The following is a 57,671-nucleotide window of genomic DNA, read 5'->3' as shown; positions in this document are numbered from 1 at the left end:
TCCCCTCGCTCGGGTTCCGGGTCGTGGGCTGTGTCGCTCGACGCGGACGCAGCTGACGGGTTCTATGCCTTGTGCTGCATGGCGCGGCGCGCGGGGTTGCCCTGTTCCGCCGTCTTCGGGTCCTTTTCGTGGGACTTCGCTCGCACGCCGTCGGCGATGCGCTTGCCGGTCGTTTCGTCGATGTTCGACCAGTACGCGAACGCGCGTTCGAGGACGGGCTCGCTCACCCCGTTGAGGAGATGGCCGACGACGTTGTCGACCAGGCGGTCACGGGCCTCGTCGTCCATGACCTCGCGTATCAGGGTTCCCGGCTGCCCCCAGTCGTCGTCCTCCGGATGGGACACGTACGCGGAACGAGTGATCTCGCCGTCCGCTGCCCAGCTGGGCGGGGTTCCGTAACGGGCCGTGTCGGCGGCCGGACCGCCCTTGGAGTTCGGGGCGTAGACGGGGTCCGTCGTCCTGCGGTAGGCCATCGCGCCGTCCTTGGAGTAGGAGTGGACGTCGACGACGGGCGCGTTGACGGGAAGCTGCTGGTAGTTGGCGCCGATCCGGTGGCGATGCGCGTCCCCGTACGAGAACAGGCGGGCCAGCAGCATCCTGTCCGGGCTCGGCCCGATGCCGGGGACCAGGTTGTTCGGCTGGAAGGCCGCCTGCTCGATCTCGGCGTGGTTGTCCGTCGGGTTGCGGTCGAGCGTCATACGGCCGACCGGGATGAGCGGGTAGTCGCCGTGCGGCCACACCTTGGTGAGGTCGAACGGGTTGAAGCGGTAGTCCGCGGCGTCCTCGTACGGCATGACCTGCACATGGAGGGTCCAGCTGGGGTATTCCCCGTCACGGATGTGTTCGAAGAGGTCACGCGTGTGGTAGTCCGTGTCGACGGCGGCCATCTGGTCGGCCTCGTGCTGGGTGAAGAACTCGATGCCCTGGTCGGTCTTGAAGTGGTACTTCACCCAGAACCGCTCGCCGTCGGCGTTGATCCACATGTACGTGTGCGACGAGTACCCGTTCATGTGACGCCACGTCCGCGGAATTCCGCGGTCTCCCATCAGCCAGGTGACCTGGTGGGCGGATTCCGGGGAGAGCGTCCAGAAGTCCCATTGCATGTCGTGGTCGCGCAGGTTGTTGTCCGCGCGGCGTTTCTGGGACCGGATGAAATGCTGGAATTTCATCGGATCCTTTATGAAGAAGACCGGCGTGTTGTTGCCGACCATGTCGTAATTGCCTTCGCTGGTGTAGAGCTTCACCGCGAAACCACGCGGGTCGCGCCAGGTGTCCGGGCTGCCGCGTTCCCCCGCCACGGTCGAGAACCGTATGACCAGGTCGGTGCGCGTGCCCGGCTGGAACACGGCCGCCTTGGTGTAGGCGCTCACGTCGTGGCTCACTTCGAAACGACCGAATGCGCCGCTCCCTTTCGCATGCGGCTGGCGCTCGGGAATTCGCTCCCGGTTGAACTGCGCCATCTGCTCGATCAGGTAGGCGTCCTGAAGAAGGACCGGTCCCCCAGGTCCGACGGTCAGTGAGTGTTCGTCGCTCTCCACCGGAGCGCCCGAGTCGGTTGTGGTGGCGGGGCGGATCTCTGTCATGACACTCCTTCTGCCGGCTGTCACCTTCGGTGTCGCCGGGCCTCCCTGGGCCCACAAGCCGCGTGACCCCGAGCGGCCGCGTCAAACATCGTCCGGGCGTCCCATCCCTGACAGGCATCCCAGGCTCCCTTGTTTCCGCAGGTCATCGGGGTGGGATCGTTCCACCGTTGCGGGTTGGGGAGCGGCTGTTGTCCCACGTCCATGAGACATCCGATGCTCTGGGCGTCGCACCGGCTGAAGCGGTCGGGCCGCGGGTGCGGGCGACCTCGTACCGATCAGAAATGGAACACGCATATGAACGTGAAGTCTCTTGTGAGTCGTCGTGTGGCCGTGGCCGCGGGGCTCGTTCTGGCTCTTGGGGGTGGTGTGGCGGTGGCGGCACAGGCTTCCGCCACGGGGCCGCAGGCGATCAGTGGGAAGGCCACGGACGTGGTGACGCACCGCACTGTCGCCGCCTGCTCTCAGGAGGTCCTCGGGGTGTCCGCCGTGAAGGAGCCCGCGGACAGCGAGGACGCCAGGCATCTCCTCCTCACCGTCCAGAACACCGGCGGCAAGAAGTGCAACGTCTACCGCTACCCTCTCGTGCGGCTCGGCGCCGGCCGGACCACGGCCCGCGTGATCGAGGAGAGCGACCCGAACCCGGGGGTGCCCGTCACCCTCGCTCCGGGTGAGGAGGCGTATGCCGGTCTGCTCGTCAACGGCCCCATGGACGAGTACGAGGCGAAGAGCATCACCCTCGGCCTCCAGGGGCGTAAGGCCGGCAGCAGCGTGGGCAAGCCGATCGATGTCCCCATGCCCGTCGAGACGTTGTACGCCAATGACTTCCAGCGGGTCACCTACTGGACGACCGCTCCCGGTTTCGCCCTGGATTTCATCATGTCGAAGTGACGGGGGCAGGGGCCGGTCAGGTCATGGGGACCCAGCCGCCGGGGTCTCGGTACCAGTAGAGGGGTAGCCCCTTGATGCTGGTGGTGCGGAACGCGTGGCCGTGGTCGTCGATGCGCATCGTGCCGGTCCGGCCCTGTGAGGACCAGTCGAGTTCGAGGTACCAGTCGCAGGTGCAGGACTCGGTGCGCGCGGAGAGCAGCAGGACCTCCGGCTCCCGCAGGGACACCTGGTACGGGAAGTCGATCGCGGGGGTCGGTCTGTCCTGCTCGTTGCCGGGCATCGAACGGGCCAGGGGTCGTCGCGCGTCGAGGTCCACGGAGAAGTGACGGGGGACGAGGATGGCACCGCAGCCTTCGTACATGGAGTAGGCGGTGCCCAGGGGGGCGGCGGGGACGGTGCGGTCGACCACGCGCACGTGCAGTGCCTCCAGGACGACGGCGGCAGCGCCGCGTCCCTGCACCGAGATCCGCAGATCGGTGGTGCGACCGTGCACCGCCCCTTGCGACACGGCCCACGCGGCGGCGTCCTGCGGGGTCGGCGGTGGCGGGACCTGCCGCGGCGGCTTGGCGATGACGTAGTCGTGGGCGCATTCGCTTTGCCAGATATGGGAGTTGGCCGTCCAGGTGAGCGGGGCCGGCGGTGCGACCGTGACCGTGCCGGCGCTCGCCCGGTTCTCCTGCGGGCCGCCGCCGGCGGGAGGTCCGGCAGCGGACGCGGTGAGGCCGACGAGCGCGACGGCGAACGAGGCCGCCAGTGCGATCGCTCGCGCGGGCCGTCGCAGGAGGCGCCCGGCGTGGGGTCGCGGGGCGGCAGGTGAGGTAGGCCCTGGGTGCCGGGCGGCAGGCGAGGTGGGCCCCGGGTGCCGGGCGGCAGGCGAGGTGGGCCCCGGGTGCCGGGCGGCAGGCGAGGTGGGCTCGGGTGGCTTGTCCGCCGGGGTGTTGTCGCTCGTCGATACGGCCGGTGCCGTACCGCCCGTGGTGTCGTGGGGCGTCGGTGTCCGCAGGGCGTCGGAAGGGCGGGATCGCTGCCGTGCCGCGACCGCCAGGATCCACCGGCGGTGCAACTCCACGCGTTCCTCGGGAGAGGCTCCGCAGAGTCCGGCGAACCGCTCGATTCCCGCGTAGTCCAGGGGGACCGTCCCTCCGGCGCAGTAGCGGTGCAGCGTGGAGGCATTCATGTCCAGACGCCGTGCCAGCGCCGCGTAGCTGCGGTCCGTGCGCTCCTTCAGACACGTCAGCAGAAACGCGAACTCCGCTACGTCGTCGTGGATTTCGTCCATGTGGTCCGTACTCGCATCCATCCGTCGGCCCGTCCATGCCTGCCCCGATCCGGGACAGCGTCCCGGCCACTCCCGATACCTGCACGCCGATACGGCTGGGATGGTTCCAGGGTTGCGAGCCGGTACCGTTCGCTCGCCGTACGCTGTGCGAACCTCACCCCAGCGCGGACTTCACCAACGACGCCGCCGCCTTCATGCCGGCCTCGTTCGGGTGGTACGTGGTGCGGCCCGAGGCCGGCTTGTACTTCTCCACCCACGGGGTGGCCGCGCACGCGTCGTGGCCGTGGCTGGCGGTGGCGAAGCGGACCAGGGTCGCGCCGGTGCGGTTCGCCGTGTCGATGTAGGCCTGCGCGAGGCGGGCGGCGACGGTGCGCTCGAAGGTCCGCTGGTCGGCGGTGAGCGGTACGCCGGTGCAGCCGCCGGTGTCGGGCAGGAGGGTGGAGTAGCTCACCAGGAGGATGCGTGCCTGCGGGGCCCTGGCCTTGACGGCGTTCACGACGTTCTCGATCTTCTGGCCCACCGATCCGAGGGCGGTGTTGATCGCGGCCTGGCTCACGGTGCCGCAGTTCGCCCCGCCGCTGTTCTGGCAGGAGTAAGTGACCGCGCTGCCCAGGTAGTTGACGTCGTTGCCGCCGATGGTGATCGTGACCAGGTCGGTCCCGCTGTTCACGGCGTTGATCTGCGGCGGCTGCGAACCCTGCTTGGTGGTGAGGATGTTCGCCGTCGTGGCGCCGCTGCAGGTGACGTCCGTCAGCTTCGCCCCGGTGTCGCGGGCCACGATGCCGGCGTAGTTGTCGGCCGACCGGCTGCACGCCGCCGCCCCGCTGCTCGACTGGAGCGGCGGAATGCTCGGGCCCGCGGCGAACGAACTGCCCAGCGCGACGTAGTCGAGACCGGCCGCCTTGGCCGAGGCGGTTCCCCCCTGAGCGGTCTTCGTGGTCAACGAGTCGGCGGCCAGGGACAGTTGGGCCTTCGACCGCGAACTGGAGCCGTCCGTCGTCGCGTTGCCTCCGCAGGCCGTGAGGGCGAGGGCACCGACGACCAGGGCCGCACAGGCCAACAGGGCGTTTCGTCGGGGGGTGTTCGCTGCCATGAGGTGCTCCTGTCTTCATGGTTCATGGGGTGTGGCGTGCGGGGTGTGGTGCGCTCCGGTTCTGTCAGAGGAGAGCACCCAGTGCCGCATGTGGTTTCCAGTGAGACCGCTTGATCGCTGTCGCGTGACCGAACCAGGACATCCGGAGGGCCGGTGACTGCGGAACGGCCGCCTCTGGGCACTGCGAACGCAGTAGTCCGCGGCCTGCGTCCGTATGAGGCCGTCGGTGCGGGGCGGCTGGCAGGGTCAGGGGGTCGAAGGCGCCTCGCGTCTTGCGGAGCGCCGACCTCCAAGTCCCGTACACGCACGGAGATCAGAGAGGCTCGCCACGTGAGAACCCCCGTATCGCCCCGGCCGAAGTGGGCCGCGTTACTGTCCGCACTGTCCGCGCTGGTTCTGCTGGCCGGTGCTCCCGCCGCCCTCGCCGAGACGCGCACGGCCTCGCAATCCGCTCCCGCCGGCGAAGAGACCCTTGGACTCGAATCGATCCTCGAACTGGATGTCACCGATCTGCCCGGGACCCGGGAGGGGCAGCCGGTCGTGGCCGTCAATCCACGGAATCCCAGGAACCTGGTCTATGTGGCGACGGTCTTCCCCAACCGTCCGGCGCTGGAACCCGTCGGGGAGTGCTTCGTCGCCTTCTCGCAGGACCGGGGGAAGACCTGGCAGCGGTCGACCTGGCCGCTCGGTGACCGTCCCCAGTGCGGCGAGCCCATCGTGACCACGGACGCCAAGGGTGTCTTCTACATCTCCAACAACCAGATCGGCCCCGATCCCGCGACCACGTACACCAACCACAACGTTGTCTCCCGGTCGGTCGACGGCGGTCGTACGTGGATCGGTCCCGTCGAGACGCCTCTGCTGCTCGGTGGTGCGCCCAAGCTCAGGGTGGATTCCGCCACCGGCAAGGTCTACGCGGTCGCCGGCGCCGTGTGGGAGTACCCCAGCGCCGTCTCCGTCAGCGCGAACAGCGGCGCGACCTGGTCGGATCCCGCGGTGATCCCCGGCCCCATGCCGTGCATCGTGGTCTCTCCCGCCATGCCGCCGGCCTGCGGATACCCGGGCCGTGAATTCGCCGTGCACGACGGGATCCTGGCGTCCCCCACCCAGGAGGGCACGGTGACGCTCCATGTCACGCGTGACGACGGAAAGACCTGGGTGGACCGTCCGGTCACCGACAGCGCCGGTACGCCGGTCCCGGCCGGCACCGGCGCGCTCGTACCCGTTCCCGCCCTGGGCGCGGCCGCTGACCCGGTGCCCTGGGTGTCGGCCGACCCGACGCGCAAGGGCCGCTTCGCCGTCATGGTCCCCCGGGAATCCAACCTTGAGGTGTACGTCACCGGTGACGCCGGACGGTCCTGGACCGGACCGGCGGTGATCGCCGCCTCCGCCGCGCAGCGGCCCTGGATGGAGTTCGGGCCGGGCGGGCAACTGGGCGTCATGTGGCGCACCACCACGCTCGACGCCTTCTCCGTCGTCTCCTTCGACCACGGCCGTACGTTCAGCCGCGCGCTGCGGGTCAACGCGACCACTCAGCCCGCCGGTGTCAACGGGCCTCCCGGGGACCGCTGGTCGACCATCACGCTCGACCGGCGTTACGCGTACGTCGCCTGGTCCGACGGGCGGAGCGGGGAGTTGGACGGCATCCTCGCCAGGGTTCCGCTGAGTGCCTACCGTGGCAGCGGCGGCCAGACGGGGTGATCGGACCTGAGCGTGGCTAAGACCTCCGTGCGGTGCAGTGTGCAGTCGGCAGCTCTGCATCGCACGGAGGTCTTCGTGTCCCACCGCGACGCGCTGCCGACCGCCTCCCGCACAGCCCTTGACGACGGTCCCCGGAGAGCTGGAAGGGGGTACTGCCAGGGTCCCTTTCGCCGGGTGCGGGCCGGGTCGGCGCCCGTAGCGTGGAGGGCATGGAGCCGAGCACCGGGATCCGCGAGTTCCTGACCACCCGCAGGGCCCGGATCACCCCCCAGCAGGCCGGAGTTGTCCCCGACGGCGGCGCACGCCGGGTGCCGGGACTGCGCCGCGAGGAGGTCGCCCGGCTCGCCGGTGTCAGCGTCGAGTACTACACGCGCCTGGAGCGCGGCCGGGCCGGGCAGGTCTCCGAGACCGTCCTGGACGCGGTCTCCCGCGCCCTGCAACTTGACGACACCGAGCGGGCCCACCTCTTCGCGCTGGCGAAACCGGCGTCCCCCGCGCAGCGGCGCCGTCCCCTGGGCCCCCAGCGTGTGCGCCCGGGCCTCCACCGGCTCCTGGACACGCTCGGCCATGTGCCCGCGATGATCCAGGGCCGCCGCATGGACATCCTGGCCGCCAACAGGATGGCCCGCGCCCTTTTCACCGACTTCGAAGCACTCCCGCACCGCGACCGCAACCTGGCCCGTTACGTCTTCCTCGACGCGCACGCCCCGGAGCTGTTCGTCGACTGGGAGAGGTCCGCCGGCAGCTGCATCGCCCACCTGCACTGGTACGCCGGACGCAACCCCCACGATCCGCAGCTGACAGATCTGATAGGCGAACTGTCGCTGCGCAGCCCCCGGTTCCGTCACCTGTGGGGCAACCCGGACGTCGTCTGCCACAGCATGGGCACCGAGCGCTTCCACCACCCGCTGGTCGGCGACCTCGCGCTCGACTACGAGGTCCTCGACGTGTCCGGCGCCCCCGACCAGACGCTGGTCGTCTACACCCCCGAACCCGCGTCGCCGTCCGCCGAAGCCCTCAGCCTGCTGGGCAGTTGGACCGGCGACACCGCGACCGACGCACGTGGCCACGCGAGTTCCTCGCCGAGGCCGACCTCGTCATAAGGCGCGGCCACTTCCTGGAACCCCACCACTGGAGGATCAATGTCAGTCGTGCTTGTCACCGGAAGCTCGCGCGGGATCGGGCGCGCCATCGCCGAACGGCTGGGCGCGGACGGCGGCAGCGTGATCGTCAACTATCGATCCGACCGCGAAGCGGCCGCCAAGGTCGTCTCCACGATCGAGGCGAGCGGCGGTCGGGCCGTGGCGGTACGGGCGGACGTGAGCGATCCGGCCCAGACGCGCGCGCTGTTCGACGCCGCGGAGGAAACCTACGGCGGGCTGGACATCCTGGTGAGCAACGTCGGCACCGTCCATTTCTCCCCGCTCGCGAAGGCGACCGACGAGGACTTCGACCGGGTCTTCGCGACCAACACGCGGGCCACCTTCACAGCGCTTCGCGAGGCCGCCGGGCGACTGCGCGACAACGGCCGGATCGTCGTCATCTCCAGCCAGGCGGCCGTGACCCCCAGCGCCGACAGCGGTGTCTACTCGGCCAGCAAGGCGGCCGGTGACCAACTGGTCCGTGCCGCCGCGCAGGAACTCGGCTCGCGGGGCATCACGGTGAACAGTGTGCTCCCCGGCGCCACCCGCACCGAGTCCTTCGACAGCGCCGGAGTCCCCGCCGACGTGATCGCCGGGATGGTCGCGCTGACCCCGCTCGGCCGCCTCGGCGAACCCGGGGACATCGCCGACGTCGTGGCCTTCCTCGTCTCGGACAGCGGTCGCTGGATCACCGGCCAGACGCTCCACGCCGGCGGCGGCCGATTCTGACCCTCGCGTGGCCGCGCCGGACCGTGCGGCCGCACCGCTGTCCGGTTACGGCCGTCGGTGAAGACGAACAGGCGCAGCACCAGAAAGCGCCCGATTCCGGCGATCCCGGAAGCGCCGAGGTAGACGGCCTGCTCGCTCCATGCCCCGGCCGACGGCCGCACCGCGTGGAGTACGAGCATCGCTGTGCAGGTCACGCCGTAGGCGACCGACGCCGATCCTGCGGACTGCCAGTGCCGACGCCATCCGGCGCGCCTGCCGGTCCCGAAGGTGAAACGTGCGTGGATCTCTGTGCACAGGAGCGTGGCGGCGATGGTGACCAGTGCGTTGGCCACCGCCCAGGGCATCAGCCCTGCGAGCAGTGCCACGGCCGGGCCGGCGGCGACTCCGACACCGCCGCCGCACAGGACGAACCGGGCGAAGGAAGCCGGTGGACCCGGGCGATCGAGAGAGGCAGCCACAGAAGGATCTCCACATCCGTGCTCGGGGAACCCTTCCAGCCTGTCGGCACAGCCCTCCGCCGTCTTCGTGCGGCAGCCGATACGCGCCTGCTGCATACGCAGTAGTGACCCGGCGGGACCTACCCCGAGGTCAGGGTCTCGGCGGGTTCGGGTGGACGAGGCCCGTCTGGTAGGCGATGACGACGAGTTGGGCGCGGTCGCGGGCCTGGAGTTTGGCCATGGCGTGGTGGATGTGGGTGCGTACGGTCAGAGGGCTGAGGTAGAGCCGCGCGGCGATGTCCGCGTTGGTGAGTCCGTCGGCGGCCAGGGCCATCACCTCGCGTTCGCGGTCGGTGAGGTCGGCCAGGTTCTTCTGAGCTGCGGGGTGGGTGCCTGGCTGAGGGGCGGTGAGGAAGCGGGTGATGAGGTTGCGGGTGGCCTGGGGCGAGAGGAGGGCGTCGCCTGCGGCGATCGTGCGGATGCCTGCGACCAGGCCCTCGGCGCCGACGTCCTTGCCCAGGAAGCCGCTGGCTCCGGCGTGCAGGGCCCTGGCGACGTGTTCCTCGGTCTCGAAGGTGGTGAGGATGAGGACGCGGGTGCTCGACAGGGTGGGGTCCGCGCAGATCTTCGCCGTGGCGGCGAGGCCGTCCGTGCCGGGCATGCGGATGTCCATGACGACGATGTCCGGGTGGTGGGTACGGGTGAGGGCGATCGCCTCGTCGCCGTCCGCCGCCTCACCGACCACCTCCATGTCGGGGCGGGAGTCGACGAGGATGCGGAAGGTCTCGCGCAGCAGGGCCTGGTCGTCGGCGAGCAGGACGCGGATGGTCATGGGGTGCTGTCCTCGGCGGTCGCGTAGGGGTGGAGGGGGAGTTCGGTGCTGACCTCGAAGCCGCCGGTGGGGCGGTGTCCGGCGTGGAGTCGTCCGCCGATGGACAGGGCTCGTTCGCGCATGCCGATGAGGCCGTAGCCGCTGTCGGTGGAGGCTGTGGTCTCGGGGGCGGGGGTGGTGCCGGGGCCCTGGTCCGTGACCGTGATGGACAGGCGGTCGTGGTGGTACGTGAGGTCCACTTCCGCTGTGCTGGTGTGGGCGTGCTCGGCCACGTTGGACAGTGCCTCCTGCACGATGCGGTACGCGGTGAGGTCCGCTCCCGGGGAGAGCGGCTGCGGCTGTCCGTGGGTGGTGAGGGTGACGGTGAGTCCGGCGGCCGTGTGTGCGGCGATCAGGCCGGGGAGCTGGGCGAGGCTCGGGGCGGGCTGGAGAGAGTCCTCGTCGGCGCCGCTCCGGCGCAGGAGTCCGACGGTGGCCTTCATCTCGCGCAGGGCCGCGGAGGTGGTGTCGCCGAGGGCGTTGACCATCTGCTCGGCCTGGGCGGGGTGGCTGCGGATGAGCAGGGCGGCGGTGGTCGCCTGGGCGTTGGCCAGGGCGAGGTGGTGTGCCGTCACGTCGTGGAGTTCGCGGGCGATGCGCATGCGTTCCTCGGCGACGCGATGCCTGGCCTCCTCCTCCCGGGTCCGTTCGGCGTATTCGGCGCGGGCGTGCACCGACTCCAGGTAGGCCCTGCGGAAGCGGGCGGTGGTGCCCAGGGCGGCGGGCAGCAGCAGCCAGGCGACGGGGCCGATCACGTTGAGGGCCAGGGAGTCCGTGGCGGGCTCAGCGATCAGGGCGGATCCGGCTACGAGGATCACCGCGGTGAGGGTGACGTTCCGGGTGGTGGTGCGTTCGGTGTGTCCGGCGAGGGAGTACAGCGCGACCATGAGGGGGGCGAGGAGCAGGGCGGTCATCACGTAGCCGGCCAGGGCCATGCCGGCGGCGCACGCGATCGCGACGGCGGTGACGGGGAGGGGGTGGGTGCGGCGCCACAGGAGCGCGGCGCAGGAGGGGGCGGCCAGCAGGATGCACGGCCACCACTGGGTGGGGGTGGTCATGTCGGAGACGCCGTACATGCTGCCTGGGAAGGCGGCGGCGAAGAGGAGCAGGGTGATCGTGGTGTCGACCGTACGGGGGTGATCGCGGGGGTGGCGCTGCCAGGCGGTTGTCATCTTGCGTCCTGGTGCTTCCTGTCGGGTGTGCTGACCATGGTGCCCGAGCGGCGAGTGCCCGGCGGAGCGGTGAGCGCTCCGCCGGGTGGGTGGTTCGTCGGCTGCGGGCCGGTGGGGGCTTGTCGCGCAGTTCCCCGCGCCCCTAAGGGGCGCGCCGCTCAGCGGGCCGGGAGATCCACTCGCTCCGCTTCGTCGATCGATTGAGCCTTGGTAACCGCATCGTGGGTCAGGGCGTGGCCCTCCACGTCCACCTGGGGGACGAGTCGTTCCAGCCAGTGAGGCATCGTCCAGGCGCGTTCGCCCAGCAGGGCCAGGACTGCCGGGACGATGGTCATCCGTACGACGAACGCGTCGAACAGCACCGCGATGGCCATGCCGAAGCCGATCATCTTGATGAGGGTCTCGCTGACGCCGATGAAGCCGGAGAACACCGAGATCATGATCACCGCGGCGGCGACGACCACGCGGGCGCTGTGGCGGAAGCCGGAGACGATGGCCTGGCCGGGGCGTTCGCCCTGGAGGTGGGCTTCCCTGATGCGGGTGACGAGGAAGACCTCGTAGTCCATGGCGAGGCCGAAGACGATGCCGACCATGACGATCGGCATGGTGTTCATGATCGGGCCGGTCTGGTCCACGCCCAGCAGCCCGGCGAGCCAACCCCACTGGAAGACGGCGACGACCGCGCCCAGGGCCGCGAGCACCGACAGCAGGAATCCCAGGGCCGCCTTGAGCGGCACCAGCACCGAGCGGAACACGATCAGGAGCAGCAGGAACGCCAGGCCCACCACGAGCCCGAGGTACGGCACCAGGGCGCCCTGGACCTTCTGGTCGCTGTCGATGTTGCCCGCCGTACTCCCGCTGACCATGAACGTCGCGTCGGTCGCCTTCTCGATGGCCGGGCGGTCGTCGCGCAGGGTGTGGATCAGGTCGACGGTCCGCTCGTCGGTGGGTGCGGTGGCCGGGGTGGCGGAGAAGATCGCGGTGTCTCCGGCCTTGTTGAAGCTCGGCGCCGAGACCGACACGATCCCCGCTGTCCCGGCGATCTCCTTGGCGGTCGCGGCCACGGCGGCCTTGGGGTCGTCGGCCGTACTGGCGTCCACGACGATGGTCAGCGGGCCGTTGAAGCCGGGGCCGAAGCCCTTGGCCAGGTCGTCGTACGCGCGGCGCTCGGTCGTCGAGGTCGGCTTGGACTCGTCGCCCGCCGTGCCCAGGTGGAGCTGCGCCGCGGGGAGGGCGATCACGCCCAGGGCCGCGACCGCCACCAGGAGTACCGGCAGGGGGCGGCGGACGATCAGACGGGCCCACCGGGTGCCCATGTTCGGCCCGTTCCCCTCAAGCGCGCCGGAGCGTACCGAGCGCGCCAGGACAGCGCGGGGAAAGATCCCGAGCATGGCCGGGATCAGGGTCACCGCGACCAGCACCGACAGGGCCACCGTGCCGGCCGCGGCCAGTCCCATCTGGGTCAGGGTCGGGATGCCCACGACCGACAGCCCGGCCAGGCCGATCACGACGGTCAGGCCCGCGAACACCACCGACGATCCGGCCGTGCCCACGGCCACGCCCGCCGCGTCCTCCGGTGCGAGGCCACGGGCGCGTTCCTCGCGGTAGCGGGAGACGATGAACATCGCGTAGTCGATCCCGACCGCCAGGCCGAGCATCAGCGCGAGTGTGCTGGTGGCGCTGGACAGGCCCAGCGCGCTGCTCAGGGCGAGGATGGTCGCGGTGCCGATCCCGACGCCGATCAGCGCGGTCAGCAGCGGCAGCCCGGCCGCCGCCAGCGAACCGAACGTGAGCAGCAGGACGACGGCCGCCACCACGACGCCGACCAGCTCGGTCGCACCGCCCGAGGGCTGGGTCGCCAGGACGGAACCGCCGACCTCGACCGTCAGGCCCGCGTCCCGGCCCGCCTCGACGGCCTGCTCCAGGTCCTGCTTCGCGGTGTCGCTGACGTCCTTGGCCTTCACCTCGAACGTGACCGACGCGTACGCCGTCGACCCGTCCTCGCTGACCGCGTCCGCCTCGAACGGGTCGGCGGCGCGGACGACCTAGTCGACCTTGGCGACCCGGCCCACGACCTCGTCGACGACCGCACGGTTCGCCTCGTAGGTGAGCTTCTGGCCGTCCGGCGCCACGAACACGATCTTCGCGCTCGCGCCCTCGGCGCTGCTCCCGACGCTCACGCCCGGGAAGCGCTGCTCGATGAGGTCGAACGCCCGCTGCGACTCCGTACCCGGCATCGAGTAGGAGCCGTCCGGTGCGGCGGGCGCCAGCGCCGACGCCGTTCCGGCGGCGACGAGCGCCACCACCCACAACAACAGGACGCGCCAGCGGCGCCGGAAGGCCAGCCGGCCCAGTCGATCGAGAAAGACAGCCACAGGAGGGTCTCCACATCCGAACTCGGGAACCCTTCCAGGCTGTCCGCGCGGCCCCCGTCCGTCTTCGTTCGGCCGCCGGTACGCCTCTACTGCATGCGCAGTAGCCATAGCCGTAGCCGTGGTCAGAGGTGGAGGCGGCCGGTGAGCATCGCCATCGCCAGTTCGACCCGTGAGCCGTGGCCCGTGTGGGAGAACAGCCTCGACAGCCGTCCCTCGACGCTCTTCTCGCTGGTGCGGAGGATCCTGGCCATCTCCTTGTTGGTCAGGCCCTCGGAGACGAGTACGGCGAGCAGCCGCTCGTTCTCCTCCGCGGTGGCCTGCCGCCCCGGCACCGCCACCCCGTACGTGCGCATGAGGGGGCGCAGCCAGAAGCGGGGCATCAGCGCGTCCAGTTCGCCGAGCATGGCGTACGTGTCCCGCACCATCGCAGGATCGCCCATGCCGTAGCGGATCAGGTGGGCCAGTACGGCACACTCCTCCTGGAGCTGCTGCCGCTGCTGGGCCAGGTGTCTCGCGGCCCGTGCGGCGCCCTGGTCCCTGTGCACGGCCGCGTGCAGGACGAGGCGGGTCATCTCGGCCCGTTCGGTGCCCAGCCTGCGGGCGACCACCTCGGCCTTCGCCAGGCACTCCGTCAGGACCTCGGGCCTGCCGATGTGCGTCGCGACGTCGGCCACCCGCAGCCACAGCAGGTCGGTGCCCGCCACCACACCGTCCGACTCGGCGCGGGACACGGCCGCCCGCAGCAGCGACCGGGCCTGTCCGGTCTCTCCCCTGACCAGGTCGCACAACGCCTGTGCGGAATCGAGGAGATGGGGCAGCATCGGCTGTCTGGCACGGGCCAGGGCGAGGAGTTCGCGGGCCCGGGTGAGTCTGCCGCCGCAGACCAGCTGGACCGCCGCGTGGTGGTACATCGCGCTCTGGACGGCGTCGCAGGTGTGCACGCCGGTGACCGCGCTCCGGCGGGCCAGGTCCATCGCCTCCCGTGGACGCCCCCGGTGGAGGGCGACCAGCATCCGGCTGGGCAGGCCCAGCTGTCCCGGGGTACGTCCCGTGTCGGCGAGCAGTTGTTCGGCCCGGCGGATCTCGCCCAGTGTCAGCAGCTCGCCGACCCGCGAGTGCACCTCGGCGGCCGTGACGCCTCCCGCACGGTGGCGGGCGGGCAGGGTGGCCGTGCTGCGGTCCGTCCCGTCCGTGCTGCCCAGCCACAACTCCGCCGTCGCGACGAGGAATTCGGCCCTCCATTCGGCCAGACCGCTCTCGTCGTGGCGCCGGACCGCCCCCAGCACGTCGCGGACCTCACGCCAGCGGCCGAGCAGCAACAGAGCGCATCCGCGGGTGAGGGCACGCTCCAGCTGTCCGGCCGAGTCGTGGTCCTGGAGCGTGCCGTCGGCCGCGATCCTCTCCAGCGTGGCGAGCTCGCCCGCCCGGTACAGGGCGGCCAGGTGTGCGAAGCAGGCGTCGAGGAGCTGGTCCGGGCGCAGGGTGGCGCGATGGGCCCGCAGGACGAGCCGCAAGGAGTTCAGCCCCTCCTCGGGCCTGCCCTGCGCCAGGCAGATCTTGGCGTGCTCCAGCAGCAGGCGGGGCCGCTCCACCGGGTCCGCGGTCAGCTCGGCGGCGGCGCGCAGCCACCGTACGGCGCGGTGGTCGTCGTACGCGTCGCCGTTGTGGCGTGCCAACCGCTCGGCGGCGGCCAGCAGTTCGGCCCTGGCCCGCTCGGGGTCCACCAGCCGTCCGGCGGCGGCGAGCTGCTCGGGGAGGTAGCCGGGGTCGGCGCAGCGCCCGGTGCCCCGCCACAGCGCGGACACGGCGATCCGGGCCAGGCTCCGGCGCTCGTAGGGGCCGAGCGACGCCCCGACGGCGGCCCCGGCCAGTGGCAGCCGGTACTCCCAGGCGGAGTCCGACCGGCGGTAGCGCAGTACGCCGGCGTCGGCCAGCCGCGCGAGCAGGTCACGGGCTTCCTGCTCGGTGACCGAGGTGACCGACAGTGCCTCGGCCACCAGCCGGGGCACGGCCTCGCCGAGCGGGCCCAGTACGGCCACGGCCTTGGCGACCTCCCAGGCGCGGCCGTCCGTCTCACGGACGGGCAGCACCAGTTCGCCGATGGTGGACGGGCACGCGCAGGAGCCGCCGCTCACGAGATGGGCGTGCCGGTCGACCACCCGGACATGGCCCTGGTCCCGGGCGGTCCGCAGCACCGCGCGAGCCGCAGCGGGCCAGCCCCGGGTCATGGCCCACAGCCAGGCGACCAGCGCCGGCTCGGCCCTGGCCTCCAGCTCGGCGGTGATCATGGCGCCGAGCCGGCGCGGTGACAGCGGGCGCAGGTTCACGTGGTGGACCAGACCGTCCTCCCGCAGCCGGCCGGCCACCGCCGCGAACGCGGCGCGGGAGGCCCGCGGCACGGGCAGCGTGACGGTGCACACGCAGCGCGTGTTCGTTCCGTCCAGCTGCCGGATCACGTGTTCCAGCGAGAACAGCTCGTCCGGGGACAGGTGCTGGAGATGTCTGAGCACCAGGATCATCGGGCGTTTCTCGCCTGCGGCGACGCGCCGGAGCAACCTGTCGACCATGGGAATTTTCGGTGAAGAATCCTCGAAGGAAATGCGCACCATTTCCGGGGGCGGGCCGACGGCCTTCTCCCGGAAATTCCTGTCACGTGCCGACAACTCATCGAGAACGGAACCGAGTTCGAGCGCGGAGGGCCCGCTCACCACGACGAGATTCGGGGTTCCGGACGTATGGACCGCCGCGACCGTTTCGAGGGCGACGCGTTCGTAGGGCGGGACGCTATGCGCTGTGTGCATGAATCCTCGCTGAGCAACCGGGGTCAACCAGATGCTAACCGGCCGCGTCCTACCGGTGGTGACGACAGGGAGTGGGGCCGTGTCCGGCAGAGACGCCGAGTTGTCGGCCGTCGACGAGGTGTCCGGACGCGCTCTGCTGCTCGTTGTCCGCGGACAGCCCGGCATGGGGAAAACAACCCTGCTGAAGGAAATCCACCGCACGTGGCGTTCCCGTGGCCCAGGCATCGTACGGATTCACTGTTCCGCCGCCGCAATTCCGCGGTGGGACCTGTTCGGCGCGCGTGCGGTACTGAAAGGGTTCCGGAACGCCTTTCCCGACCTCGGGGATTCGCCGCCGGCCGATGCGATGGCGGCGGTGAACCGGCTGTGCAGGCCGGAGAGTTACGGGTCCGCCCGTGCGCGGTCCACCCTCTTCGCCGAACTGGTACGGCTTTTCGGGCACGTGAGCGGGAGTGCGCCCGGCGCCGTGCTGATCGACGACGTGCACGCGGCTCCCGATCCGGCGCTCATCGTGGCCGCCGCCCATCGCGTCGGCTGCACGGTGGTGGCGACGTATCGGGAGGATGGGTGGGGGGCTTGGCCGACTGGGGTGGGGGCGGGGGTGGGGTGGGGGTCTGGGTCGGGTTCGCTGAGCGGCTTCGCGGATCGGGTCGTCGACCTCGGTCCGCTGCCGGAGCACCGGATCGATGCCCTGCTGGCCGACGCCGCCCGCGAGCCGCTGGACGCGGCCCTGGTACTCGCGCTGCGCTCCGCGCTGGGTCCGCTCGCCGGAAACCCGGGCACCGTCCTGGACACCTTCGAGGCGCTCCGCCTCGACGGGCGCCTCGTCCGGTTCCAGGGGCACCTGTGTCTGAGCGATCCCGCGACCGGATTGGCGCTGCCCGTCGACCACCCTCTGGTGCGGCGGGTCGCGGAGTGCGGTGGCATCGGGAGCCAGGTGCTCGCGCTGACCGCCTCGGCCGGCCGCTTCGCCATGGACGACCTGCCGGACTTCGCGGCGGCCACCGGCCACGAACTCGCCGCCTGCGGCCACACCGTGGACCGTCTCGTCGCCGTCGGAGCACTGGTCTGCGACGAGTACGGGGTCCTGCGCGTTCCCTGCCCGGCGTTGGTTCCCGCCGTACTGCCCGGCACGGCCCGGGGCGAGGCGGCCGAGGTGCATCGCGCGCTCGCCGAACACCTGCTGCGCGGCGGGCGCGAGCCGTCGCAGGACCCGATGGTCACGGCCGAGCACATCGCGCTCGCCGGCTCGGCACTGCCGGTCACCCCCTCCGTCGTACCGCTCCTGGAGCGCGAGGCCGCACGGGTGCTCCCGGCCTGCTCCACCATGGCCGCCCGCTGGTACCGGGCCGCCCTGCGGCACTGCGAGCCGGGTGACCAGGCGCACTCGCGCGTCCTGGACACGCTGTTGCCGCTGCTGACGCGGATCGGCGACTACGAGGGGCTCGCCGCAGCGGTGGCGGAGGCGGTGCGCGCCGACTCCGACGGTGGCGGTGGCGGTGGCGGTCGCCGACGTGCGGAGTTGGCGGCGTACGCCGCGCTGGCCGCCGTACACACCGGGCGCCCGGTGGCGGAGGGGGTGCGCGAGGGGCTGGCCGACGGCGACGGCCGGGCGGCGGGTGGAGCGGCGGTCGGTGGAGCGGCGGCCGACGATCCGGCAGCCGGTGGACCGATGAGCGGCGAACGGGCGGCCGATGAACCCGCAGACAGCCAACCGGCGGGCCACGAACCGACAGCCGACAAACCTGCGGGCGGCGAACGGGCGGCCGATGAACCAGCAAGCCCCGCGCTGGAGTTCGCCAACCGCTGGTCCACCGGACGGGAGCCGCTCCAGGCGAGCGAGGCCGACCACGACCGGTCCGACCCGACAGCCCGCGAACCGAGCGGCGGTGAACCGGCAAGCCCCGCCCCCGAGTTCACCAACCACTCGCCCACCGGACGAGAGCCGCTCCAGACAAGCGAGGCCGACCACGACCGGTCCGACCCGGCAGCCCGCCAACCGACCGACCGTGAACCGGCAAGCCCTGCCCCCGAGTTCACCGACCACTCGCCCACCGGACGAGAGCCGCTCCAGGCAAGCGAGGCCGACCACGACCGGTCCGACCCGGCAGCCCGCGAACCGAGCGGCGGTGAACCGGCAAGCCCCGCGCTGGAGTTCGCCGACCGCTGGTTCAGGGGGCGGGTGCCGCTCCGGGCTCGTGAGGTCGGGGACGTCTTCTCCTGTCTCCGCCCTGGCTGGACACCCGGGGACGGCCCGCCCGGCACGGAGGGGACGAGTGCCGACCGGTTCGATCCGGTCGGGCTCTTCCGGCAGGTGGTCGGGGTGGCGGGCTACGGTGAACCGGTCACCGGGCCGCTGGCCGCGTACGCGCGGATCGTGCGGGACTATCGGGACGGGGACTGGGCCGGGATTCCGTCCGGAGCCCGTGCGCTCGAGTTGGCGGGGCCGTATCGGACCCCCGTCCATCATGCCGTCCGGCTGATCGCCGCGGAGGTGCACTCGACCGTGGGCGACTTCGAGCGGAGTGCCGCGTGGCTGGGGCTTGCGGGGGGCGACTGTCCGTTTCCCGCTCTGCGCACCTGGGCCGGTATGGGGCTCGCCTACCGGACCGGGCAGTGGGAGCGTTGCCGGGAACTGGGGTGGGCCTTCTGCGAGGAGCCGGTGGAAGAGGCCGCCGAGGGAAGCTCGGTGGGTGTCGACTGGCTGCTTGTCCGGCTCGCGTTCGCGCAATGGGGGAACGGCGGGCGTCAGGTGCTACTGCCCCGGCTGCGTGCGCGGTCGGAGGAGTGGTACGCCCGGCTCGGCGGTACCGGGCTCCAAGCCGCCTCGCTCATCGTCCGCGCCTTCGCCGAGCGTGACCTCGTCAGCGCGCACACGGCCGTGGACCTCCTGCGCGAGCACGGCGGCCGGAGCGAGCTGCTGCGGGCGTGCATGACCGTCGCGTTCCTGGCCGACGACCCGCGTCCCTGGCACCAGGAGGCCCACGACATCGCCCGGAGCCTCGGCGACGGCCTCCACCGGACGGCGATCACGGAGTCGATGCGGGCGTCCGGCACGGCTCCGGCCTGCGACGACGACGATCGTGACGGCTCGGTCGGCCTGTCCGGCCTGGAAGGGCGCATCACCGCCCTGGTCGGGCGGGGACTGACCAACCGGCAGATCGGCAGGGAACTCCAGGTGAGTGAGAAGACCGTCGAGAACAACCTCACCCAGGTGTTCGCGAAGACGGGCTGCCGCTCACGGCTGGACCTGGCCCTGGCCGTGATGGAGGGCCGTCTCACCGGGCTCCTCCGGCGTTCGTGAGGGATTCCCCCCGGGAAGCGCTCGTGCCCTGCGGCCAAGTGGACTACTCCACCAGGATGTCCGACAGGGGCGCACATCCGCCTCACAGCACGACCGGCACACCAGAACGACCTGCACACCAGCACGGAGGTACGGCACGACCCCCCACCCGGCGCCGAACGAGCCGTAGCGGCTCGCCCTCGGCCTGAGCCGGCGCGACGTCCACGACGCCGGCGACCGACCCATCGACGTCAACGACGTCAACGACGTCAACGACTCGATGGGCCCGCGGACCTGATCCGCCATCAACCTCTGTTTCCCACTGGGGAGTTCACCGCCGTAGCGGACCTCTGCCCTGCTCCGGGGGCGTGCGGCTCCCCGCATGAGCCTCCCCCACTCCCCAACACCCCCCACTCCCCCCACACCTTCGGGGCTTCCCGCCCCCCAGAAAGGAAGATCATGAAGGATCGGGCCAAGGTCGAGGACCTGCTCGTAGTGTCGGATCTGCAGGTGCAGACCTCGGAGACCGCGTGGAAGCACGTCCATGCCGAGTACGTCGACATCATCGACGACATCCTGGCGACGCTGGCGCCGAGCGGCCCCTACGCGTACACCGTCAGTCCCTCGGTCGAGGAGGGCAAGGAACTCCCGACCCAGCGCATCGTCACCACGTTCGAGGAAATCGCCGCGTCCTACCGCGGCATGCACCGCTACGCCGCCGTGGTGGCGATCCGCCCCGTGGCCGAGATCAACGCCTCCTGGTACACGTTCGTCAGCGGCCGGGGGCGCGGGCGCCTCAAGACGACCGGTGAGGAGAGCGAGCGGCCGGTCGTCGTCATCTTCCCGACGATGGGCTCCGAGGGCATCACCGGCGAGCTGTTCTGGGGCAGGACCCAGCAGGAGAGCATGCCGGGAGACGCAGCCGACGGGGTGCTGGCCTGCCGCTATGCCGTGGCCGAACTGCACGGGACCCTGCTCGACGCGTACCGCAAGGGCGATGTAGACGCGATCGTCGAGAAGGCGCACCCCGAGATCCAGGGGGGCGTGCGTGACTACGTGTCGCACTCCGGGACCCTGCCCGAGATGCACACCAAGGACGATCTGCGGGCCCACCTCGACGCCTTCTACGACGCGTACTCCGTCCGCTCGATCGAGGTCGTCCAGCGGCACTTCGACGACTGGTTCTTCTTCCACGAGCTGCGGTGGACGGTCGAGGCACGACAGGGCGCGAACTCCGGGCAGAGCTTCCGCTACCACACCGCCGAGTACGCCGAGGTGTCGGCCGCCGGGCTCGTCGTCGCCCACATCGGCCACGGGACGGACCAGATCAGGCTCGGCCGCCGACCGTAACACCCCTGATATCACCTGATATCTGTCGATATTTCTTGATAGCCCACCCCCTCTGACCGGGGGCGCCCTGAGCGGGGGTGCCCCCACCGCGCCGCGTCCCGTGGGGACGGGGAACGGCGCTTCCTTCGGGCCCGGCGGCCGGGACAACCCCTGCCCCACCGCCGGGTCCGAGGCAGACACAACCGGCCGAGAAGGAGCACCCACCATGAGCACCGGTCTTGAAGGGCACAGCGTCATCGTCACCGGTGCCGGGTCCGGCGCCGGCCGGGCCGCGGCCGTACGGTTCGCGCGAGAGGGCGCGTACGTGCTGGTCGCGGATGTGAGACGGGCGGGTGCCGAAGACACCGTCAAGGCCGTCGCGGACGTGGGCGGCACAGCCCTCGCGGTCGTCGGCGACCTCAGTGACCAGCAGATCGTGCACCGGGTCGTCGACACCGCCGTCGAGGCCTTCGGCGGCGTGGACGTCCTCGTGCACAGCGCCGCGATCCTGGACCGGATGTCGGTCGTCAGCGAGACCGACGACGCCGAGTGGTACCGCGTCATCGAGGTCAATCTGACGGCGCCGTTCCTGCTGACCCGCGCCGTGCTGCCGCACATGATGGCCGAGGGGCACGGCTCGATCGTCTTCACGGCGGCCGAGGCCGGGCTGCGCGGCAGCATCGCCGGGGCCGCCTGCACCGCCGCCAAGCACGGCGTCCTCGGCCTGGTCAGGTCGCTCGCCGTGACCTACGTCGGCGTCGGCGTCCGTACCAACGCCATCGCCCCCGGCGGCACCGGGCCCGACTTCTCGGTCGCCGCCCGGCCCGAGACCCACGGCGACAACGTCCTCGCTCCCCGGTTCGGTGGCATCGGCCGTATCGCCACCGCCGAGGAGCAGGCCGCCGCCATCGTGTTCCTCGCCTCCGACGCCGCCGCCCACATCAACGGCACCGTCCTGCCCGTCGACGAGGGCTGGTCCGCCGCCTGACGGCCGGACCGTCCGCCCCCTCGACTCCCGCGAAACCAGCGGTTCCAGAAAGCGAGTTCCCCATGGCCACGATGAAGTCCGAGCCGGCCGGCGAGACCAGCGAAGCGGGCGCCGATGTCGCCGGGTTGGTGGTGGCGGTGCTGGCCTTCGCCGGGATCGTCGTCTCGCTGATGCAGACCCTGGTCATCCCGATCCTCCCCTCGCTGCCCAGGCTGCTCGACGCGTCGGCGTCGAACACCGCCTGGGCGGTCACCGCCACGCTGCTCGCCGCCGCCGTCGCCACCCCGGTCGCCGGCCGGCTCGGCGACATGTACGGCAAGCGCCGCATGCTGCTGGTCAGTCTCGCCCTGCTGGTGACCGGTGCGGTCGTGTGCGCCCTCAGCGACTCCCTGGTCCCGATGATCGTCGGCCGTGCCCTTCAGGGTCTGGCCGCCGCCGTCGTCCCGCTCGGCATCAGCGTCATGCGGGACGTACTGCCGGCCGAGCGGCTCGCCGCGTCGACCGCGCTGATGAGCGCCTCGCTGGGCATCGGCAGTGCCCTCGGCCTGCCCGCCGCCGCCTTTCTCGCCGACCGGTTCGACTGGCATCTGCTCTTCTGGGCCTCCGCCACGCTCGGTACCGTCGCCGCCGTACTCGTCACGGTCGTCGTGCCCGAGTCCACGGTCCGCACCGGCGGACGCTTCGACCTGGTCGGCTCCCTCGGGCTGGCGGCCGGTCTGGTCTCCCTGCTGCTGGCCGTCTCCAAGGGCGGCGACTGGGGCTGGGCCAGTCCCGCCACGCTCGGTCTGTTCACCGCCGCGGTCCTCGTCCTGCCGACCTGGGGCTTCTACGAGCTGCGCACCGACCAGCCGCTGGTCGACCTGCGGACCACCGCCCGCCGTCAGGTGCTGTTCACCAACCTCGCCTCGGTGGCGTTCGGTTTCTCGATGTTCGCGATGTCCCTGGTGCTGCCGCAGGTGCTCCAGCTGCCCGAGGCCACCGGCTACGGCCTCGGCAGGTCCATGCTGGCCGTCGGTCTGGTCCTGGCGCCGCAGGGCCTGGTGATGATGACGATGTCCGCCGTGTCGGCACGCCTCACCAGGGCCAAGGGCCCGAAGACCACGCTGATGTGCGGCGCCGTCATCGTCGCCTGCGGCTACAGCCTGAGCCTCGTGCTGATGTCCGAGGTCTGGCACATCACGCTGATCGCCTGCACCATCGGCGCGGGCATCGGCTTCGCCTACGGGGCCATGCCCGCCCTCATCATGGACGCCGTACCCGCCTCGGAGACGGCCGCCGCCAACAGCCTCAACACGCTGATGCGGTCGCTCGGTACGTCCTTCGCCGGGGCCCTCGCCGGTGTCGTCCTCGCCCGGATGACCACCGACTTCGGCGGCTATCCGCTGCCCGCCGAGAACGGCTTCAGGGTCGTCATGGCCATCGGCGCGGGCTCGGCCGTCCTCGCCTTCGCCGTCGCTTCCTTCATTCCGGCCCGGCGCACCACCGCGCAGGAGGGGCCGACCGCCGATGGCGCGGCGAAGGCCGCGGAGGCCGCAGAGGCCGGCCGGGCGAAGGCCTGAGACATCGCGCGCACGGGCTCCCCGCGATCGCCCGGCGGAGGATCCCCACCGACCCCGACCCCGACCCCGACCTGACCCCGCCCCCGGCGCCGAAGGGAACGAGCTCGTGACCAGGACCAGGACCGTCGTCCTCAGCAGAGCCCTGCTCAAGCTCAAGACCGTCCGACCGAAGGCGCGGCTCATCGAGCCGGTACTCGTCGAGCCGGTACTCGTCGAGCCGGCCGCGACCCGGGCGGGGGCCGTCGCGGCGCACAGTGCCGAACTGCGCCGTATCGAACGGGACCTGCACGACGGCACCCAGGCCCGGCTGGTCTCGCTGTCCCTGCGGATCGGCCTCGCGCAACGTGCGTACGACCGCGATCCACAGGTCGCGCACCGGCTGCTGGAGGACGCGCAGGAGCAGGCCCAGGAGGCGCTGGCGGAACTGCGGCACATCGTGCGCGGCATCCATCCGCCGATCCTCACCGACCGGGGGCTGGTCGGCGCGGTGCGGGCACTCGCCGCGAACAGCGGACTCGACGTCACCATGTGTGCGGACGGCCTGGAGGACGGGCCAGGGGCCTGGCCGCGGGTGCCGGCCGCGGTCGAGGCTGCCGCGTACTTCGTCGTGGCCGAGACACTGGCGAACGCCGCCCGGCGCGGCGGAACCCGGCGGGCCTCGGTCCGGCTCGCGCGGGTCGGCGCCCGGTTGAGGGTCGTCGTACGGGACGAGGGGAGGGGGGTTACGGACGAGGCCGACGGTCCGTGTCTGCTGGGGGTACGCCGCAGGGTCGCCGCGCTGGCCGGGACGGTGACGGTGACCGGCCCCGTCGGGGGCCCGACCGTGATCGAGGTGGAGCTGCCGTGCGTGTGGTGAGCTGAGCCGGGGAGTCGTTCGTGCGGGCGCGGGCATGGTCAGCCGTGCAGTGAGCGGTACGCCGCGACCGCACCGGGGTGCAGGGGGATGCCGCCCGTGCCGATCAGGCTGCCGACGTCGAGGAACTGGGTGCCGACGGCGTTGTCGGGGACGAGGGCGGTGGCGCGGAGGACCAGCAGGCGGGTCAGCGCGTCGGCGACGGCGCGGGGCAGGTCGGGGCGGCACACCAGCAGGTTGGACACGCCGATGGTCGCGACTCCGCCCGCTGTCCGGTACGCGCTCTGCGGCAGGGACACCTCCTCCAGGCCCGAACCGGCCAGGCCGTCACGCCCACCGAGCCCGGGCAGCAGACCGGCCAGCGGCAGGAACCGCAGGCCGGGGCGTTCGTCGAGGCCGGAGAGGACGGGCAGGGGTACACCGCCCGCGACCAGCAGCGCATCGACCGAACCCGCCCGCATCGCGTCGGCCGCGTCGGCCAGCGGGAGGTGCCGTACGGGGACGTCTGCGCCGGGGGAAAGGCCCGCGGCGTGCAGGATCCGTTCGCCGAGCACGGCCGCGCCGGATCCGATCGCGCCGAGGGAGACGGTGTGCCCGGCCAGGTCGGACACCGCGCGCACGGGCGAGTCGGCGCGGACGACGAACTGGAGGTAGGTCTCGTACACCCGGCCGATCGCCCGCAGGGGCACCGGGCGGTGGAAGAGGGCGGTGCCCTGGGCCGCCCGCGCGGTGTCGGTGAGGACCAGGGCGAGATCCGCGCGACGGTCGCGCAGCAGCTCGATGTTGGCGACACTGCCCGCGGTGGTACGGACGCGACAGCGCAGGCGGGGGTACGCCGTTTCGAGCTCCGCCGCGAGGAGGCGGCCGAACGCCTCGTAGAACGCCGTGGGTTCACCGGTCGCGAACCGCAGAACCCCACTCGGCCCGGGACGCTGCCGTGAGACGTCCCCCGTCAGCGCGCCACCGAGCACGGCGACGGCTGCCGTGCCGAGGGCGGCGTGGAGGAGGGTACGGCGGTCGACGGGGCGAGGGCGGGGACGGGGACGGGGACGGGTCATCGCACACCGCCGTGCGGGTTCCCCAGGACGGCGGTTCTGCGGAGGCCCGAGCCGAAGCGGGTGCGGGTGCGGGTGCCGGTGCTGGTGCGGGTGCCGAGACCGGGAGCGGGAGTGGTGCCTAGACCGGGACCGGGACCGGAAGCGGTGCCGGGAGCGGGAGCGGTGCCGGGAGCGGGAGCGGTGCCGGGAGCGGGAGCGGTGCCGGGAGCGGGAGCGGTGCCGGGAGCGGGAGCGGTGCCGATGCCGGGACCGGAGGCGCACCACCCGACCGACGATCGGTGAGCGCCGGAGCCGCCGCTCACCGCGTACCCCCGTCGGTCACCGCACGCGGCACGGCCGACCTGGCCGAAGCAAGAACCGGAGCCGAAGCCGGAACAGGAACCGAAGCCAGAGCCCGTGTCAGAGCCGAAGCCGGAGCCAGAACCGAAGCCGGTGCCGGTGCCGGTGCCGAAGCCCGTGCCCGAGCCGGTGCCGGTGCCGAAGCCCGTGCCCGAGCCGGTGCCGAAGCCGGTGCCGGAGCCGAAGCCGGTGCCGGTGCCGGAACCGGAACCGGAGCCCGTGCCGGAACCGGCAACGGCCCGCCCCGTCTCCCACCGACCAGCCCCGACGCCCCCGTTCACCACTCACCCCCGTCGCAGCCACCGGCGTCGGCGCCGGCGGCACGGACACCGGCCGGCCCATCCGTCAGCGCCCGCGGCACAACCGCCCGCGCCCGCAAGCCCCGTGTCCCCGCCGCCCCCAGTTCCAGTCGGCCGCCCCGTCCCTCCAGCAACTGTTCGGCGATGGGCAGGCCCAGGCCCGTGCCCGTTGTGCCGTTGTGGTGTTGGCGGGACGAGCGCCAGAATCTTGTGGTGGCCAGGGACAGTTCCTCCGTGCCGAGGCCGGGGCCGTCGTCCGTCACCGTGAGGACTGTGACCGGGCCCTCCGTCATACAGCTCAGGGTGATCTCGGCGCCCGGCCCCGCGTACTTGATCGCGTTGTCCAGCAGGATGTCCGTGATCTGGGCGAGTTCTCGGTCCGTGCAGGCTGCCAAGGCCGGGGACGGGGTCGTCCGAAGGGTCAGGTGGGCTCCGGCGCCGTGGGCCACCGGCTCCCACAGGCCGTACTGGGTGGCCGCCACCGCCGCCGCGTCGCAGCTCGCGTCCGAGCCGTCGGTCACCGTCAGTTCGCCGGCCCGGTGTTCGGCGGTGGCGAGGGCCAGCATGTCGTCGAGGAGGGTCTCCAGGCGGTCCAGCTCGGTGGTGACCCCGGTGTATGTGCGGTCGGCGGACGCGGGGAGGTGGGTGTGCAGGGCGTCTACGCGCAGGCGTAGTGCCGCCATGGGGTTGCGCATCTGGTGGGACGTGTCGGCTACCAGCCTGCGCTGCTGTTCCAGGGCCGCCGTGACCGTACGGGCCATCCGGTTGAAGCCGGTCGCGAGCTGGCGCAGTTCGGGCGGGCCGCCGGTCCGGGTCTGTTCCGGGGGGAGGCCCGCCGCGAGCTGCCCGACCGCCCGGTCGAGGCGGCGCAGTGGACTGACCACCCATCCTGTCGCCGCCCGGGCCAGGACCGTACAGGCGACGGCGACCAGGGCCGTACCGGCGAGGACGAGTGCCCAGCGGCGGGTGATGTCGTCCGCCGCGGTGCCCACCGAGGCCCGCAGGACGACCGCCCCGGAGACCTGCGTGCCCGTGCCGGCCGGCTCGGCGAACATCCGGGACCCCCGTGACCAGGGGCGCAGCGCGCCCCCGGGATGCTCGGCCTGGTTGCGCAGCGCCGCGTCGAGCAGCCGGGCCACGGCGGGATCGGCGGCCCGCATACCGCCGGTCTGGACGACCGGGCTGCGGTGGGTGTCGATCACGACGAGGGGTTCGCCGTACAGCTGGGTGTAGCGGCGCGCCTCTGCGGCGACGGCCGACGTGTCGCCGGTCGCCGCGGCCTGGTCCATGAGGGAAGCGAAGCGGTCGAGGTCGGCGCTGCGGGCGAGGACCAGCTGCTGGGTGCGGTCGGACGCGGTGAACAGCAGCAGCGGTACGGCGAACGCGGCCACCGCGATCACGACGAAGAGTAGTAGCGCGGCCTGGACTCGGGTGCGCACGCCTCGGCCCTCAGTTCCCGTCGTCCCCGAAGCGGTAGCCGAAGCCCCGGATCGTGGTGAGCAGGTCGGGGCGGCGGAGTTTCGCGCGGACCTGGGTGAGGTGGACGTCCAGGGAGCGGGACACGGTGTGGGAGGCGTCGCCCCACACCTCGTCGAGGAGCTGCTCGCGGCTGACCGCGGTGCCCGCGCGTCCGGCCAGTACGGCGAGGATGGCGAACTCCTTGGCGGTCAGCTCGACCTCGGCCTCGCCGACCCGGACCCGGCGTGCGTCGAGGTCCACCTCGACATCGCCGGCGCGGACGGTCCGTACGGCGGAGGCGCCCTTGGCCGGGCGCCGCCGGGTGACGGCGTCGATGCGGGCGAGCAGCTCGGCGAGACGGACCGGCTTGACGAGGTAGTCGTCGGCGCCGAGCCGCAGCCCTCGTACGACCGAGCGTTCGTCGCCGCGCGCGGTGAGGACCACGACCGGCATGTCGCTCACGGCCCGCAGGGTGCGCAGCACGTCGAGACCGTCGGTGTCGGGCAGGCCCAGGTCGAGAAGGAGCAGGTCGGAGCTGCGGTGGTAGGTCAGTACGTCCCTGCCGTAGCGGACGCGTCTGGTGACGTGACCGTGGTCGTACAGGACCTCGACGAGCGCCGCGGCCACGCCGTCGTCGTCCTCGGCCAGCAGTATCTGCACCCCGTCCACCTCCTCCTCGGCCACGGTTCGCAGCCGAATGTAGACCACACCGGCCACACGCCCGCCGGAGTGTTAAGGGGAGGTTAGTTCTGCGTTCGGTCCTCTCCCCCGCGGGTGCGGGGCGGGGTCAGGCTGCACGGCACCCAGCACAGCCTGAGAAGGACGCCGTAATGATCATTGACTGTCACGGTCACTGCACGACCGCCCCGCCGGCCCTGGAGGCGTGGCGGTGAACCGACACACAGGTGAATCACGGATCTCCCCCAAGAGCCCCAACTGGCTTGACTGGTACGGGAATCCGTCCAAGCCGACCCTCCAGCTCCCGCCCGGGACCGTCGACGCGCACTGTCATGTCTTCGGCCCGCAGGCCGAGTTCCCCTTCGCGCCGGAGCGGAAGTACACGCCCTGCGACGGCGGGAAGGACGAACTGTTCGCGCTGCGCGACCACTTGGGCGTCGCCCGGAACGTCATCGTGCAGGCCACCTGCCACGGCGCGGACAACAGCGCCATGGTCGACGCCGTCCGGGCGGCCGACGGCAGAGCACGCGGCATCGCGACCGTCCGCCCGGACATCGGCGAGGGCGAGCTGCGCGAACTCGACGCGGCGGGCGTACGCGGGGTGCGGTTCAACTTCGTACGGCGGCTGGTCGACGCCTCGCCCGAGGACGACCTGCGCACGATCGCGAGGAAGGTCGCCCCGCTGGGCTGGCACGTCGTCCTGTACTTCGAGAGCGTCGATCTGCCCGAACTGGAGGGATTCTTCGGGGAGTTGCCCGTGCCCCTGGTCGTGGACCACATGGGTCGGCCGGACGTTGCCCAGCCGGTGGACGGGCCGCAGTTCAGCCGGTTCCTGCGCTTCGTCGACGCCAACGACGTCTGGGTGAAGGTGAGTTGCCCCGAGCGCCTCAGCGTGACCGGCCCCCCGGCCCTGGACGGCGAACGGCACGCCTACACCGACGTCGTCCCCTTCGCCCGCCGCGTCGTCGAGGAGTTCCCCGACCGGGTCCTGTGGGGCACCGACTGGCCCCACCCCAACCTGACCACCCACATGCCGGACGACGGCCTCCTCGTCGACCACCTGCCGCACATCGCGGTCACCGAAGAGCAGCGGCACAAGCTCCTGGTCGCCAACCCGATGGGCCTGTACTGGCCCGGCGAGGACTTCTGACATGACAACCTCTGACACAACACCTTCTGGCACGGCTCACGCGAACGCGCTGAACCGGCTGGACCGGCTGCCGGTCTCCCGGTTCCACAAGGTCACCCTGCTCGCCGTCGCGTTCGCCTATTTCTTCGAGTTCGCGGACATCAACAGCTTCGCCACCACCGCCCCGAAACTGATCAAGCTGTGGGGCATCACGGTCGACCAGATCGCCTACGTCACCTCGCTCTCGTTCGTCGGCATGTTCGTCGGGGCGATCGTCGCCGGGTCCCTCTCCGACCGCTGGGGCCGCAAGCGGGCCCTGCTCTGGACGACGCTGTTCTTCGGCGTCTTCTCGTTCGCGGCGGCCTTCTCCTGGGACCTCGTGTCCCTCGGTGTGTTCCGCGTCCTGACCTCGGCGGGGCTGTCGGCGATGACCGTCGTGGGCGTCGTCTACATCAACGAGATGTATCCGTCGGCGATCCGCGGCAAGTTCCAGGCGTACGCCATCGTCATCGGCATCTGCGGCACCCCCGTCACCAACCTCATCGCCAGCGCGGTCGTCCCGCTCAACGACTGGTCGTGGCGGCTGGTCTACATCTGGGGATCGCTGGGCATCCTGCTCGTGCTGCTCACCCGGCACCTCAAGGAGTCACCGCGCTGGCTGGAGAGCAGGGGCGAGCACGCCAAGGCGGACGCGGTCCTGAGGGAGATCGAGGCGAGCGTCGCCGCGGAACACGGCCCCCTTCCCGAGCCCGCGCCCCCGGTCCCCGAAACCCCGTCGGCGAAGGCGCCGCTCCGCCTGCTCCTCCAGAAGAAGTACCTGTACCCGACCCTGCTCCTCACCGTGCTGTGGATGACGCAGACCATCGGCTTCTTCGGCTACTCCAGCTGGGCACCCACCCTGCTGGCCAAAGAGGGCTTCAGCGTCGAGAAGTCCGTCTTCTACGTGGCCCTGACCACGGTCGGCGCGCCGCTCGGCTGCTATCTGGCGTCCCTGGTCACCGACCGGTTCGAACGCAAGTGGTGCCTGGTCGCGTTCGGCACGGTCATCGCGGGCTGCGGCCTGCTGTACGGGCTCACCTTCGACCCGGCCCTCATCATCGTGTTCGGCTTCCTGGTGAACCTCTTCGAACGCGGCTACACGGCCCTCGCCTACGCCTACTCCCCCGAACTGTTCGACACCCGCAGCCGCTCCCTGGGCACGAGCGTCTCGTACGGCCTGGGCCGGCTGTCGAACGCCGCCGGCCCCCTGATCGTCGCGGCGCTCTACAACGGCCACGGCTACCAGAGCGTCTTCTACTTCATCGCCGGCACGTGGCTGGTCGGCGCGATCGTCCTGGCCGTCTTCGGCACCCGGACCCGCTCGACCCGCCTCGCCGAGGCGGAACCGCAACGTGAGGGGGTCCCCGTCTGAGGCGGGAGGAGCCCTCGGGTCGGCGTGGTGCGGTCGGGCCGGGCCGGGCAGCTGTCCTGGAGTCGCAGCGATCCTCCCGATGGTCGGCGTCGTTGGGATTCCGTGGGCTCAGGGCGGAGTGGGGAACTGGTCGGGACGCTTCCGCCGGACTCGGCGGAGGTGAGGCCGGTCCTGCGGATCGGATGGCGGGTCCGGCTCGCCGGAGCCTGCGCGCCTCTTGCCCATCGCCGCTTCCGGCTGCACTTCGCCGCCCGGCTGCTGTCGTGGACGGGCTCGGCCGTCGCTCCTCTCGCCCTCGCGTTCGCGGCACTGCAGATCGGCGGCGGCCCGCGTGCCCTGGGCCTGGTGCTCGCCGCCGGTGTCGTCCCGCAGATCGCGGCCCTGCCGGTCGGCGGTGTCGTCGCCGACCGGCTGGACCGGGCCCGGGTCATGGTGTGGTCGAACCTGGTGTGCGCGTTCGCCGAGGTGGCGGCCGTCGTCCTGTTGGTGTCCGGCGCGGCCCGGGTGTGGCAGCTGGCGGTGATGGCCGGGGTGTGCGGGGCGGCGGGAGCGTTCTTCGCCCCGGCGGCGGACGGTGCCGTCGCCGAGGTCGTACCCGCGGGACAGTGGCACACCGCCAACGCGCTGCTGAAGTTCGGACAGAACACCGGGAAGGCGGCGAGCCCCGCGCTGGGCGGTGTCCTGATCGCCGCGGCCGGTCCGGCCTGGGCGATCGGCTGGGACGCGGTCACCTTCGCCGCGTCGGCGTTCCTGTTCACCCGGGCCGGCCCACTGCCCCGGACGACGCGGCCCCGCACACGCTTCACCGCCGATCTCCGCGAGGGCTGGCGCGAGGTGACGGGCCGGCGCTGGCTGGCGGTGATGGTGTGCCAGGCCGCGCTGATCGGGCCCGCGTGGCTGGCCGGCTACCAACTGCTGGGCCCGCTGTACGGGGAGCGGGTGCTGGGCGGCGCCGGGCCGTGGGGTGTCGTGGTGTCCGCGTTCACCGCCGGGCTGATCGCCGGGGCCGCGCTCGCCCTGGCGTGGCGGCCGTCCGGGGCCGGGGTCACCGTGTGCGCCGGAACGGGCGCCCTGGCCCTGCCCCTCGCGGCGATAGCGGCGCGCATACCCCTGCCCGTGCTGGTGACCGCCATGCTGGTGGCCGGAGCGGGGCTGGAGGTCGCCATGGTCGCGTGGGCCTCGCTCCTCCAGGAACGCATCCCCGGCGACCGGCTCGGCCGGACCCTGTCGTACTCGGCACTCGGCCAGACCCTGCCCGTTCCCGTCGCCTATCTGCTCGCCGGCCCGGCCGCCGAACTCCTCGGCCTGCGTACGACGCTCGCGGCCGCCGCCGCGCTGATCACGACCGCCGCCGTACTCCCCCTTGCGCTCCCGCAGGTACGCGCACTGACCCTCGCACCGGCCGAGAAGACCGAGCCGACGGCCCCGCTCCGCGCCGCCGTGTAACGGGCGTCCCGGAGCGGGGAAGCGGCGGCAGGAAGCGGCGGCAGGACGCGCCGAACGGACCGGCCGCTGGTCACACCCGTACCCAGCGGCCGGTCAGGCCAGGTCAGAGGCTATTGAGCCGGCATCTCGCCTGCCCCGTCCACGACCCCGACATCCAGCAGTGCCTCGTCCGTCGAGCCCAGGAAGTCGAGGGAGTTCCTGTCGAAGACCCAGACCGTGTGGCCGTCGCGCTCCTCGAACGTCAGGCCGACGCCGGAGCGGCCGGTGTAGTCCTTGGCGTCGTCGACGACCGAGACGCCCGGGATCTTCGCGGCCGCGCGGTAGAGCGCGGCGTCCAGTTCGGGCAGGAGCGTGGCGTCGGGCAGCAGGTCGCCGATCGTCTCCAGGGCCGCGCTCTCCCTGGTCTGGCCCTCCCCCTTCGTGCCGGCGTAGATCTTCTTCAGGAGCGCATCGGGGTCGGTGGGCAGCGCCTGAAGCTCACGGAACGTGGTGACGTTCGGGTCGGGGCTCAGCCTCGTGTCGTGCGTACCCTTGGAGTACGAGGAGAACGGGTCCCGGGGCCGGGACGGCGGACCCTCCAGCACCGTGACCCGGCGCAGTCCCTCGCGCTCGCCGTCGACGGCGGTCCAACTCGCCTCGCGCAGGACCCGGATGTCCTTCTCCGCGAACTTCATGGCGCCCTGGGTGCGGACATAGACGTACTGGTCGTCCCTGACGGGCACGGACTCCTTCGCGGCGGCGACCTCGGCTATGCGGTTGAGGAGGTCGACCGCGTCCGCGTCGGTCGTGGCCTTCTCCGACCCGACGGCGCCCGCGAGTACCGCGGCGGCGATCGCTGCCGCCGTGGCGAGGGGTACGGCGATGGCGGCGAACCGGCGGCGGGGGGTGCGCGCTCGTCGGGCGGGTGTCGTCGCGACGTACGAAAGTTCCGAGAATTCCGGGAGCTCCGGGAGTTCCGGGGCGGTCGGCTCGGTGAGTTCTCTCATCAGATGGTCCTTCAGCAGGTCGTGGCGGTCGTTCGTCAGGACCGGCTCGCCCGGGCTCGGCAGCAGCCTGGCCAGTTCCTCGTGCTCTTCGGGGTTCATCGGTGCTTCTCCTGAGTCGTCGACCGGGCCGTTCGGCGACGGCCACCCGGTACCTGTCCGGTGCGCGGGTCGAGTCCCGGCCTTTTCCGCTGGGGCTGAGACTGAGGCTGAGGCGGAACATCCGCGGACGTGCGCCGGGCCAACTCCGCCTCCGACAACGTCCGTAGCCGCTGCCTCGCGCGGGCGAGCCGTGACCGTACGGTGCTCGCCGGCACGCCGAGGGCCTCGCCCGCGGCCGCGTAGCTCAGTCCCGACCACACGCACAGGGCGAACACCTCACGCTCGGCTCTGCGCAGTCGGCCGAGCGCGGTCTGCGCGGCGGCGAGCCGCTCGGCCCGTTCCATACGGCCGACGACGTCGTCGGCGAAGTCGGGCAGGGTGTCGCGGTCCGCCGGGCGGTCGGGGAGCCGGGCGAGCGCGGCGCTGTGCCGGCGGGCGGCGCGGCGCGTGTTGCGCAGGACGTTGGTGGCGATGCCGTACAGCCAGGGGCGCAGCCCGTCGCCTTCGGGCACGTCGGCGCCCTCGTCCGGGGGCGCGGCCTCGGGTCTCAGCTTCTCCCTGAGCCGCCAGGCCTCCAGGAAGGTCAGGGACACCACGTCCTCGGCGGTGCCCCGGTCCGCCGACAGGCGGGCGGCATGACCGTAGACGGCCCGGGCATGCGCGCCGAACAGTTCGGCGAAGGCTTCCGGATCGCCGGCGCGTATCCGGTCACGCAGGGAAAGTTCCACAACCAGCCCTGTCCGCTCGGCACTCGCCGTCTCTGTGGCGACGATCACAAGGGGGGGGTCGGCCACGGTCAACATCGGTGCACGCCCGGCCTCCTCGCCCCCGCCGCCCCTACCCGTTCCCATCCCTGGGGGCTGCCGCCCCCAGACCCCCGCTGTCGGCCTGAACGGCCTCGTCCTCAAACGCCGGACGGGCTGAAATGCCTGGGCTCGCGCTGAAAGATCAAGCCCCGGCCGGCACCACATCCAGCCCGTCCGGCGTTTGAGGACAAAGGGGGGTCTGGGGGCGGCAGCCCCCAGGGATGGGAACGGGTAGGGGCGGCGGGGGCGAGGAAAACCGCCGCAACCCCCTGCGCCCCCCTACCTCAAGCCCTCCCCCGCGGCCTCACCAACCCGCACTCGTACGCCAGGATCGTCGCCTGTACCCGGTCCCTCAGCCCCAGTTTGGTCAGCAGGGCGTTCACGTGGGTCTTCACCGTGCCCGTGGTCACTCCGAGCGCGGAGGCGATCTCCGCGTTCGTCAGGCCCGACGCGATGTGCAGCAGGACCTCGTTCTCGCGGGGTGTGAGGGAGGACAACTCGCCCGTCACCGACGGCGGTTGCGGGGCGCCCTGGGCGAAGGTGTCGATGAGGCGGCGGGTCACGGTCGGGGCCAGGATGCCCTCGCCGGTGGCGACCACGCGGATCGCGGCCAGCAGGTCCTCGGGAAGGGCGTCCTTGAGGAGGAATCCGGAGGCCCCGGCGCGCAACGCCTCGTACACATAGGCGTCCAGGTCGAAGGTGGTCAGGACCAGGACGCGGGGGCAGGGCTCCCGCGCGGTGATGAGGCGGGTCGCGGTGAGGCCGTCCATGCCGGGCATGCGGATGTCCATCAGGACCAGGTCGGGTGCCGTGGTCGCGGCGAGTTCCACCGCCGACGCCCCGTCGCCGGCCTCGGCGACCACTGTCAGGTCGGGTTCGGCGTCCACGATGGCGGCGAATCCTGCGCGGACCACCGCCTGGTCGTCGACGACCATCACGCGGGTGGTGATGACGGGAACACCTCCTGGACGGGCTCCCGCGGACTCGGGCGCGTCGACAGCAACACCGTTACCGTACCTGTCTGTTCGAAACCTGCCTGTTCGAAGGTGACGCTTCCTGTTCCCGTCCCCATCCGCGCCTTCAGGCGTTCGGCCACGGGGCCGGTCGCGGCCGGTGGTACGCCCGACACCGTGACGCGCAGGGTGTCCCGCCGTCGGCGCAGCGTGACCCGTGCCGGGCCCCGGCCGCCCGCGTCGAGCGCCGCCTCGACGATCCGGTACGCCGACCGGGTCACGGAGGGCGGCAGGTTCCGCGCAGCCCCCGGCAGGCCCCGCAGCGTCACGTCCCGGCCGGCCGCGCGCATCGACCGGCACAGCGTGTCGAGGTCCGCCGCCGTGGGCGCCGGTGCGAGCACCGGCCCGGGATCCTCCTCCGGTTTCCCCAGGCTGTGGAGAAGTTCGCGCATGGCGGCCAGGGCCGAGCGGGCACCGGCGGCCACCTCCTCCAGGTGTCCCTGCCGGGCCTGTTCGACCAGTGCCGTCGTGGGGTGCAGGACGGCGTCGTGCAACTTCGCCGCCAGGCGGTGCCGTTCGGCGTCCGCGGCCCGTTCGGCGTGCCACAGGGTGCCGGCCAGCGCGTGGTCGTCCCAGGCGAGGATGCGCAGGCGGCGGCGCCGTACGGCGAGTCCGGCGCCCCACAGGGCGGCGAACACGGCGGCGAGCAGCACGGTCAGCGGGATGAACATCACCAGGGCGACGGGCCATATCGAGGTCTCGTCCATCAGCCTGCCGTCCGCGCCCGCCGTCGCGACCAGGGTCCCGGCGAGCGAGACCGCCGCCGCGCACCACGCGGGCCAGGTACGGGCGGCTCCCCGGCCGTAGACCGCGACGGCGTACACCGCGAGCAGTTCCGCGAGCGCTCCGCCGGCGAAGAACTCCGACACCCGTGACGGCAGTCCGGCCCCGGCGACCGCCACCGGCCACAGCCACGATGTGGCCAGCACACCGAGGAACGCCGGCCACGGAGCGCGTCGCCGCCACAACAGCGGCACCGCGTGCGCGGTCAGCAGCGCGGCCACGAGGAGCAGGTCCGGGAGGGTGGCGCGCAGGCTCGTGGCCGTCCACTCCTCCACCGTGACCAGGGCGAACACCAGGGGGAGGAGCGTCGCCGTCAGCACCAGTGCGGGGTCGGCCAGTCGCTGTTCCCGCAGCACGTCGCGCCCGCCCGCGCCCTCGGGTGCGCCCCACGGTCCCGTGACGTCGGGCAGTGTGGCCCGCACCCGCCAGCCACCGCCGGGGGCGGGGCCGGCCGTCAGTTCCCCGCCCACGGCCGCCGCCCGCTCCCTCATCCCCGCGACGCCACGTCCCGAACCGAGGCCGCCGACGCCGTCCGGTACCGCGCCGCGCGGGGGCGCGTTGTCGACGGTGAGTTCCAGTACGCCCTCCCCGCGTACGACGCTCACGTGCGCCGCCGAACCCGGGGCGTACCGCAGGGCGTTCGTCAGGGCCTCGCGGACGATCCCGTGGACCGCCTCGGCCGCCGGACCGGCCAGGTCGGCGGGGAGCACGGCGTCGATCGGGCGGCCCAACCGGCCGAATCCGGCGATGAGTTCCTCGATACGGGCGGTCATCGGGCGGGGGTCGGGGCGGTCCGCGTCGCGCAGCAGGCCCACGAGCCGGCGCAGTGCCGTCAGGGTCTCGGTGCCGGTGCGTTCGGCAAAGGCCAGCGCCTCGGCCGTCAACTCGGGCCTGCTGTCGCCGAGTCGGCGTGCGGCGTCGGCCGTGATGACGACGGAGGTGAGGTGATGGGCGCTCACGTCGTGCAACTCGCGGGCCAGACGCTGCCGTTCGGTGTCGCCCGCCCGCCGCCGGGTCTCCTCCGCGCCGGCCAGCCGGCCGGCCGCGAGCGACCGCCCCTTGAGCCACTGCCGCCGCGCCTCACCGAGGCCCGCACAGACGGCGTACACGAGCGCGCCGAGCGCCCACTCCGCGGCGAGCGCGGGCCGGAACCCGAGGTGGACGAAGGAGAAGAGCCACTCGAAGCCCACGACCGCGGCGAGCGCGCGTACGGTCACGGGTACCGGGCAGCGGACCGCGACCGAGTACAGCGCGATCGGCGCACCCAGCCCGAAGTAGCCGTCCTGCCAGGCCAGTTGGCCCACGAAGAGGGCGCCGAGGGACCAGGCCAGGGCCCGGACGGGCGTCTGCCGGCGTCGGCCCAGCGCGGCCGTCTCGGCGACCACCGCGCCCAGTACGGCGACAAGTGCCGCCGCCCCGGGCACCTCCGCGCCGGCCAGGCCGGCTCCGGGCCACAGCCAGGCGATCTGTGCGGTCCCGAGCAGCGCGGGGAGCAGCCAGTTGCGTATCGTCGTCTCCATCTCGGCACGAGCGTAGGGCCCTGGTGCTACGGCCGACACGGGACCCAGGTGCCAGGTCCTGTGCGCGGACCCGGCCCAGGACCCTCTCTCCGCCCACCTCTACCCTCCGACAGAGGCACCGTTCGTGCCGACGGTGGATGTGGGGGCACGCACCCACGGAGAGGCTGTCCCTATGACGAACCCCCTCCCCGAACTCCTCCCCTACCACCGCATGGCACGCGCCTCGGTACGTCATCGATGGTGGCGGCCCCTGCTGGGCACCGGGTTCGTGGTCGTGGCGTGTGTGGTCGTGGCCGGGCTCCTCTACGGAGTCGTCGACGCCCTGGGTGCGGCCAAGAGGTATCCCGAAGGCCCGGACGGGACCGTCGAGTTTGGCCCCGTGACAGGCACCGCCCTCGACCTGCTGGCGATCGCCTCCGCCCTGCCCGTCGTGCTGCTCGCGGTGCGCTGGATCGGCCGCCGCCCGGCGGGCACGGTCTCGTCCGTGACGGGCGGACTGCGGTGGCGCTGGCTGGGGCTGTGCGTACTGGCGGCCCTCCCGATCCTCGCCGTGACCACCGGGGCCATGTTCCTGCTGCCCATGGACGACGCCGAGCCGACGCGGTGGGCGGGCTGGGAGGTCTTCGGACCGGCCCTCGCCATGCTGGTCGTCCTGGTGCCGCTACAGGCCGCCGCCGAGGAGTACGTCTTCCGGGGCTGGCTCACCCAGGCGGTCGGCGGCTTCCTGCGCTCCCCCTGGTGGGCGCTCGTGCCCCAGGCCGTCCTGTTCGCCGCCGCCCACGGCTGGGGCACCCCGTGGGGCTTCGCCGACCTGACCGTGTTCGCGATCGTCGCGGGCTGGCTCACCGTACGTACGGGCGGGCTGGAGGCGGCGATCGGGCTGCACGCCGTGAACAACCTCCTGGCCTTCGGCGTCTCGGCCGCGATCGTCGACGGCCTCAAGACCGACGACACCGCCGCGGACGCGCCCTGGCAGCTCGTGGCCGTCGACCTGACCGGCATCGCCCTGTACACGGCGGCCGTCCTGTGGCTGGCGCGCCGCCGTACGCCGACCCGAACCGTCCCCGCACCGGTACCGGTCCCGCCGCCGCTGCCGCTGCCCTTCTCCGCCGCGTACCCCCAGTTCCCGGCCTCGTACCCCCAGTTCCCGGCCGCGCATCCCCCGTTCCCCGCCGGTCACGTCCCCCTCCCCTATGTCCCGGGCCCGGTTCCCCACGGCAGCCGCACGGACGCGCCGGATCTGCCGCCGGGGGCAACTCCCGCCGCTCCCCCGCCCGGTGACGACGCCGCCCGGACCCCGCGCTGACGGCGCGAAGCCCGTTCCCCGTCCTCCGTTGTCCGGAAACCACCCCGGGATTGTCCTTGATCGGTAACGGACGCATCCTCCGGGCTCCGTTCCTCGTCCTGCCAGTTGGTCGCGGAGTGACCAAGGAATTCGGCGCGGGACTGCGGGAAGCGGGGCGGACATGGCACGGCACAGCGGCGGGCGTGGCTGGTACGGCAAGGTGCTCGGCGCGGCGCTCGGGGTGACGCTGCTCGCCACCGGTGCCTCGATGTGGACCGCGCAGGCCGGAGCCGTCGGCGGCGCGTCGCCGAAGGTGACCTCGGCCAAGCCGGCCACCGCCGTCAAGCCGGTCGCGGTGACCATCGCGCACGCCTCGGACGCGGGTGCGCGCGGCGTCAACATCACCATCGACGACGGCCCCGACCCCGAGTGGACGCCCCAAGTCCTCGACGTACTGCGGGAGTACGGGGTGAAGGCCACGTTCTGCATGGTGGGGACGCAGGCGCAGGCGCACCCGGACCTCGTGAAGCAGGTCGTCGCGGCCGGGCACCGCCTGTGCGACCACTCGGTGTCGCACGACACCACGATGGACAAGAAGTCCGAGGCCTACCAGTCGCAGCAGATCCTCGACGCCGAACGCATGATCACCGAGGCCTCCGGGGGCGTACGGCCGATGTACTACCGGGCGCCCGGCGGGGCCTTCACCCCGTACAGCCGCAAGCTGGCCGCCTCCCACGGTATGCGCCCGCTGGGCTGGAACGTGGACACCAAGGACTTCGAACTGCCGGGCACGGACGCCATCGTCGCGACCGTCGAGCGGGAGCTGCCCAACGGGCCGACGCTCCTCTTCCACGACGCGGGAGGCGACCGCTCCGAGACCGTCGAGGCCCTGCGCCGGATCCTCCCCCAGCTCAAGCAGGAGGGCTACGCCTTCGGCTTCCCGGTGCGCTGAACCCCCGGCTCACCGCCACCTGGTGTCGTCGCTGATGGGGGACAGCGAGGACCGCATCTGGATCTTCGCGGGCGAGAACCCGTACTTGTTGAAGACGGTCCAGTCCTCGATCCAGCGGTAGCCGTACCAGGCGTCCCAGATGTAGGCCCGCAGGCTGCTGCTCGTCCTGGCCATGAACGCGTCGGCCAGTTCGAGGGCCTCGTCCCATCCGCAGTCCGCGAAGACGCTGCCGCCGAGAGTGACGACCCCGCGATAGTCGTCCCAGAGGTTCAAGTAGACGGTCTCGTCGGGGATGTAGTACAGGCGGCTGCCCGGGCCGACCAGGAACACCCGGTCGTGGGTGGCCATCTTGAACCGCTGCCCCGGCTGAGGGCAGTTGACGGCCGTGGACGTCGAGGGCACGGGGGTGTCCGGCGACGGTGTCGCCGACCGGCCGTGCACCGCCCGCACCAGGGCCGGCCCGGTGGCCGCGGGAGAGGTGGACGGGGCGGAAGGGGCGGGAGAGGCCGCCCGGTCGCAGTTCGGCCAGTCCCCGAAGTTCCGCGCGCGGCTCCACAGCGTGTGGGCCGCCTGGATGTTCCACTCCGGGTCCAGCGCGTCGCGAGGTGTGCCGCCGAGTCCGCGCAGCGTGGCGTCGGAGATCTGGAAAACGCCCCAGTTCCGAGTGGCGTCGGTGTTCGACAGGACGTGCAGCGGATCGAGGAACGACTGGCAGTCCGCGATGGCGACCGCCCGGTCCGGCGCTTCCTGGAACACCTCGCGGATCCGTCGGCGCACCTTCTCGGCCGGCCAGGTGTCCATGCTGGTCTTCCCGGCGTAGAGCGCCTTCTTCGTCTCGTCGCCGACCACCCCGGTGGCACCGACACGGGACAACACCTGGAAGGCGGTCACCCGGCGCAGGGTCTGCGGCCCGAACTCGCCGTCGACGTCCAGCTCGGCCCCGGCCCGGGCGAGCAGCCGCTGCACCTCCCGTACGCAGACACCGCGCTGCCCCATGGCCACCGGCCCGGCGCACGCCGCCGAGAACAGCGGCCGCCCGTCGTCGGAGGAACCGCTGCCGGACCCGGCCGTGAGCCCCCATGCCGTCGCCCCCAGCGCCAGGGCCAGCACGATCACGACGAGAGCGGACGATCTCCTGCGGTGCCAGGGCGGGCGTGGGGCTGCGGGTACGACGGTCGGGGCTGCGGCTGGGGTTGAGGCTGCGGCGGGTACGGCGGCCGAGGCCGGGGCGGGTGCGGCGGCCGGGTCCGACTCCGCGGCTGGGTCCAGGGCCGGGGACAGGGCCGGGGCTGGGGCCGATCCATGGGGCCCGTCCTGGGCGACGTCTTGATCGACGCCCCGGTCCACGCCCCGGTCGGCAGCCCGACCGGCACCCCGGTCGGCACGACGACCGGCACCCCGATCGGCACGACGGCCGTCGGTCTGGCCGTCGCGTCCCCGATCCGGGTCCGTGCCGCGACCCGGATCCCGCGCCGCGTCCGCCAGGGCCCAGAGCCGGTGTAATCGGCGCAGTTCCTCCGGTGACGCCCCGCAGGCCGTGGCGAAGCGGTGCGCCGACCCGTAGTCCAGCGGGACGTACGAGCCGGAGCAGTACCGGTGCAGGCTGGATCCGCTGATCCCGGTCTTCCCGGCCAGCGCCTCGTAACTCAGACCCGCCCGTTCCTTGAGCGCCCGCAGACAGGCCGCGAACTCGTCGAACTCCACGGGCTGCGATCCCATTTCGTCTTGCCCCCTTGGCCCCAACCGTCATGCCGTGCCACTGCCCCGTCCCACCGGCGTCCCAGCAGGCCCCCGAAGTACAAGGCCACCACGTGTCTCGGCGTCCCAGCATCCCACCGGACGCCGATTCGTTGCCAGGCGCCGGACCGTCCTGCCAGCGTCGGCACGGCTCGGGCACGGCACCGGCTCTCCGGTCCCGCCGACACGGGGGTATCGGCCGGCCACGAGGACCGGACCGCGCCCGGGCCACCGCGCACAGTCGACCACAAGGGGAACCATGCACATCCGTTCACGTACTGCCGGAATCCTGGCGACCGTCGTACTCGCGGCGGGCGGTCTGACCGCCGCCACCGCCACCACGGCCGGCGCCGCGGCCCAGTCCTGTTACGGCAGCGCCAAGAGCTACTCCACGGACGTCTACCACAGTTGGCCCGCGTACCCGGCCTACGCCTACACCACGTCCAACTGCGCCGACATCAACGTGAAGCCGAACAGCGGCACCTACGTGCAGACCTGCTTCGACCCCACGAGCGGCGACGAGTACTGCAACGCGAAGCGCTGGATCGCCGCCGGGACGTGGGGACTCGCGGCCACCGACGTCAACAACGGCACCAAGTTCTACCTGCAGTTCGACCGGGCGAGCAGCGGGACCACCGCCTACTGAGGGCCGAACCACGGGAAATGCGGGCAGCCGGGGTCCGATCGGGGGAACTCCGGCTGCTCGTCCGTGTATCGAGCCACCCGTGTCTTGAATCGTCCGTGTCTTGAGTCGTCCCCTGACAGCCACACCTCTGTCAACTACCCTGCCCCCAGGAGGAGTTGCGCGTCTCACCAGGGAGCACGAGATGTCGGGGGTATCCGCGGGGCCGGGGGTCCGACAACGTTCTTCGACGCTGGTCACGGCTGCCCTGGCAAGACTGCGGCCGACCGGCAACCGCGTCACCGGCTACCTGGCGATCGGCGCGGTCGGCGCGCTCATCGCCACCTCGCTCGCCGTCGGAGCCGGTACGGCCGACACCCGGCCCGCCCTCGCCGACATCGGCGCCTGGCTGGCCGCCGGCGAGAGGGGCGAGGTCGCCCACGCCCACGGGCTGACCGGCGCGGTGGACGGCAAGGCCGTTCTGCCGGCCGGGATGGCGGGCCACCCGGTCTCGGTCGCGCGGAACGGCGACACGACCCTCGTACTGGACGAGCGGACCGGCCTGGTCGTACGGATCGACGCCGCCCAGCTGACCGCCGAACAGTCGGCGGACTACGGCACGGCCGGGCTGCAACTGGTCTCCGGCGGCGCGTACGCGTATGTCCTCGACCCCTCGAAGGGCACCGTCCAGCGGATCGACCCGGCGCTGACGACACCCGACGGCCCGCCCGTGGCACTGGGCGGGAGGCCGGGAGCCGCCGTGGTGGACGGGCAGGGCACGCTGTGGGTGCCGCTGCCGGACCAGGGCACGGTGGTGCCGTTCGTCAAGGGCAGGAAGAGCGCGGCGGTCACGGTCGCCGACGCGGGCCACGATCTGGCGCTGACCGTGGCCGACGGCCGCCCCGTGGTGACCGACAGGACCGCCGCCGCGATGAAGGTGCTGACGGTCAGGGGGGTACAGGGCACCTTCGAACTCGGCGACGCGACCGCTGACCTCCAGGTACCGGCGGGCACCGACGGTTCCGTGGTGCCGGTGCTGGACACCGGCAGCGGGGACCTGGTGGTCGTCGACGTCCGCAGCAGGCACACCCTGCGCGCCCGCGTGCCCGTACAGGGCCAGGAACTCGGGGCACCCCAGCTCCTCGGCAAGCGGGTCTACGTACCGGACGAGTCCACCGGCAGGCTGCTGGTGTACGACACCTCCCTCTCCGCGCCCGCCGCACCGGTACGGATCACCGACGGGCCGGGTGAGCTCGAACTCTTCGTCCACGACGGCCTGTTGTGGGTGAACGACCAGAACGGTCCCGCCGCCGCGGTGATCGACGCGGACGGCGAGGTCAGGCACATCGGCAAGTACGAGACGGATGTGCCGTCGGCGCGCAAGCCCGGGGAGAGGCCGGTCGAGGACAGCGTCCCGACGGCCGTCCCCGCCGCACAGCTTCCGCCCGGGGTGCCCGGTGCGCCCGCTCCGGGTGTGACGGTGACGGCCCCGGGCGCGACCGTCACGCCGTCGAACGGCACGTCCGGACCGACAGCACCGAGTGAGCCCGGTCCGACGGAGACAGGGCCCGCGCCGTCGTCCCCGCCGGTCCAGGAGCCCGGGGCTCCGGGGGCGCCGCAGTCGGAGTCGCTGTCGGGCGCCATCCGGATCACCTTCGCCGAGGCGCTGGGCGCGACCCCGCAGCGCTATGTCCTCAAGGGGGCGACGCCCGACCAGACCGTGACCCCGGCCGAGATCGGCCCCGACGGCCCGTTCGCCTTCGAGGTCGAGGGCGGGTCGTGCGAGGAGCAGTACAGCTTCACCGTGGTCGCGGAGTACGACGGGGGCAGGCCGGGCAGGGAGTCGGCGCCCTCGGCATTCGCGCGGCCGTGCATCGCGCCGGGGGCGCCGGAGCAGCTCACCTTCACACCGGCCCAGGGCGGACACGGCGGCACGGTGACGTGGCAGCCGCCGCAGAGCGCGGGCGGCTCGGTGACGTACACGGTCAACGGGCCCGGGGGGCCGGTGGAGACCACCGAGCCGAGTCACACGTACACGGGGCTGAAGAACAGGACCGTCAGCCAGGTGGCGGTGCTGGCGAGCAACGCCGCCGGCTCGGGCACGGCGGCACCCGGCTGGATCGACCTGACCCCGCCCGCCCAGCAGATGAACATCGTGCACAACGACAACGACACCGCCTCCCTCGGGATCCGCACCGAGCCCAGCGGCGCAATCGGCAGCCGGGTGGGACACATCGACGGCATGACGAGCCCCCAGGTCACCGTCCACTGCTACAGGCACGGCCAGCAGGTGACACACAAGTACACCGGTGCGACCAGCAACATCTGGGCCTACCTCACCTACCACGACCCCAAAGAAGACATGGACTACACCGGCTACACCGCCGACATCTTCGTCGACTCCCGCTTCAACCCCGACGTCTGGGACTGCGAATGACCTCTCCCCCCACCGACAGCACCGCCCGCCTCGCCAAGTGCTTCCACGCCCTGGCCGACAACGTAGAGCGAGTCGTCAAGGGCAAGCGCGACACCATAGAACTCGCCCTGACCTGCCTGTTCGCCGAAGGGCATCTCCTCATCGAGGATGTGCCAGGCACCGGTAAGACCACCCTCGCCCGCTGCCTCGCGGCCTCCATCGAGGCCGACTTCGCGCGGGTGCAGTTCACCCCGGACCTGCTGCCCTCCGACATCACCGGCGTCACCGTCTACCGCCAGAACACCGGCACGTTCGAGTTCCTCCCCGGCCCGGTCTTCGCCAACATCGTGCTCGGCGACGAGATCAACCGCGCCTCCCCCAAGACCCAGTCCGCCCTCCTTGAGGTGATGGAGGAGCGCCGGGTCACCGCCGACGGCACCGCGCACCCGGTGCCCCGCCCGTTCATGGTGCTCGCCACCCAGAACCCGGTCGACATGGGCGGCACCTACCCGCTGCCCGAGGCCCAGCTCGACCGCTTCCTGATGCGGATCACCGTCGGCTACCCCGACCACGCCTCCGAGGTCGCGATCCTGACCGGAACCGGAACCCCGACCGGTACAGCCCCCACCCCCGAGTCGCTGACCCCCGTCACCACCGCCCACGAGATCGCCGAACTCATCGCGTCCGCCAGCGAAGTGCAGGTGGCCGACGCGCTGTACGACTACCTGGTGCGGGTGGTGGCGGCGACCCGCACCCTCCCCGACGTACGGCTCGGCGCCTCGCCGCGCGGCTCCGTCGCGCTGCTGCGCGCGGTCCGGGTCCGGGCGGCCTCGCAGTCCCGGCCGTACGCCTTCCCCGAGGACGTCAAGGCACTGGCCGGGCCCGTCCTCGCGCACCGGCTGATCCTCACCCCGGAGGCCGAACTGAGCGGCCACACCGGCACGGACGTGATCGACGAGGTACTGGCCACCGTACGGCTGGACAGCGGGGCACACGTCTGATGCTGTCGGCCACCGGACGGGGCACGCTGGCCGGGGGCGCCGTGCTGACCACCACCGGGTACGCGCTCGGGTACGGCGAGGCAGCGGCGCTGGGTGTCACCTGCCTGCTGGCCGTCGCCGTGGCCGTCCTGTGGGCGCTGCCCGCGCCCGTGCTGGACGCCGAGCGGCGGACCGCGCCGAGCCGGGTGGTCCGGGGGGACACCGCCGAGGCCGTCGTCACGCTCACCAACACGGGCGACCGCACCCGGCGGGGCCTGCGCGCCCTCGACCGGTGCGGTGACCGGGACATCGCCGTCGACGTGCCGCCGCTGCGCCCGGGCACGTCCCACGAACTGCGGTACGCCCTGCCCACGGCCCGCCGTGGCCGCGTCCCGGTGGGACCGCTGCGGCTGGAACGCACCGACCCTCTCGGGCTGGCCCGCCGTATGCGCCCGTACGGTGGCTCGGACACGCTGCTCGTACGGCCCCGGATCCGCCCGCTGCCCGTGCTGCCGTCCGGGCGGGCGCACCATGTGGAGGGGCCGGCCTCGGACACCGCCGACGACGGCTCGCTCACCTTCCACGCGCTGCGCGAGTACGTGCTCGGCGACGACCTGCGCCGGGTCCACTGGCGGTCGACGGCCCGCACCGGCACGCTGATGGTCCGCCAGATGGTGGATGTCTCCCTCCCGCACACCACGGTCGTGCTCGACACCCGACGGCGCGCCCACTCCTCGGAGGACGACTTCGAGCTGGCCGTGGACTGCGCGGCCTCAGTCGCATGCGCGGCCGCCCGCTCCCACTTCCCCGTCCACCTGGTCGGCGCGGCCGGCCCGCTCCTGCGCACCGAGGGCTCGGGCGACGACGCCGAGGCGCTCCTGGACGCGCTGGCCGTCGTACGCCCCGCAGACCTGACGTCCATGACCGCCGCCTTCGACGGCCTGGAGCACCACCGCGGAGGCGGAACCCTGATCGTCGTCACCGGCACCGGCACCGGCGACACCCGGGGTCTCGGTGCCGTGACCCGAGTACGCCACCGCTTCGACCGCGTGACCGTGGTGTACGTCGGCGCGGAGACCCCGACCACGCACGAGACGTCCGGCCCCGACGTACCGCAACTGCGCGTCACATCACTGGAGAACCTGGTGACCGGCTGGCGCCGAGAGGCCGCCCGATGAGCACCGTCACCGCCGTCCGGGACGCACCACCCCCGGCCATGCACAAGGCCGACGCGCCCCAACTGCACGTCACGCCGCCGGAGAACCTGATCGCCGACCGGCGCCGGGAGGCCGCGCGATGAGCACCCTCGCCGCCGCCCGTGACACCCCGGGCCAAAGCGCCGTACCGGCCCCGGCCCCGACGACGAGCCCCACCCCGGAGCAGGCGGAGCGCGCCCGGCGGCTCTGGTCGTTGGTGCCCGTGGTGGCCATGGTCGGCGCCGCCGGGTACGGATTCGCGCGGGTCTTCCCCGCGTCCGAGCTGCTTCCGGTGCTGGCGGTGGCCGTGTTCGCGCCGGTCGTCCTGTCGGCCGTGCTGTCGGGGCTGCTCGGGCGGCGGGCAGGCCCGACAGCGACCACGCCGCTCTGGCCGTCCGTGCTGCTGACCGGCGTCGCCTGGGCCGTCGTCGTCAGTGCGACGCTGTTCCGCGCGGTGAGCGGCGGGCTGCCCGGCGGGCCCGCGCTGCGGGCCGCGTGGTCCGCGCTGCTCGACGCCCCGCACGCGCTGCTCTCCACCATCCTGCCCGCGCCCGGCGAACCCGGGCTGCTGGTGCTGCCGCACGCCGTCGTGTGGACGGCCGCCGCCGTCTCCGCGGAACTCGCCCTGCGTACCCGCGCCCCGCTGCTCCCGGCCCTCCCGGCGGTCCTCGCCCTCGGCTTCCCGCTGGTGCTCGGCGCGGACGGGCCGGGGTCCGCCTACCCGGCCGCGGGTGCGCTGGCCGGGGCAACCGCCCTGCTGGTACTGGTGCGTTCACGCAGCCGGCTGCCGCTGCGCGCCATCGCGGTCCGGCTGCCGGTCGTTGCCGTGCCCGCTCTCGTCGTGGGGTTGCTGGGTCCGCACCTGCCCGGTCTCGGTGCCCCCGCCGACCTCGCGGAGACGGTCACGCCGCCGACCGTACGGCCGCAGGCCACCAGCCCGCTGGACCAGGTCGCGGCCTGGATGCGCAACGGCGACGAGAAGGTGTTCACCGTACGGACCTCGGGCGCGGCCCCCGGGAACTACCGGCTGGCGGTCCTCGACCGCTACGACGGCACGACCTGGACGAGCGGCGCCGGGCTGACCCGTACAGGCGGCCGGGTCCCGGCGGAGAAGAACGTCGACCCGGGCCGTACCAAAACCCTCGAACAACACGTCACCGTGCAGTCGTTGCCCGGCATCTGGCTCCCCGCCGCCGACCGGCCCACGTCGGTGAGCACGCCCGGGGGCACCGCCCTGTCCGTCGACCCGGACAGCGGAGTCCTCTCCACGGGCGAGGCCGTCCCGCCCGGCTTCACCTACACCGCGACCTCGCACCTCCCCGTGTACGACGCCGAGTTGCTGCGGTACGCGACCGCCGCCGACGACCCGGCCCGGGCGGCTCTCCCCGCCGTCGACGCGGCCGGGCAGCCGATCAGCTCGGTGCGGTCGTTCCGGACGATCGCCGAACGGGCGACCCAGGGCAGCACCCACCCGTACGAACAGGCCGTGCGGCTCGCCGACTGGCTGCGCACCGCCTACCGGCTCGACCCGGGGGCGCTTCCCGGCCACACCTACCGCAGCCTGGAGTTCTTCCTGGCGGACGGCGGGCGCGGTACGTCAGAGCAGTTCGCCGCCTCCTTCGCGGTACTGGCGCGCACCCTGGGCCTGCCCACCCGGGTGGCCGTGGGGTTCCGCCCGGGTACGCAGACCGGCTCCGGCACCTGGCAGGTGCGGGGACGGGACGTACTGGCCTGGCCGGAGGTGGAGTTCGCCGGTGTCGGCTGGGTGCCGTTCCACCCGACGCCCGGCGAGGCCACCCAGGGCGGTTCCGTCGGCGTGTCGGCGCAGCGGCCCGAGAACCCTCGGAACACGGACCCGAAGACCACCGAACCGGCGCGGCCGTCGGCGTCCCCGTCCCCGCGTACGCCGGACGCGGCGACCCCCGCCGCCGGGAACGGGCCCGGCTCGGGTCCGCCCCTCTGGCTCACCGTCCCGCTCACGCTGCTCCTCCTCGCCACGGCATACGTGCTGTACGCGCTGTGGCTGCCGTACCGCAGACGCAGCAGACGGCGCGGCGACCCGGACGCGCGGCGCAGGGTCCTGGGTGCCTGGCAGCAGATCATCGAACGCCTCACGGAGATCGGCCTGCCCGCCACGGGAGCCCACACGGCACAGGAGGTCGCCGACTTCGGCGCGGAGCACGTGGGCGGCGCCGTGGGCGGGCGCCTGCCGGCCCTGGCCACCCTGGTCAACGAGGTCGCGTACGCGGGCCGCAGACCTGACGCCGCGACCGCCGACGCCGCGTGGGCGGACTGCGAAGCGGTCGAGGAGACCGTCCGGGACCGCGTCCCGCGCCGCATCCGGCTGGTCCGACTGCTGCGCTCCGCGGTCCCGTCGCGGCCCCGTCGCGTTCCCACCTGGGCCCGGCCTGAGGCCTGACCAGTACCTCTCTGTTCCTTTTCTGTTCCAGCGCACTTCCTTCCCGGGACTTGACCCGCCGGGCAGGGAGGTACAGTCTCCATTAATACGCATTAGGTAATACGCATTAACCAGCGCCTCGGAGGAGAGAGGCCACTTCGGAGGAGAGGAGCCTCTGTGGCACCCAGGAAGCGGCCCGGCCGCACACCCGCGCCCGCCGGACGTACCGCGCGGCCCCGCCAGGCCGAGGTGGCCCGGCTCGCGGGTGTGTCGCAGGCGACCGTGTCCCTGGTGCTCTCCCCGAAGCCCGACGGCAAGGGCCCCCTCATCTCCGAGGAGACCCGCCGACGCGTCCTGGAGGCGGCCCGCAGCCTCGGTTACGTGCCCGACCCGGCCGCCCGGCGACTGGCCGCCGCCCGCAACAACCTCCTCGGCGTCTTCAGCTTCACCGCCACGTTCCCCACCGATGTGCGGCACTCGTACTACCCCTTCCTGGTCGGTGTGGAGTGCGAGGCGGCGGCGCTCGGCTACGACCTGGTGCTGTTCACCGGGTCCAGCAGTGGTGGTGCGGGGGCCTCGGTTCCCGACGCGCTGGGGCGGGTCCGGCTCGCCGACGGCTGTCTGTTCATGGGGCGCCACACTCCCCGGGCGGAGCTGAAGCGGCTGGTCGAGGACGGCTTCCCGGTCGTCCACCTAGGCCGCCGCGAGGAGTTGGAGGGTGTCGCTTGGGTGGGTGCGGACTATGTCCACGCCACCCGTGAAGTCGTGGGCCATCTCGCCGAGTTGGGGCATCGGCGGATCGTCCTCGTCCGGGAGGACGACGACGCGCCCGCCTCGGCGGATCGTCAACGCGGCTTCCTGGAAGGGCTGGAGGTCGCCGGTCTGCCCGCCGGGCCCGCCGCCGTCTTCCGGTCCGCCGATCCGCAGCGCGACCTCACGGCCGAGCGGCTGCGCGCCTGGGCCGACGAAGGGGTGACGGCCTTCGTCGCGGAGGAGACCGACACCGGGGCGGCCTGGCGGAGCCTGCTCTCCGCCGTGCGCGAGGCGGGCCTCGACTGCCCGGCGGACGTGTCCCTCGCCCTGCTCGGCAGCCCACCCTCGGATCTGGCGAGCGAGCCCGTACCGACCGGATTCGACATCCCCCGGCCGCAGTTGGGCGCGGCGGCGGTACGGCTGCTGGCCGCGCTCGTCGCCGGGGAGGACGACGGGGCTCGGGAGCCGCTCGTCAGTTGTGTCTTCCGGGCGGGGCCTACGACCGGACCGCCCCCGCCCGCCCGTCCCTGAGTACGGTCCGCACAGCCCCCCTCCCCTCCCCACCACCCCGCCCGTGAAGCAGCAGCTAGGAGCAGCGTGATACCCGAAGCGGACATCCTCGTCGTGGGCGGTGGCCTCGGTGGTGTGGCCGCCGCGCTCGCCGCCTGCCGGGCCGGACGCAGCGTCGTGCTCACCGAGGAGACGGACTGGATCGGCGGCCAGCTCACCAGCCAGGCCGTGCCGCCCGACGAGCATCCGTGGGTGGAGCGGTTCGGTACGACCGCCTCGTACCGGCGACTGCGCGAGGAGATCCGCCGGTACTACCGCCACTGGTACCCGCTGCGCGCCGAGGCGCTGGCGCTCACCGACCTCAACCCGGGCGCGGGCCGCGTCAGCAAGCTCTGCCATGAGCCGAGGGTCGCCCTCGCCGTCCTGGAGGGCATGCTCGCGCCCCATCGTGCGGCGGGTCGGCTGACCGTACTCACCGAACACCGGCCGGTCGCAGCCGAGGCGGACGGGGACTTCTTACGAGCCGTCACCCTGGAGGATCTGCGGGACGGGACACTTCGTACCCTCTCCGCGCGGTACGTCCTGGACGCCACCGAGACCGGTGAGTTGCTGCACCTCGCGGGCGTCGAGCACGCCAACGGGGCCGAATCGCAGGCCGAGTTCGACGAACTGCACGCTCCCGACGAGGCCCAGCCGGACAACCAGCAGGGCATCACGGTCTGCTTCGCGCTCTCCCACCACGAGGGCCAGGACCACACGATCGACCGCCCGGACGACTTCGACTTCTGGCGTGCGTACCGGCCCGCGTTCTGGCCCGGCCCGCTGCTCGGCTTCGAGGCACCCGACCCGCGCACGCTGGAGCCGGTGCCGCGCACCTTCGTACCGAACCCGGAACTCGACCCGCTCGCCGTCTCGGCCGACCAGAGCGCCGACGCCGGCGACAAGGAGCTGTGGGGCTTTCGGCGCATCCTCGCGCGCAAGCTGCACACGCCCGGTGCCTTCGACTCCGACATCACCCTCGTCAACTGGCCGCTCAACGACTACTGGTTGAAGCCGTACATCGGAGAGCAGCAGGCCGAAGCGCTGCGCGAGGCACGGCAGTTGTCGCTCTCGCTGCTGTACTGGCTGCAGACCGAGGCCCCGCGCGCGGACGGCGGCACCGGCTTCCCCGGCCTGCGGATCCGTCCGGACGTGACCGGCACGGCGGACGGGCTGGCCAAGTCGGCGTACGTGCGCGAGTCCCGCCGTATCAAGGCCGTCACCACGGTCACCGAGCATGATGTCGCGATCGACATCGTCGGGCCGTACGGCGGCACCCGGTACCGGGACTCCGTCGGCGTCGGCGGGTATCGCATCGACCTGCATCCCTCGACCGGCGGCGACAACTACGTCGACATCGGGTCCGTGCCGTTCGAGATCCCGCTCGGGGCGCTCGTACCGCGCCGGGTGCGCAATCTGCTGCCCGCCGGCAAGAACATCGGCACCACCCACATCACCAACGGCTGCTACCGGCTCCACCCGGTGGAGTGGAACATCGGCGAGGTCGCCGGCGCCCTGGCCGCGCACTGTGTGGCCGAGGACATCGAGCCGCAGCAGGTGCAGGCCGAGGAGAAACGGTTCGAGGACTTCGCTCGGCTCCTCGACCGCGACGGAGTGCAGCGCCACTGGCCGGACGTACGCGGCTACTGAACTCCCCTGCACACGGACGGTACGACGGTACAAGGAGGTGCCCCGACATGAACTCTGCCCACAACCCTGACTTCAGCCATGACATGAACACATCCCGCATACGCGTCGGCATCGACGTGGGCGGAACCTTCACCGACGCCGTGGCCGTGGACGCCGCGACCCTCGAACTCCTGGGCCAGGTCAAGGTCCCCACCAGCCACCACCACGCGGACGGTGTCGCGCACGGCATCGTCGAGGCGCTCGACCGGCTCATGGAGCAGACCGGCCGTGCCCCGGCCGACGTCTCCTTCCTCGCGCACGGGACCACCCAGGCCACCAACGCCCTCCTGGAGGGTGACGTGGCGACCGTCGGACTGATCGGCATCGGGACCGGCCCCTCGGCGGTGTTCACCCGCCGCCTCGCCTCCTTCGGCAAGCTCGAACTCGCCCCCGGCAAACGGCTTCCGCTCGTATACGCGCATGTCGCCGACCCCAGCGACACTGCGGCCGTCCGCCGCGCCGTCGAGCAGCTGAAGGACGAGCAGCTGCCCGGCGGAGGCGCCCAAGTCCTCGTCGCCAGCCAGCCGTTCAGCGTCGACCGGCCCGAGGGCGAGCGGGCCGTCCTGGACGCGGCACGGCCGTACGGGCTGCCGATGACCGCCGCGCACGAGATCACCTCGCTGTACGGGCTGCACAAGCGCACCCGTACCGCCGTGGTCAACGCGGCGATCCTGCCCCGCATGCTGGCCACCGCCGACCTCGTCGACGCCTCCATCACCAAGGCCGGTGTGACCGCGCCCCTGATGGTGATGCGCTGCGACGGCGGTGTGATGTCCCTCGACGAGATGCGCCGGCGGCCGCTCCTGACCGTCCTGTCGGGACCGGCCGCCGGAGTCGCGGGCGCGCTGATGCGGGAGCGGGTGAGCGAGGGTGTGTTCCTGGAGACCGGGGGCACGTCGACCGACATCAGCGTCGTACGGCGCGGCAAAGTCGCCGTCCGGCACGCCACCATCCTCGGCAAGACGTCCTACCTGAACGCCCTCGACGTACGCACGGTCGGCGTGGGCGGCGGTTCCATGGTGCGGATCGGAGCCGGTCGAATCACCGGCGTCGGACCGCGCAGCGCCCACATCGCGGGGCTGCCGTACGCCTGCTTCGCCTCCCCCGCCGAACTGCGTGACGCCACGGTGGCCACCGTCCGGCCCATGGACGGCGACCCCGACGACTACGCCGTGCTCGACGCGGCGGGCGGACGGTTCGCCGTCACCATGACGTGCGCCGCCAACGCCCTCGGCCGGGTCCCCGAGGGCGACTTCGCGCACTGCGACCCGGAGACCGCGCGGGCCGCGATCGCGCCGCTGGCCGCCGTGCTCGGCACGGATGTCGCGACGGCGGCCACCCTCATCCTCGACACGGGCGTCGCCCAGGTACGGAAGGTCGTGGACGCCATGATCCGCGACTACCGCCTCGACAAGGACACGGCCGTGGTCGTCGGCGGGGGTGGCGGGGCCGCGTCCGTCACCCCGCACCTCGCCCTCGGCAGTGGCGTGGAGGGCCGGATCGCCCGGCACAACGAGGTGATCAGCCCCATCGGCGTCGCCCTCGCGCTCGTACGGGAACAGGTCGAGCGGATCGTGCCCGGTGCCTCGCAGGAGCAGATCCTCGCTGTCCGCGCCGAGGCGGAGCGGGCGGTCGTCGCCCAGGGTGCCGCCGCCGAGGGCGTCGAGGTCGAGGTCACCGTCGATCCGCAGACCCACACCGTGCGCGCGGTCGCCACCGGCGCCACCGAACTGCGCACCCAGGACCGGGCCCACCGCGCCGACGACACCGAGCGGCTGAGTGCGGCGGCGGCCAGTCTCAAGGCCGACCCGGCGGCGGTCCAGGTCCTGGCGGGCACGGCCGCGCACACCGTCTACGGGACGGAGACGCACCGCCGACTGCGACCGACTCTCCGGTCCGTACGGATCGTCGACATGGACGGCGTCGTACGCCACCACGCCGCCGACGCCCACGTGGAGACCACCACCGTGGCCGGCGCCCCCGAGGTGCTCGCCCGGCTGGTCGGCGAGTCGACGTCGTACGGCGACGGCGGGGTACGCGCTCCCGCGCTGCGACTGCTGCTCGGCTCCCGGATCGCCGACCTGTCCGGCGTCCTCGATCCACAGCCGCTGCTCGCGCTCGCCCAGAGCGAGTTGCGGGCGCGCGCGGGCGACGAGCCGGTGGTCGCGGTGCTGGAGGTGCGGTCATGACGGCCACCGAACTCACCGAACTCACCGCCGTGGACGACATCGAATGGGGCGTCCGGCTGCTGGCCGCCACACCCACCCACGAGGGGCGCGACCCCGAACTGCTCCGCCAATGGGCCCGTACGGCCGACGAGTTCGGGTCCCGTCTCGCTCCCGTCCCCTCAACCGCGCGCGTGGTCGAACGAGCCGACGGCCTGGAGCGGATGCTGCTCGCCCGCTACACATCACGGCCCCCGACCGTAGAGCTGTACACCGACACGCTCGCGCTCGCCGAGGAGTTGGTCGACGCGCGTGGCTGGCGTGCCTGGTATCCGCCGGGCTCGGTGCGGGCCGCCGCGCTCGCCCACGAGGCCGTGCACGCGCACCTCCACCACGGCCCGGCGAAGGCCGCGCTGAAGCAGGCGCTCGGCCACACCGTGCTGCGGCTCGGCCGCTACCGCGTGACCGGTCATGTCGCCGGTGCCGAAGAGGTCGCCGCCCACGCCTACGCCCGAACCGTCTGCGGGCTCGGCCGCAGCCCCCTGCTCCTCACCGCCGCGCTGCGCACGGCGCTCACCCGGCCCGGGACTCCAGCTCCGAGAAGCCCCGCTCCGAGAAGAGAGAACTGACCATGGGCGTCGTCATCCTCCTCGTCATGGCCGCCGGTGTCAGCCTGATGCTCACCCGCAGACTCCCCACCGCCTTCGCACTGGTGCTGCTCGCCGTCGTCATCGCCTTCCTCGCCGGGGCGCCCCTCACCGGCGAGAACAGCGTGCTGGACACGGTTCTCCAGGAGGGCGCGCCGACCCTTGCGGCCACGATGATCGCGATCATCCTGGGCTCCTGGCTGGGCAAGCTCCTCGACGAGACCGGGATCGCGGGCACCCTCGTCCGCAAGATCGTCGAGTTCGGCGGCGACCGCCCGACCGTCGTCGCCCTCGGCGTCCTCGCCGTGTCCGCGCTCGTCGGTACGGTGACCGGCTCGGCGCCCGCTGCCATGCTCGCCGGGATCATCGGCATCCCCGCGATGATCGCCGTCGGCGTGCCCAAGGTGACGGCCGCCGGCACGGTGCTGATGGGCATCGCCGTGGGCATCCCCTTCGAGCTTCCGCTGTGGCAGTTCTTCTCCACCGCGCTGGACCTGCCGGTGCCGACCGTGCGCGGCTTCATGGTGAAGCTGTTCCCGTTCGCACTGGTCGCGGCCCTCGCGTTCGTCCTCGTCGAGACACGTCGGCGCGGCACGGAACACGCCTGGTCGCTCAAGTCCGTCGACTCCCCCGACTCCTCAGGTGCGAAGCCTCGTTCACGGCGTCAGGAGCTGGGCGACGCGCCCTGGTACGCGCTGCTCGCCCCCGCCGTCCCGCTCGTTCTCGCCCTGGGCCTCGAACTCGCCATCATCCCTTCCCTGTTGGCGGGCGTGCTGTACGCGCTGGTCACGACCACCCGGCCCGGTGAGATGAACAAGCGGCTGCTGCGCACGCTCTACGGCGGCTTCGAGGTGGCGGCCCCGCCGCTCGTCCTGTTCATCGCCATCGGCATCCTGCTCACGGCCGTGAAGCTGCCGGGTGCCGTGGAGGCGCTCGAACCGCTGATCAAGTCCGTCAGCCCGCAGAACCCGGTGCTGTTCGTCCTCGTCTTCACGCTGCTCGTGCCGCTGTGCCTCTACCGGGGCCCGCTCAACGTGTTCGGGCTCGGCGCGGGCATCGCCGGTGTCCTCATCGCCGCGAACATCTACCCCGCCATCGCCGTCCTCGGCATGGCCACCTCGTACAACCAGGTCTTCGGCGTCGCCGACCCCACCAGCACCCAGACCGTGTGGAGCGCCCAGTACGCGGGCGTCACTCCGCAACAGGTGATGGTGCGCACGCTGCCGTACGTGTGGGCGGTCGCCCTCGGCGGCCTGTGCGTCACCGCCGCCACCTACCTCTGAACACCTCTGACACCTCTGACCACCTCTGAGTCCCCCAGCCCGTCTTTGGAGCCCCCCATGCACGACCACCACCCCGGCCGGCGCCTCTTCCTGCGCGCCGGCGCCGCCACCGGAGCCGCGCTCACCGTCGGTACGACGCTGGGTGCCCAGCCCGCTGCCGCAGCACCCGGCGGATTCCCCAACTACACCTACAAACGCACGCTTCTGACAGCGTCTCAGCTGAAGTACAACCCCACCAACGAGATCATCTTCCCCTGCATCAGAGGGGTTTACGACAAGATCGCCTCCCCGCTCGGCCGTTACTACCTGTACTACGCGCCGCACGACCCGCCCGGCGGGATCTGCCTGGCGTACGGCGACTCGCTGGAGGGGCCGTTCACGGAGTACCCGGCGAACCCGATCGTCTCCAACAAGTGGTCACCGCACTACTCCGTCAGCCATGTCTCGTCGCCCCACGTGCTGTGGAACGCGGACGAGAAGGAGTTCTGGCTGTACTTCCACGGCGAGAACCACACGACCCGCCTGGCCCGTTCGGCCGACGGGATCCACTTCACGTACGACAAGGTCGTGCTGTCGAAGTCCATGCTCCCGGCGGGCACCACGGAGACGTCGTACGCCCGGGTCTTCCGCCACGACCTGCCCGCGCGCGACGCCCGCTACGTGATGCTCTTCATGCTGAACAACACCACCAACCACCGTGACATCCACTGGGGTTGGTCCGCCGACGGCCGCACCTGGACCTACGATCAGCAGGCGCTGATCCGGCACACCGACGTCGGCGCCGTCAACGTCGGCGGCCCGCATCTGCTCCACCGGAACGACAGCACGTACGTCGTCTACAACAAGGACAAGTCCAGCGGCGGCGACATCATGATCACCGAGGTCGGCAACGACTTCGCCAAGCGCTCCCACCTCGGTGTCTTCTACAACTCGCACAGCGCGGCCCCCGAGGACGGGCGCGCCGCGGCGCCTTCGTTCGGTACCGACGGCGGCGTCCCGTACATGATCTACGAGGCGGGCGAGCGGCTCTCGGGAGCCATCGCGGTGGCCCGGGGCTGACCGCGGCTTTCCTGATTCACCCAATTCCAATTCACCCAATTCACAAGCTAATTGCACCTCTCGGAAGGAACCACCCGTAATGAACCGCCCCCTGCGCAGGACCGTCTTCGCCACCGCCGCGCTCACCGCCGGCCTGCTGATGACCGCCTGCCAGAGCGGCACGGACGACAACTCGTCCGGCTCGGCCAGCTCACCCAGCACCTCCAGCTCACCCACCGCATCCAGCTCGCCCAGCTCGTCCGCCACGACCGGAACGGACTCGGCGTCGGGCTCCGACACCTCCCAGGGCACCCAGGCCACCCCGCCCGGCAGTTCCGACTCGGACTCCTCCGATTCCGGGTCCTCCGATTCCGACTCCTCCGGGACCGTCGTCGAGGGCCTCAACGCCGGCAAGGGCGTCAGCGGAACCTGGTTCGGCAACGTCTCCTACCTGGCGCCGGGCAAGTACACCGTCTCCGACTCGAAGGGCACCGAACAGCAGTTCTTCACCGCCGAGGACACCAAGATCATCGGCTACGACGACATCTGCGATGCCATCAACACGGGTCCGGGCGGCGAGGGTGGCGTCGAGTGCACCGAGGCCCAGCTGGAGAAGGCCGCCAAGAAGGGCTTCAGCGCCGAGGTCGTGATCAGCAACGGCATAGCGACCAGCATCCGCGACGACAACTGAGCCACACCACACGATGAACGGGCGTGGGGCCCCGGGGGGGGGGCCCCCCCCCGCCCCCCCCCCCCCCCCAAAGGCAACCGTGGTTCCCGTGGGGGGGTTTGTTTGCACTCGCATTAGTTAAAGGTCCCAAAAAAACCTCAAAATTAAGAAAACCCAACCCCG

General features: G+C 72.1%; 41 protein-coding genes and 2 pseudogenes. 27 read left to right on the top strand and 16 right to left on the bottom strand.

Translation table 11 applies throughout. The features are described from left to right. Positions 1–62 precede the first annotated feature (62 nt). Positions 63–1,583 carry a catalase gene (locus ACFYXF_RS37540; RefSeq protein ID WP_389356443.1) on the bottom strand — a complete coding sequence of 507 codons (1,521 nt, stop codon included), beginning with the start codon at positions 1,581–1,583 and terminating at the stop codon, positions 63–65. A 294-nt stretch (positions 1,584–1,877) separates the two neighbouring features. Here ACFYXF_RS37540 and ACFYXF_RS37535 point away from each other — a divergent pair, with 294 nt between their 5' ends. Beyond that, the gene (locus tag ACFYXF_RS37535) at positions 1,878–2,471 is read left to right on the top strand and encodes a DUF4232 domain-containing protein (RefSeq protein ID WP_389356442.1); all 594 of its coding nucleotides are present in this window, start codon (positions 1,878–1,880) and stop codon (positions 2,469–2,471) included. Positions 2,472–2,487: 16 nt separating this feature from the next. Here the strand turns inward: ACFYXF_RS37535 and ACFYXF_RS37530 are convergent, their stop codons facing one another. Together ACFYXF_RS37530 and ACFYXF_RS37525 are read right to left on the bottom strand one after the other, a co-directional pair. Continuing rightward, complete coding sequence (locus ACFYXF_RS37530; RefSeq protein WP_389356441.1) at positions 2,488–3,771, bottom strand: helix-turn-helix domain-containing protein; 1,284 nt, start codon at positions 3,769–3,771, stop codon at positions 2,488–2,490. A gap of 133 nt (positions 3,772–3,904) precedes the next feature. Further along, positions 3,905–4,843 (bottom strand): SGNH/GDSL hydrolase family protein, encoded by a 939-nt coding sequence (locus ACFYXF_RS37525; RefSeq protein WP_389356440.1) that lies wholly within the window; start codon positions 4,841–4,843, stop codon positions 3,905–3,907. 330 nt (positions 4,844–5,173) lie between these two features. On the opposite strand from ACFYXF_RS37525, the gene ACFYXF_RS37520 reads away from it, so the two are divergent. The 3 genes from ACFYXF_RS37520 to ACFYXF_RS37510 all read left to right on the top strand — a co-directional run bounded on the left by ACFYXF_RS37520 (position 5,174) and on the right by ACFYXF_RS37510 (position 8,415). After that, on the top strand, positions 5,174–6,544 hold the full coding sequence (locus ACFYXF_RS37520) for a sialidase family protein (RefSeq protein ID WP_389356439.1): 1,371 nt from the start codon (positions 5,174–5,176) through the stop codon (positions 6,542–6,544). A 209-nt stretch (positions 6,545–6,753) separates the two neighbouring features. Next, positions 6,754–7,647: a helix-turn-helix transcriptional regulator gene (locus ACFYXF_RS37515; RefSeq protein ID WP_389356438.1), complete on the top strand. Its 894-nt coding sequence runs from the start codon at positions 6,754–6,756 to the stop codon at positions 7,645–7,647. A 39-nt stretch (positions 7,648–7,686) separates the two neighbouring features. Beyond that, complete coding sequence (locus ACFYXF_RS37510; protein WP_389356437.1) at positions 7,687–8,415, top strand: SDR family oxidoreductase; 729 nt, start codon at positions 7,687–7,689, stop codon at positions 8,413–8,415. Positions 8,416–9,003: 588 nt separating this feature from the next. On the opposite strand, the gene ACFYXF_RS37505 is transcribed toward ACFYXF_RS37510, so the two are convergent. From ACFYXF_RS37505 to ACFYXF_RS37490, 4 genes and pseudogenes are all read right to left on the bottom strand, one after another. Next, positions 9,004–9,684, bottom strand: coding sequence for a response regulator (locus ACFYXF_RS37505; protein WP_389356436.1), 681 nt, complete (start codon positions 9,682–9,684; stop codon positions 9,004–9,006). After that, positions 9,681–10,895 carry a sensor histidine kinase gene (locus ACFYXF_RS37500; protein WP_389356435.1) on the bottom strand — a complete coding sequence of 405 codons (1,215 nt, stop codon included), beginning with the start codon at positions 10,893–10,895 and terminating at the stop codon, positions 9,681–9,683. Before ACFYXF_RS37500 ends, ACFYXF_RS37505 begins: the two co-directional genes overlap by 4 nt. 158 nt (positions 10,896–11,053) lie before the next feature. Continuing rightward, positions 11,054–13,270: pseudogene (locus ACFYXF_RS37495) on the bottom strand (MMPL family transporter). A 122-nt stretch (positions 13,271–13,392) separates the two neighbouring features. Continuing rightward, a complete protein-coding gene (locus tag ACFYXF_RS37490) occupies positions 13,393–16,071 on the bottom strand; it encodes a hypothetical protein (RefSeq protein ID WP_389356434.1) in 2,679 nt (892 codons plus the stop codon). A gap of 79 nt (positions 16,072–16,150) precedes the next feature. Between ACFYXF_RS37490 and ACFYXF_RS37485 the strand changes: the two genes are divergently transcribed. From ACFYXF_RS37485 to ACFYXF_RS37465, 5 genes and pseudogenes are all read left to right on the top strand, one after another. Further along, entirely contained in the window at positions 16,151–19,375 is a 3,225-nt protein-coding gene (locus ACFYXF_RS37485) for an AAA family ATPase (protein ID WP_389356433.1), read from the top strand. Positions 19,376–19,813: 438 nt separating this feature from the next. Further along, positions 19,814–20,704, top strand: a complete 891-nt coding sequence (locus tag ACFYXF_RS37480) for a hypothetical protein (protein ID WP_389356432.1) — start codon at positions 19,814–19,816, stop codon at positions 20,702–20,704. A gap of 205 nt (positions 20,705–20,909) precedes the next feature. Further along, on the top strand, positions 20,910–21,671 hold the full coding sequence (locus ACFYXF_RS37475) for an SDR family NAD(P)-dependent oxidoreductase (RefSeq protein ID WP_389356431.1): 762 nt from the start codon (positions 20,910–20,912) through the stop codon (positions 21,669–21,671). A 71-nt stretch (positions 21,672–21,742) separates the two neighbouring features. After that, a complete protein-coding gene (locus tag ACFYXF_RS37470) occupies positions 21,743–23,230 on the top strand; it encodes an MFS transporter (protein ID WP_389356479.1) in 1,488 nt (495 codons plus the stop codon). 133 nt (positions 23,231–23,363) lie between these two features. Further along, a pseudogene (locus ACFYXF_RS37465) lies at positions 23,364–24,086 on the top strand (sensor histidine kinase); the annotation flags it as partial. 38 nt (positions 24,087–24,124) lie between these two features. Here ACFYXF_RS37465 and ACFYXF_RS37460 read toward each other — a convergent pair. Genes ACFYXF_RS37460 through ACFYXF_RS37445 form a run of 4 tightly spaced genes read right to left on the bottom strand, consistent with a single transcriptional unit; the run spans position 24,125 to position 27,897 of the window. Then, the gene (locus tag ACFYXF_RS37460; RefSeq protein ID WP_389356430.1) at positions 24,125–25,141 is read right to left on the bottom strand and encodes a TAXI family TRAP transporter solute-binding subunit; all 1,017 of its coding nucleotides are present in this window, start codon (positions 25,139–25,141) and stop codon (positions 24,125–24,127) included. Beyond that, complete coding sequence (locus ACFYXF_RS37455; RefSeq protein WP_389356429.1) at positions 25,138–25,761, bottom strand: hypothetical protein; 624 nt, start codon at positions 25,759–25,761, stop codon at positions 25,138–25,140. The genes ACFYXF_RS37460 and ACFYXF_RS37455 overlap by 4 nt, the downstream gene beginning before the upstream one ends. Further along, a complete protein-coding gene (locus ACFYXF_RS37450; RefSeq protein WP_389356428.1) occupies positions 25,758–27,218 on the bottom strand; it encodes an ATP-binding protein in 1,461 nt (486 codons plus the stop codon). Before ACFYXF_RS37450 ends, ACFYXF_RS37455 begins: the two co-directional genes overlap by 4 nt. Before the next feature lie 10 nt (positions 27,219–27,228). Next, entirely contained in the window at positions 27,229–27,897 is a 669-nt protein-coding gene (locus ACFYXF_RS37445) for a response regulator transcription factor (RefSeq protein ID WP_389356478.1), read from the bottom strand. A gap of 229 nt (positions 27,898–28,126) precedes the next feature. Here ACFYXF_RS37445 and ACFYXF_RS37440 point away from each other — a divergent pair, with 229 nt between their 5' ends. The 3 genes from ACFYXF_RS37440 to ACFYXF_RS37430 all read left to right on the top strand — a co-directional run bounded on the left by ACFYXF_RS37440 (position 28,127) and on the right by ACFYXF_RS37430 (position 31,901). Then, a complete protein-coding gene (locus ACFYXF_RS37440) occupies positions 28,127–29,065 on the top strand; it encodes an amidohydrolase family protein (RefSeq protein ID WP_389356427.1) in 939 nt (312 codons plus the stop codon). 1 nt (position 29,066) lies between these two features. Beyond that, positions 29,067–30,455 carry an MFS transporter gene (locus ACFYXF_RS37435; RefSeq protein WP_389356426.1) on the top strand — a complete coding sequence of 463 codons (1,389 nt, stop codon included), beginning with the start codon at positions 29,067–29,069 and terminating at the stop codon, positions 30,453–30,455. Positions 30,456–30,614: 159 nt separating this feature from the next. Continuing rightward, a complete protein-coding gene (locus ACFYXF_RS37430) occupies positions 30,615–31,901 on the top strand; it encodes an MFS transporter (RefSeq protein ID WP_389356425.1) in 1,287 nt (428 codons plus the stop codon). Between the two features lie 110 nt (positions 31,902–32,011). Here ACFYXF_RS37430 and ACFYXF_RS37425 read toward each other — a convergent pair whose 3' ends face one another. From ACFYXF_RS37425 to ACFYXF_RS37410, 4 genes are all read right to left on the bottom strand, one after another. Continuing rightward, on the bottom strand, positions 32,012–32,986 hold the full coding sequence (locus ACFYXF_RS37425; protein WP_389356424.1) for a CU044_5270 family protein: 975 nt from the start codon (positions 32,984–32,986) through the stop codon (positions 32,012–32,014). Beyond that, a complete protein-coding gene (locus ACFYXF_RS37420; protein ID WP_389356423.1) occupies positions 32,983–33,714 on the bottom strand; it encodes an RNA polymerase sigma factor in 732 nt (243 codons plus the stop codon). The genes ACFYXF_RS37425 and ACFYXF_RS37420 overlap by 4 nt, the downstream gene beginning before the upstream one ends. 362 nt (positions 33,715–34,076) lie before the next feature. Next, a complete protein-coding gene (locus ACFYXF_RS37415) occupies positions 34,077–34,742 on the bottom strand; it encodes a response regulator (RefSeq protein WP_389356477.1) in 666 nt (221 codons plus the stop codon). Then, entirely contained in the window at positions 34,727–37,108 is a 2,382-nt protein-coding gene (locus ACFYXF_RS37410) for a histidine kinase (RefSeq protein ID WP_389356422.1), read from the bottom strand. The genes ACFYXF_RS37415 and ACFYXF_RS37410 overlap by 16 nt, the downstream gene beginning before the upstream one ends. 172 nt (positions 37,109–37,280) lie before the next feature. On the opposite strand from ACFYXF_RS37410, the gene ACFYXF_RS37405 reads away from it, so the two are divergent. Beyond that, on the top strand, positions 37,281–38,414 hold the full coding sequence (locus tag ACFYXF_RS37405) for a CPBP family intramembrane glutamic endopeptidase (RefSeq protein WP_389356421.1): 1,134 nt from the start codon (positions 37,281–37,283) through the stop codon (positions 38,412–38,414). Positions 38,415–38,574: 160 nt separating this feature from the next. Beyond that, positions 38,575–39,345, top strand: coding sequence for a polysaccharide deacetylase family protein (locus ACFYXF_RS37400; protein WP_389356420.1), 771 nt, complete (start codon positions 38,575–38,577; stop codon positions 39,343–39,345). Between the two features lie 9 nt (positions 39,346–39,354). Here the strand turns inward: ACFYXF_RS37400 and ACFYXF_RS37395 are convergent, their stop codons facing one another. Then, the gene (locus tag ACFYXF_RS37395) at positions 39,355–41,064 is read right to left on the bottom strand and encodes a helix-turn-helix domain-containing protein (RefSeq protein ID WP_389356419.1); all 1,710 of its coding nucleotides are present in this window, start codon (positions 41,062–41,064) and stop codon (positions 39,355–39,357) included. 277 nt (positions 41,065–41,341) lie between these two features. Here ACFYXF_RS37395 and ACFYXF_RS37390 point away from each other — a divergent pair, with 277 nt between their 5' ends. The 13 genes from ACFYXF_RS37390 (at position 41,342) to ACFYXF_RS37330 (ending at position 57,509) form a co-directional block, all read left to right on the top strand. Continuing rightward, the gene (locus ACFYXF_RS37390) at positions 41,342–41,728 is read left to right on the top strand and encodes a hypothetical protein (RefSeq protein WP_389356418.1); all 387 of its coding nucleotides are present in this window, start codon (positions 41,342–41,344) and stop codon (positions 41,726–41,728) included. Between the two features lie 181 nt (positions 41,729–41,909). Then, positions 41,910–44,141, top strand: coding sequence for a hypothetical protein (locus tag ACFYXF_RS37385; protein WP_389356417.1), 2,232 nt, complete (start codon positions 41,910–41,912; stop codon positions 44,139–44,141). Beyond that, positions 44,138–45,121, top strand: a complete 984-nt coding sequence (locus tag ACFYXF_RS37380; RefSeq protein ID WP_389356416.1) for an AAA family ATPase — start codon at positions 44,138–44,140, stop codon at positions 45,119–45,121. The genes ACFYXF_RS37385 and ACFYXF_RS37380 overlap by 4 nt, the downstream gene beginning before the upstream one ends. Beyond that, the gene (locus ACFYXF_RS37375) at positions 45,121–46,278 is read left to right on the top strand and encodes a DUF58 domain-containing protein (RefSeq protein WP_389356415.1); all 1,158 of its coding nucleotides are present in this window, start codon (positions 45,121–45,123) and stop codon (positions 46,276–46,278) included. Before ACFYXF_RS37380 ends, ACFYXF_RS37375 begins: the two co-directional genes overlap by 1 nt. Continuing rightward, positions 46,275–46,400, top strand: a complete 126-nt coding sequence (locus ACFYXF_RS37370; RefSeq protein WP_389356414.1) for a hypothetical protein — start codon at positions 46,275–46,277, stop codon at positions 46,398–46,400. Before ACFYXF_RS37375 ends, ACFYXF_RS37370 begins: the two co-directional genes overlap by 4 nt. Beyond that, positions 46,397–48,715 (top strand): DUF3488 and transglutaminase-like domain-containing protein, encoded by a 2,319-nt coding sequence (locus ACFYXF_RS37365; protein WP_389356413.1) that lies wholly within the window; start codon positions 46,397–46,399, stop codon positions 48,713–48,715. Before ACFYXF_RS37370 ends, ACFYXF_RS37365 begins: the two co-directional genes overlap by 4 nt. 156 nt (positions 48,716–48,871) lie before the next feature. Further along, entirely contained in the window at positions 48,872–49,978 is a 1,107-nt protein-coding gene (locus ACFYXF_RS37360) for a LacI family DNA-binding transcriptional regulator (RefSeq protein ID WP_389356412.1), read from the top strand. 66 nt (positions 49,979–50,044) lie between these two features. Next, positions 50,045–51,646: an FAD-dependent oxidoreductase gene (locus ACFYXF_RS37355; RefSeq protein ID WP_389356411.1), complete on the top strand. Its 1,602-nt coding sequence runs from the start codon at positions 50,045–50,047 to the stop codon at positions 51,644–51,646. An 83-nt stretch (positions 51,647–51,729) separates the two neighbouring features. Beyond that, positions 51,730–53,874: a hydantoinase/oxoprolinase family protein gene (locus ACFYXF_RS37350; protein WP_389356476.1), complete on the top strand. Its 2,145-nt coding sequence runs from the start codon at positions 51,730–51,732 to the stop codon at positions 53,872–53,874. After that, entirely contained in the window at positions 53,871–54,479 is a 609-nt protein-coding gene (locus tag ACFYXF_RS37345) for a hypothetical protein (RefSeq protein ID WP_389356410.1), read from the top strand. The genes ACFYXF_RS37350 and ACFYXF_RS37345 overlap by 4 nt, the downstream gene beginning before the upstream one ends. Positions 54,480–54,481: 2 nt before the next feature. Beyond that, a complete protein-coding gene (locus ACFYXF_RS37340) occupies positions 54,482–55,780 on the top strand; it encodes a TRAP transporter large permease subunit (protein WP_389356409.1) in 1,299 nt (432 codons plus the stop codon). A gap of 57 nt (positions 55,781–55,837) precedes the next feature. Continuing rightward, a complete protein-coding gene (locus ACFYXF_RS37335) occupies positions 55,838–56,839 on the top strand; it encodes a hypothetical protein (protein ID WP_389356408.1) in 1,002 nt (333 codons plus the stop codon). A 79-nt stretch (positions 56,840–56,918) separates the two neighbouring features. Beyond that, a complete protein-coding gene (locus ACFYXF_RS37330; RefSeq protein ID WP_389356407.1) occupies positions 56,919–57,509 on the top strand; it encodes a hypothetical protein in 591 nt (196 codons plus the stop codon). The last annotated feature ends 162 nt before the right edge of the window (positions 57,510–57,671 follow it).

This window comes from Streptomyces sp. NPDC002680 (assembly GCF_042889145.1).
Lineage (GTDB): Bacteria > Actinomycetota > Actinomycetes > Streptomycetales > Streptomycetaceae > Streptomyces > Streptomyces adonidis.
Note: the sequence above shows the minus strand (reverse complement) of the source record. Positions and strands in the feature narration are given on the sequence as shown.

Excerpts from the sequence above, each read along its gene's own strand:
- ACFYXF_RS37400 (WP_389356420.1), top strand. The coding sequence starts at position 38,575 with ATGGCACGGCACAGCGGCGGGCGTGGCTGGTACGGCAAGGTGCTCGGC.
- ACFYXF_RS37540 (WP_389356443.1), bottom strand. The coding sequence starts at position 1,583 with ATGACAGAGATCCGCCCCGCCACCACAACCGACTCGGGCGCTCCGGTG.
- ACFYXF_RS37390 (WP_389356418.1), top strand. The coding sequence starts at position 41,342 with ATGCACATCCGTTCACGTACTGCCGGAATCCTGGCGACCGTCGTACTC.
- ACFYXF_RS37425 (WP_389356424.1), bottom strand. The coding sequence starts at position 32,986 with ATGAACCCCGAAGAGCACGAGGAACTGGCCAGGCTGCTGCCGAGCCCG.
- ACFYXF_RS37530 (WP_389356441.1), bottom strand. The coding sequence starts at position 3,771 with ATGGATGCGAGTACGGACCACATGGACGAAATCCACGACGACGTAGCG.
- ACFYXF_RS37470 (WP_389356479.1), top strand. The coding sequence starts at position 21,743 with ATGAAGTCCGAGCCGGCCGGCGAGACCAGCGAAGCGGGCGCCGATGTC.
- ACFYXF_RS37405 (WP_389356421.1), top strand. The coding sequence starts at position 37,281 with ATGACGAACCCCCTCCCCGAACTCCTCCCCTACCACCGCATGGCACGC.
- ACFYXF_RS37460 (WP_389356430.1), bottom strand. The coding sequence starts at position 25,141 with ATGACCCGTCCCCGTCCCCGTCCCCGCCCTCGCCCCGTCGACCGCCGT.
- ACFYXF_RS37380 (WP_389356416.1), top strand. The coding sequence starts at position 44,138 with ATGACCTCTCCCCCCACCGACAGCACCGCCCGCCTCGCCAAGTGCTTC.
- ACFYXF_RS37375 (WP_389356415.1), top strand. The coding sequence starts at position 45,121 with ATGCTGTCGGCCACCGGACGGGGCACGCTGGCCGGGGGCGCCGTGCTG.
- ACFYXF_RS37410 (WP_389356422.1), bottom strand. The coding sequence starts at position 37,108 with ATGGAGACGACGATACGCAACTGGCTGCTCCCCGCGCTGCTCGGGACC.
- ACFYXF_RS37490 (WP_389356434.1), bottom strand. The coding sequence starts at position 16,071 with ATGCACACAGCGCATAGCGTCCCGCCCTACGAACGCGTCGCCCTCGAA.
- ACFYXF_RS37535 (WP_389356442.1), top strand. The coding sequence starts at position 1,878 with ATGAACGTGAAGTCTCTTGTGAGTCGTCGTGTGGCCGTGGCCGCGGGG.
- ACFYXF_RS37525 (WP_389356440.1), bottom strand. The coding sequence starts at position 4,843 with ATGGCAGCGAACACCCCCCGACGAAACGCCCTGTTGGCCTGTGCGGCC.
- ACFYXF_RS37345 (WP_389356410.1), top strand. The coding sequence starts at position 53,871 with ATGACGGCCACCGAACTCACCGAACTCACCGCCGTGGACGACATCGAA.
- ACFYXF_RS37385 (WP_389356417.1), top strand. The coding sequence starts at position 41,910 with ATGTCGGGGGTATCCGCGGGGCCGGGGGTCCGACAACGTTCTTCGACG.
- ACFYXF_RS37350 (WP_389356476.1), top strand. The coding sequence starts at position 51,730 with ATGAACACATCCCGCATACGCGTCGGCATCGACGTGGGCGGAACCTTC.
- ACFYXF_RS37515 (WP_389356438.1), top strand. The coding sequence starts at position 6,754 with ATGGAGCCGAGCACCGGGATCCGCGAGTTCCTGACCACCCGCAGGGCC.
- ACFYXF_RS37365 (WP_389356413.1), top strand. The coding sequence starts at position 46,397 with ATGAGCACCCTCGCCGCCGCCCGTGACACCCCGGGCCAAAGCGCCGTA.
- ACFYXF_RS37435 (WP_389356426.1), top strand. The coding sequence starts at position 29,067 with ATGACAACCTCTGACACAACACCTTCTGGCACGGCTCACGCGAACGCG.
- ACFYXF_RS37475 (WP_389356431.1), top strand. The coding sequence starts at position 20,910 with ATGAGCACCGGTCTTGAAGGGCACAGCGTCATCGTCACCGGTGCCGGG.
- ACFYXF_RS37480 (WP_389356432.1), top strand. The coding sequence starts at position 19,814 with ATGAAGGATCGGGCCAAGGTCGAGGACCTGCTCGTAGTGTCGGATCTG.
- ACFYXF_RS37500 (WP_389356435.1), bottom strand. The coding sequence starts at position 10,895 with ATGACAACCGCCTGGCAGCGCCACCCCCGCGATCACCCCCGTACGGTC.
- ACFYXF_RS37340 (WP_389356409.1), top strand. The coding sequence starts at position 54,482 with ATGGGCGTCGTCATCCTCCTCGTCATGGCCGCCGGTGTCAGCCTGATG.
- ACFYXF_RS37510 (WP_389356437.1), top strand. The coding sequence starts at position 7,687 with ATGTCAGTCGTGCTTGTCACCGGAAGCTCGCGCGGGATCGGGCGCGCC.
- ACFYXF_RS37395 (WP_389356419.1), bottom strand. The coding sequence starts at position 41,064 with ATGGGATCGCAGCCCGTGGAGTTCGACGAGTTCGCGGCCTGTCTGCGG.
- ACFYXF_RS37370 (WP_389356414.1), top strand. The coding sequence starts at position 46,275 with ATGAGCACCGTCACCGCCGTCCGGGACGCACCACCCCCGGCCATGCAC.
- ACFYXF_RS37335 (WP_389356408.1), top strand. The coding sequence starts at position 55,838 with ATGCACGACCACCACCCCGGCCGGCGCCTCTTCCTGCGCGCCGGCGCC.
- ACFYXF_RS37330 (WP_389356407.1), top strand. The coding sequence starts at position 56,919 with ATGAACCGCCCCCTGCGCAGGACCGTCTTCGCCACCGCCGCGCTCACC.
- ACFYXF_RS37505 (WP_389356436.1), bottom strand. The coding sequence starts at position 9,684 with ATGACCATCCGCGTCCTGCTCGCCGACGACCAGGCCCTGCTGCGCGAG.